Raw genomic sequence first — 57,671 nt, 5'->3', positions numbered from 1 at the left:
AGGCCAGCCTGTCGAAGCCATCGAGACCGCCGAATCCATCTCCCTCGGCGACATCATCGGCAACCGTGAGGTCTTCGCGCTCGAAGTTCGCGGAGACTCCATGCGCGACGAGCACATCGTCTCCGGAGATTACGTTCTCGTAGAGCGCACCCGCACCGCACGCGAAGGCGAGATCGTCGTCGCCCTCATCGACGGAGCCGACGCCACCCTCAAGCGTTTCTATCGCGAAGGCGCCATGATCCGCCTCCAACCCTCCAACAAGGAGATGGCCCCCATCTACGCCCCCGCCGCCAACGTCAGCATCCAGGGCAAGGTCCTGGGCATCATCCGCAAATACGCTTGAGACCTTCGAACGAGCGGCATCCCTCTGCTAGCATCGAGCCATGCATAAGCCCATACTTCTGGCTGCTTTCGCGCTGATGACTGTCTTCCCTGCTACGGCAAAACCTGCGGATGAGCTGATCCCCGCCGCCCTGCGTGTTTCGGCCCCTGATTTTACCCTCACTGACGTTCAGGGCAAACAGCTGACCCTCTCAAGCTACAAAGGTCAGGTCATTCTGTTGGATTTCTGGGCCACGACCTGCGGCGGGTGCAAGGTAGAGCTCCCCTGGTATGTTGATTTCGATAAGAAATATCGTCCCAAGGGTCTCGCCGTAATTGGTCTGGATATGTATGGCGAGACGCCGGAATTGATCAAGCCTTTCATGGCGAAGTGGAATATGAACTACCCCGTCGCCGTGGGCACGGACGCTCTTGGGGAGCGTTTCCACCTCCGGGAAATGCCTCTGACCCTGCTGATTGATCGAAACGGTAAGATAGCCGTCTCGCACGCCGGCATCGTGGATAGAGCGGCTTTCGAAGAAGCCATCAAACAGCTCTTGCAGTAGAGATTTAAGCCCTCCCGTAATTTAGGAAAGACCTACGGAACAAACTGAAGCTCCCTGCCGTATCTTTCTCCGTCACCCCAACGGAGCGAGCATGGCCCCCAAAAAGAAATCCCGCAAAGTCCTCTACTTCAGCATCTCGGCCGTCGTTCTCGTCGGTGTCCTCGGCCTCACCGCCGTAGCCCACGGCCACTCCGGCGCCATCGATCCCGCGCAGCTCGTCCGGGTGGAACGCACCGACATCGCCAAGTCCGTCGTCGCCACCGGCAAGGTCCACCCCATCACCCAGGTCGAGGTCAAATCCAAGGCCTCCGGCATCGTCACCCAGCTCTCCACGGACATCAACGACACCGTCCGCCGCGGCCAGGTCCTCGCCCAGCTGGACCAGCAGGAGATTCTCGACCAGGTCGCCGCCCAGAAGGCCACCCTCGCCGCCGCAGAGTCCAACGCCCACGCCGCCGAGTCCGCCATCGTCCTCGACCGCGTCAACGCCGAGGCCCCCGACCTCCCCATGATCAAGCACACCTACGACCGCGCCCGCCAGATGAACTCGGACGGCGTAGTCTCGGCCCAGGCGCTTGACGACGCGCAGCAGCGCTACCTCGCCGCCAACAATACGCGCGACAAGGCCTTATCGCAGATCACCATCGACACCGCCAAGCTCCGCCAGGCGCAGGCGCAGGTCGCGCAGGCAGAGGCCGCCCTCAAACAGCTCCAAGAGCAGCTCAGCTACACCACCATCACCTCACCTATGGACGGAGTCGTCCTCTCCCGCGACGTGGAAAAGGGTGACGCCGTCAGCTCCATCCTCGTCCTCGGCTCCACCGCCACCCTCGTCATGACCGTCGGCGATATCCACCAGGTCTACGTCCAGGGCAAGGTAGACGAGGCCGACATCGGCAAGGTCTACATGGACCAGCCAGCCCGCATCAAGGTTGAATCCTTCAAGGACAAAACCTTCCTCGGCAAGGTCACCCGGATCGCTCCGCTCGGCGTCGAAAAGGATAATGTCACCACCTTTGAGGTCCGCGTCTCCATCGATAACCCCGGCGGCGAGCTCAAATCCAACATGACTGCCAACGCCGAGATCCTTCTTGACGAACACAAAAACGTCCTCGCCGTCCCCGAGCAGGCCGTCAAGTTCGACAAGGACCGCAAAGCCACCGTCGAGATCCCAGACAAGACCCAGAAGACGGGCCGCAAATTCGTCCCCGTCGTCGCCGGCCTCTCCAATGGCAGCAAGGTTGAAATCGTCTCCGGCCTGAAGCAGAACGATCAGGTCATCCTGCAACAATAGCGTTCAAAGTTTAGGATCAAATACCCCATCTGTTTCCAGTTCAGAAAAGGACAAAATCATGCTCATTCGCGCTCTCGCTCTCTCCTCCGCCCTCCTCATCACGGTCTCCGCCCACGCGGACGGCAACTTTGACCGCACCGTTACTGTGAACGGTCAGTCTGACCTTTACGTCTCCTCCAACTCCGGCCACATCCACATCTATCCCGGCTCGGACTCGGAGATCCACATCAAGGCGCACCTCAAGGCCGGCGGCTGGAACCACAGTGAGGGCGGCGACGTCGAAGACCGCATCCGCCGCATCGTGGACAATCCTCCCATCCAGCAGTCCGGCAACACCATCCGCGTTGGTAACGTCAGCCCGGAAGACCGCAAGCTCTTCAACAACATCAGCATCGACTACGAGATCTCCGCACCCAAGTCCGTCGCGCTCAACCTCCACTCCGGTTCCGGTGACGTAGATGTGGATAACCTCGGCCGCTTCCTCAAGGCCGATACCGGCTCCGGCTCCGTCCGCGCCCACGGCATCGGCGGCCCGTCTGACCTCCACACCGGCTCCGGCGATATCGAACTCCAGCAGCAGGCCCCCGGCGAGGTCAAGACCAGCACCGGCTCCGGCTCCATTCGCATCAACGGCCTCAACGGCAGCCTCCAGGCGCATACAGGCTCCGGCGATATCGAAGCCAATGGCTCCCTCACCGGCCCTGCCACGCTCCAGTCCGGCTCCGGCTCCATCCGCCTCCATATTGGGCGCGACGCACACTTTGATGCCGAGGCCTCCACCGGCTCCGGCAGCATCCGTATCTCCCAGCCCGGCGCACCCCAGGGCTCAGATGAACGCCACCACGTCTCCGCCTCCATCAACGGCGGCGGCCCCAGCCTTACCGCACGCACCGGCTCAGGCGATATCGAGATCAACTAGGCCATCCCAACCGGCAGCATCCCTCCATTACGATAGAGGGATGCTGCTCATCACCCCGCAACTGCTCGTCTTCGATCTCGACGGAACCCTGATCGACTCCCGCACCGACCTCTGCAACTCCGTCAACGCCACTCTTGAGCACTTCGGCCAGCCGGCACTACCGGAGAATGTAGTTGCCAGCTACATCGGCGATGGCGTCCAGATGCTCGTCCGCCGCGCCCTTGGCCACGCCCATATGATTGCCGCGGGGGCAACGGAAGATGCCGCTCCGAGCCCGCACGACGACGCCCTCATCAACGAGGCCACCCGCTGGTTCATCTCCTATTACCACGACCACAAGCTGGACTTCACCTACGTCTACCCCGGTGTCATCGAGTCGCTTGAGCAGATCCGCTCCCAGCGCCCGGATCTTCCCATGGCTGTCCTCACCAACAAACCCGTCCACCCCTCCCGCGACATCTGCAGGCACTTCGGCATGGATCGCTTTTTCTTTAAGGTCTACGGCGGCAACTCCTTCGCCAACAAGAAGCCCGACCCCGCCGGCCTCCACATCCTGATGGGGGAAGCCTCGCTCCTCATTGGAGACGCCATCACCCCCGGACAGACCGTCATGATCGGCGATTCGCACGTAGACGTAGAGACTGCCCGCAACGCAGGCACCCATGCCCTAGGCTGCACCTTCGGCCTATCCCCCCAGACCCTGGCCCTAGCCAAACCAGACGTATCCGTAGACAGCGCCTTCGACTGGCCCTCCGCCCTCAACCTCTAGCACCCACCCAAACTGTCATTCCCACCGTAACCGTCATTCTGAGCGCAGCGAAGAATCTCCGTAGCTGCTTTTGCGGTTGCTTGTTCTTGTAGTGCTTGTTCTGGTTGTCATTCCCGAAGGGAACCTGCGTTAGCTTTCGCTCTCCACTACCGCCCCTTCAACCCCAGCGCCCCCACAACCCCCAGATCCACCATCGTCCCGCCACTCCCCTTCGTCACAATCCCAAAGTCCCCCTGGTAGTCCCACATAGCCCAGCAAATGTGCTTGCTCTCGAGCGCCGTCCTCATATCGCTGATCCAAGTATCCCGAGACTTCGCATCCGCATAAGTCCTGTACACGCCAAACTCTCCACAATAGAGCGGCACCCCACGCTTCTGCGCCCAGTCCGCCGCCGCGGCAATCTCCATCCCCACCCGCGTAGCATCCCAGTGGTCATAGCCAAACCGCTGCACCCACAGCCGCACCCGCTCATCCTGCTCCTGCCCCAGCACTTTGCCGATCGTCTGCGGCGTAGCCGGATACGGCACCCCACGCAAAAATATCCAGCCCTGCGCTCCCCAGTTAGCCCCCTGGTGCGTAAACCAGAACGGCTCGTAGTCGTGGAAGGTGTAGATCACGTTCTCATCCCGCACCGGCTCCAAAGCCAGCAGGGTATCGATCCCCGAATAATTGGAAGCCGTTGCCAAAATCGTATGCTGCGGAGCCACACTCCGTATCCGAGCCACCGCCCGAGCCTGTATCCCCTCCCACCGATAAAGGTCCGTCATCGTAGGCTCATTCAGCACCTCAAAGAAGACCTTCTCCGGATCGGTCCCGGCAAAGTGCTTCGCAAACTCACTCCAGAACGAGAAAAAATTCGCCGCACCATCCTCCCCATTCGCCAGCTTCCCAACAAAGTCCTGCCCGGCATGAACGTCCAGCACCACATTCAGCCCCGCAGCCTCAAGCTGCGCCACCGTCTTATCCAGACGAGCCATCGCCTCCGGCCTGAGCGCCCCACTCATCGGCATAGCAATCAGCGGGTCAGGATCGATACTCACCCGCACATGATCGAATCCCAGTCCTTTGATCAGCTTGAAGTCATCCGGAGTCGTAAACGACTCCAGCCGCCCAGCCGAGTAGTCCCCCGACTGCGCGTACCACATGCTCAGGTTGATCCCGCGCCGCAGATGTTCCGCACGCTGAAACGCCAGGCTGCTCCCCCGCTGCCCCCCCGCAACCGCCGCCATCAACCCCAGCAGAAAAACGCAAAGCCCGCGCACTATTCGAAACCACGATTCCAGGTCGAAATCACCCGCGTCTCCCGCTCCCACCCCAACGTGCTCACGCTCCCGGTCCCCAGCCCAAACAGCTTCCCACCCACCGCCGGCAGTCCAATCCAACGAGCCGCCAGTATCCGCAGAATATGAGCATGGGCAAACAGCGCCACTTTGCCATCCGTCAGCCCATCCAGCGCACGCTCGATCACCCCATCCGCTCGCACCCCCACATGCTCCACAGCCTCCCCACCAATGATCGGGTCGCTCCAGACGCTCCAATCCGGCTTGTTGTACTTGGCGCGCATCTCCTTGGTGGTCTTGCCTTCACTCTCGCCGTAGTCCCACTCCCGCAGTCCTTCCTCAATCACCGCCTGCTCCCCATACCCCGCAATCTTGCAAGTCTCCCGGGCCCGTCCCATCGGACTCGTCAGCACCTTGGCAAACGTAGTCCCCTTCAGATAGTCACGAAGCTCCTCCGCCCGCTGCCGCCCATGATCCGTCAACGGAATATCCGTCCGGCTCGTATGCGCCCCACTCAAACTCCACTCAGTTTCACCGTGCCGAATCAAGTAAAGCTCCACAGCCATCGCCAAACCCTCCGAACCTTTATCCTATAGGGATGGACTTCCAGCTCACCACCCCCTACACCCCCCAGGGCGATCAACCCCGCGCCATCGGCGAGCTGGTCGCAGGCCTCGCCGCCGGCGAAAAAGACCAGGTTCTCCTCGGCGTCACCGGCTCCGGCAAAACCTTTACCATGGCCAAGGTCATCGAAGAGGTACAGCGCCCCGCCCTCATCCTTGCGCACAACAAGACCCTCGCCGCCCAGCTTTACCACGAGTTCAAACAGTTCTTCCCCAACAACGCCGTCGAATACTTCGTCTCCTATTACGACTACTACCAGCCCGAGGCCTACATCCCCTCCGGCGACCTCTTCATTGAAAAAGAAGCCACCATCAACGAAGAGCTGGACAAACTCCGCCTCTCCGCCACCCGCTCCCTCTTCGAACGCCGCGACGCCATCATCGTCTCATCCGTCTCCTGCATCTACGGACTCGGCTCGCCGGAAGCCTACTACGGTATGTTGCTGCTGCTCGAAAAAGGCCAGAAGATCAAGCGCGAGGACATCACCCGCCGCCTCGTCGAGATCCTCTACGAGCGCAACGACGTCGACTTCCGCCGCGGCACCTTCCGCGTCCGTGGCGACATCATCGAAGTCTTCCCCACCTACGACGAAAACGCCTACCGCATCGAGCTCTTCGGTGACGAGATCGACGGCCTCTCCCAGATCGATCCCCTCTTCGGCACCGTCCGCCAGAAGTACTCGCGCCTCCCCATCTACCCCAAGTCCCACTACGTCGTGCAGCCCGAGCGCAAGAAAGCCGCCAGCGATTCCATCCTCGCCGAGATGGAATGGTGGGAAAAGGAGTTAGAAAACACGGGCCGCTTAGTAGAATCCCAAAGAATTCACCAACGCACCCGTTTCGACTTAGAGATGATCAAGTCCGTAGGCTACTGCCACGGCATTGAAAACTACTCCCGCCACTTCTCCGGCCGCCTCCCCGGCGAGCCCCCACCAACCCTCCTCGACTACTTCCCCCGCGACTATCTCCTCTTCATCGACGAGTCCCACGTCACCGTCCCGCAGCTCCACGGCATGTGGCATGGCGACCGTTCCCGCAAGCAAAACCTCGTAGACTACGGCTTCCGCCTGCCCTCCGCGATGGACAACCGCCCCCTCAAATTCGACGAGTTCGAAGGCCGCACCGGCCAGATCATCTACGTCTCCGCCACCCCCGGCCCGTATGAGCTCACCAAAGCCGCCGGTGTAGTCGTAGAACAAATCATCCGCCCCACCGGCCTCGTCGACCCACAAATAGAGATCCGCCCCGTCAAAGGCCAGATAGATGACTTACTCGCCGAGATCCGCATCCGCGCCGCTAACGACCAGCGCGTCTTAGTAACTACCCTCACAAAAAGAATGTCAGAGGACTTAGCCAACTACTACACAGAAGTAGGTGTCCGCTGCCGTTACATGCACTCCGAGATAGAAACCCTCGAGCGCATCCGCCTCCTGCGCGACCTCCGCAAAGGTGAGTACGACGTCCTCATCGGCATCAACCTCCTGCGCGAAGGCCTCGACCTCCCCGAAGTCTCCCTTGTCGCCATCCTCGACGCCGACAAGGAAGGCTTCCTCCGCTCGCAAGGTTCCCTCATCCAAACCATAGGCCGCGCCGCACGGCACTTAGAAGGGCGTGCGATCTTGTACGCCGATAAAATGACCGACTCCATGCAGCGCGCCATCGACGAAACCGACCGCCGCCGCACCAAGCAGGAGGCCTACAACGAGGAGCACGGCATCACCCCGCGCACCGTCATTCGTTCCATCGACGACTCCCTCGCCACCATCCTCAAAGCCGACTACGCCGACCTCACCGAAGACACCCAGGGCATGCCAGACTTCAACACCCAGGCTGAGCTCGACACCTACATCAAGAACCTCGAGTCCGACATGCGCGAAGCCGCCAAGAAGTTCGAGTTCGAAAAAGCCGCCAAGCTCCGCGACACCGTCAGAGAGCTTCGCACCAAAGAGTTCCTCTTCAGCTAGCCCTGAAGGGATACACTTGGACTCCCATGAAGACCGCCAAGCACGTCCCTGCAGACCTTACCCACGGCCAGAAGGCCAGAAAAGTCGTCGCCCGCTCCGGCCACCAGCAATGGTCGCCGGAGCACCGTGAACAATCCGCGCAAGACATCCTCAAAGCCGCCATGCGCGGCCGCATCCCCAAGCTCCTGAAGCTCCGTGACGAACGCATGGCTGCCACCGCCTTCGGCTACTTCCGCGGCGCCGTCCCCGTCATGGCCTATGACCTTGGCCGCCGCCCCCACACCGGCATCCTCTGCCAGCTCTGCGGCGACGCCCACGTCCTCAACCTCGGAGCCTACGCAGGCTACGACGGCTCGCTCATCTTCGACATTAACGACTTCGACGAGACCATCCAGGGCCCCTTCGAGTTCGACGTCAAACGCCTCGCCACCAGCCTCATCCTCGCAGGCCGTGAAGCCGGTGCGAAGGAGCGTGAAGCCCGCGCCGCCGCCGCCGTCTTCCTCAAGCGCTATCGCAAAAGCATTCACCTCTTCGCCGCCCTGCCCATCCTAGAGATGGCCCGTTACCAAATCCATCGCCAGGTCCAGCTTGATGCCCTCACCACAGTCTTCGCCAAAGCCGAGCACTCTTCACCGCTGCACAATCTAGACACCCTCACAGAGCCCGCCAAGACCAAAGACGGCGATCTCACCGCCTCACGCCGCTTCAAATCCAACCCGCCCATCCTCACCCGCCTTAGCCCCGCGGAGTCCGCACCCATCCTCGCCTCACTCGCGGAGTACAAACGAACCCTCCAGCCGGAACGCCGCCACTTCCTCGCCGGCTATCGCCCCGTAGATGTAGCCTTCAAGGTCGTCGGCACCGGCTCCGTCGGCCTCCGCGCTTACTGCATCTACCTGGAAGGCAACGGCCCCGCTGACCCACTCTTCCTGCAGATCAAAGAAGAACCCGCCTCCGCATGGGCCCCATACCTGCCCGCCTCAGTCCGCCCAAAGCTGAACGAAGGACGACGCGTAGAAAACGGTCAAAGGGCCATGCAGCTTCAATCCGATCCCTTCCTCGGCTACACGACCATCGATGGCCGCGACTTCCTCGTCCGCCAGCTCAACGATCACAAGGCCTCCATCGACTTCCTCGGCCTTGGCCCCGCGGCCCTCTGCCACTACGCGGACCTCTGCGGAGAACTCCTCGCCCGCGGTCACGCCCGCTCCGGCTCTTCTCTGATGATCGCCGGTTACCTCGGCAAAACCGATCGCTTCGACAAAGCCATCCTCCGCTTCGCCACCGCCTACGCAGACCAGACCGAACACGACTGGAAGGACCTCCTCCGCACCCGCAAAAAATAGATCATTCGACTCTTTTATAGATATTTGTCGGTCAAGAGTTCAAGATGGTAATAGGAGGCGTCATGGCAAGCATCGATACGTATCAACTTGATCTGCAGGCCGACCCCACTCCTGAGGGACCTCGCTCGGAGACAGAAATCGCAGCCGCTATGGCCGTATTCGATAGTCTGCGCGGAATCTGCAAGGATATCTACGCCGAGCTAGGCGGTTCTGAGGCTGTCCTTCAGGAGATTCGTGAGAGCTGGGAGCATTGAGGCGGGTCTTCTGGGACACAGATGTTCACGTCTACTGGTTTGAGGGAAACCTTCTTTACATCGATCGCATTGAACGGATTTATCTCTCCATGCAACGGCGGGACGATAGGCTCTGCGGAAGCTCGTATGTCTTGGGAGAGCTTCTGGTCGGCCCCCTGAAGCGTAACCGTCCAGACGTAGCCGACCGTATGATGGGATTTTTTACCTCGCCCCGGATGACGCTTTACGACTATCCGCCTGAGGCCGCCCGCGTCTTTGCTATGCTTCGCGCGGACTACCGTCTGAAATCTCTAGACGCTCTGCATCTCGCTATCGCCTCTGCTGCTGGAGTGAACATTTTTCTCACGAACGACCATCGCCTCCATGAAGTTGTAGCACCGGGCCTCCCCATGATCGCCACCCTCGACAGCGACCTCTTCTAACCTCACTCCTGCTCCACCCCCTACAATCAATCAGCCATGCCCGCCCGCCTCATCCTCAACGCCGACGACTTCGGCCTCACCCCCGGCATCAATCGCGGCATCGTCGAACTTCACCACGCAGGTGCACTCACCTCCACCACCCTCATGGCCACCGCACCCGCCTTTGAGGACGCAGCCGCCCTCGCACGCACAAACCCCACCCTCGGGATAGGCTGCCACCTCACCTTCGTCGACGGCTTCCCCGCCGCACACCCCCAGTCCATTCCCACCCTCCTCGGAGCCGACGGCAAGACCTTCCGCCCATCCCTCGCGGACTTCGCCCAGGCCGCCCTCCGCGGCACCATTGAGCCAGACGATATCGCCCGCGAAACCCAGGCCCAGATCCAGCGCCTCCAGCGCGCCGGCATAGACGTCACCCACATCGATACCCACAAACACACCCACATCTTCCCCGCCATCTCCGCGCCCGTCCTTCACATAGCCCAGCGCTGCGGCATCCCCGCCATTCGTTACCCCTTTGAACCCTCATGGTCAGCAAAGCTCGCCCAGGCACCCTTCGCCCGCCGCGTCCAACTCCGCATCCTCAACCTCTTCGCCCCCTCCTTCCGCCGCATCGCGCGCGAGCCCGCCCTCCACGGCTTCCTCCCCACTGGCACCCTCGGCATCGCCGCCACCGGCACCCTTGACGCTCCTACCCTCCGCGCCATACTCTCAGCCCTGCCCCCGGTGGGCACCTTTGAGCTCTGCTGCCACCCCGGCCACATCGATTCAGCCCTGACCTCCATCAACACCCGCCTCAGAGCCTCCCGCCAGCAGGAACTTCAAGCCTTACTCGAAGTCATACCCGAACTTTCACGAACCCCGGACGCTCCCCAACTCATCCACTACGGGAACCTCGGCATCCCCGGCCTCCAGCGAGCCTCCGGCCACTTTGAACCCTTCACCGGCTACGAAAAGGTCTTATGACGTACGAACCACCCATTCCCGCCACACCCACCGATCGCCGCCTCAAGATCGGCATCACCTGCTACCCCACCTACGGTGGCTCCGGCGTCGTCGCCACGGAGCTCGGCATTGAGCTCGCCGCCCGTGGTCATGACATCCACTTCATCACCAGCTCCCCGCCCTTCCGCCTCACCGGCCGCGAGTCCAACATCCACTTCCATCAGGTGGAGGTCTTCCACTACCCCCTCTTTGAGCACCCGCCCTACGACCTCGCCCTCGCCACCCGCATGGCGGAGGTAGCCGAGTTCTACGAGCTCGATCTCCTTCACGTCCACTACGCCATCCCCCACTCCGTCTCCGCTTATCTCGCCAAGCAGATGCTCGCCGCCCGCGGCCTCCACCTGCCCTTCATCACCACCCTCCACGGCACGGACATCACCCTCGTTGGGCTCGACCGCAGCTACCTCCCCATCACCCGCTTCGGCATCGAGCAGTCCGATGGCGTCACCAGCATCTCCAGCTACCTCCGCGAGCAGACCGAAAAGCTCTTCCACGTCAAAAAGCCGATCGAGGTCATCCGCAACTTCGTCAACTGCGACGTCTACATCGCCAAGCCGGACCTCATCGCAGAGATGCGCCCCCGTTTCGCCCGTCCGGAAGAGAAGCTCCTCGTCCACCTCTCCAATTTCCGCCCCGTCAAACGCGTCGCGGACGTCATCCAGGTCTTCGCCCGCGTCGCCAACGCCATGCCCGCCCGCCTCATGCTCATCGGCGATGGCCCGGACCGCTCCACAGCCGAGTACCTCGCCCGCAAACTGAAGGTCGCCGACCGCATCCACTTCCTCGGCAAACAGGACAACGTGAACGAGCTCCTGCCCGTCGCCGACCTCATGGTCATGCCGTCGGAGATGGAGTCCTTCGGCCTCGCCGCCCTGGAATCCATGGCTTGCCGCGTTCCCGCCATCGCCACCCGCGTCGGCGGCGTCCCGGAGCTGATCGAGGACGGCGTCAACGGCCTCCTCTTCGAAACCGGCGACGTCGACTCCATGGCCCACTCCGCCATAGCCCTCCTCGCCGACCCCGGCCGCCTCGAAGCCATGTCCGCAGCCGCCCGCAAAACCGCCCAGGATCACTTCTGCGCGTACACCATCATCGGCAACTACGAGAGCTACTACCGCCGTATTCTCGCCAGTGGGTCATGATCGGCCCGGAACCGGAAGTCCAGGCTTAAGTCACATGCTTTGAAGACTTTGGGTACTTTTACCCAGGTAGGGGTCGAGGGGTCGATTTCCTGTGAGCCCGTCTCCGGAGGAGTTATCCACAGGCTCCATCTGGCTCCTGCTACAGTGTCATCTCAAGCAGTCTCTCGGGTGCCACGAGCTCCATGCGTAAGGTCAGTCTTGCTGTCTCAGCCGGTCTCCTGTCAGCCGTAGCCGTAGCCGCCTGCCTCACGCTCTGGCACGTCGAATCCAGCCTCCACACCATCCGCCGCCAAGTCGCCGCCTCCGGCTCCCTCCCCTTCGACACCATCACCCTCGAACCCGCCTCCTCCCATCCCCTCTTCGAGCCCGTAGCCCCACCCGACACCTTCACCACCGGCGCATCCCTGGCCGGCAAGCTCTACCTCGCCGGCCCCGGCGGCATCGCCAGCGGGAGCACCTGGCTCCGCACCGGCCAGGACCTCCCCTCCGCCCCCATAGTCGCCCTCACCACCGCCCGCCTACGCGGAGACCCCCTACCCACCCTCCTAGCTGCCACCCAGGGCCAAGGCCTCCTCATCCTCCGTCCCGGCAAGCCAATCCAACAAATCCTTCCCCGAGATCTCGCCGAACGCGACATCACCGCTCTCCTCCCGCTAGCCTCCGGAGCCCTCCTCCTGGGCACCCGCACGGCTGGCCTCCTCGTCTACGACGGCATCACCCTCACCCAATTCCGAGCCGACTACGCCACCCTCCCCATCACCGCACTAGCCGGAGACGAGTCCGACATCTGGGCCGGCACCCGCACCCGCGGAGTCCTCCACTGGCACGCCGGCGAAACTCAATCCTTCGACCAGACCAACGGCCTCCCTGACAACCAGGTAGAAGACATCATCACCCGTGACGGCACCTCCTACGTCGCCACCCCTCTGGGCGTAGCCGAATTCACCAACGGCCGCCCCACCCGCACCCTCGGCAAAGGCCTCTTCGCCCACTCCCTCGCCCTCGGCGAATCAAACCTGATGGTCGCAACGCTCGATCAGGGCCTGAACCAGATCCCGCTCACAGCCCACTCATCCAGAATCTCTCTCTCAAATCAGCCTCTCAGCATCACTCACTTCTTCAAGGCAGACGGCACCCTCTTCGCCATCTCACAGGATGGACTCTTACGCCAGGATGGAGCCGCAGGCTGGCAGAAGATCACCACTTCGCCGTCCCAAACCCTCTCCGACCGCAACGTAGCCGCCCTCAACTTCGCCCCCGACGGTCGTCTCTGGGTCGGCTACTTCGACCACGGCCTTGACGTCCTCGACCTCACAACCAGCCATGCGGAGCATGTCGAGGACGACCACATCTTCTGCGTCAATCGCATCGTACCCGACCCGCAACGCCACACCATGGACGTAGCGACCGCCAACGGTCTCGTCCTCTTCGATCCCACCGCAAACACCCCCAAGGAACGCCAGATCCTCCTCCGCAAGGACGGCCTCATCTCAGACCAGATCACCGACGTAGCCTTCACCAGCACCGGCATGACCCTCGCCACTCCCGCCGGCCTCACCTTCTTCACCCCCGCCGGCCCCCAGAGCCTCTACACCTTCCAGGGCCTCGTCAACAATCACGTCTACACCCTCGCCAGCGAAACCACGAGCGCCCACATTGTGGCCGGCACCCTCGGCGGCATCTCCGTCCTGGACGACAGCGCCGTCCGCCAGAACCTCACCCTCTCTAACTCCGGCCTGAAGCGCAACTGGATCACCGCCATCGTCCGCGTGCCGCATCCCTCCGCATCCGACACCTGGTTCGTCGGCACCTACGGCGGTGGCATCACAGAGGTCGACAGCACCGGCCACGTCACCCCCCTCAACGGAGCCAACACAACCGCCGTCATCAATCCCAACGCCATGCTCCGCACCAGCCAACACATCTTCGCCGGCTCACTTGAGAGCGGTCTTCTGGTCTACACCATCTCCTCGCAACATTGGTCCCAGATCACCGCGGGACTTCCTTCACGCAACGTCACAGCCTTCGCCGAGAAAGATGGCGAACTCTACATAGGCACAGACAACGGCATTGTCCGAGTCGAAGAAGCGAGGCTCCCATGAGCGCTCGCATCCAGCTTCTCTTAGCACTCTTGCTTGTCGCCTTCATCCCCGCGAGAAGCCAATCCGGCGTCCTCGTCCCCAAGGACAAGGACCAGCCTGATCCAGCCGTCCTCTCGCTCGAAGAGATGAACGTGGAGATCGTCATCGACAACGGCGACGCCCGCATCTTCGTTACGCAGATCTTCGCCAACCACACCAACCAGGTCGAAGAGGGCAACTATACCTTCGCCCTCCCCACCGGCAGCACCGTCTCTGACTTCGCCGTCTGGGACGGTCCCGTCCGCATCCCTGCCGTCATCCTCGAGCGCAAACGCGCCGAGGAGATCTACTCCGAAGCCCGCGCCCAGGCCATCGATCCCGGCCTCCTCGAAGCCGGGGAGCGCGACGGCTCCGACCCCAAGGCCGACTCCACCTTCACCGCCCACATCACCCCCATCCCCGCCTACGGCACCAAGCGCCTTGAGCTTGAATACCACCAGAAATTAAAGGTCGATCGTCTCGGCCAAAGCTTCGTCCTTCCCCTCAAACCAGCAGACGCGGCGCAGCAGACCGCAGCCCATCTTCGCATTCACATTGAACTCCACTCGTCAATCGCGATCTCCAACTTCCATCTCACAAATCAGGCCTTTCCCCTGCAGTTCAGCAAGCAGGATGCTCACACTGTCGTCGGCGTATGGCAGTCCAACAACGTAACCTTCACCGACGATCTTGCCGCCACATGGACTCTCGATCCCAAGGCAGCCGACACCCTGATCGTCTCCACCTTCCGCAACCCGCACCCGCCTCTCCCATCCGCCACCGAGCGATCTCCCAAGCCCCCGCAGCCAGAGCCCGGCTTCTTCCTCGCCCAAACCCTCATCGCGCCGGAGCCACCCGCCACCACCCATGCATCAGAGCCACGCAATGTGATCCTTCTTCTCGACACGTCTTTATCCATGCAATGGGACAAGCTTGAACGAAGCTATGCAGCTCTTGAAACTGTTCTCCGCAGCCTTCAACCGACCGACCGCTTCTCCCTCATGCTCTTCAACCAAGACCTCTCCTGGTTCCGTCCAGACCCTACCCAAGCCACTCCTGAATCCGTCCAGGAAGCCCTGCAATTCATTCGAGCGAGTCGTCTCCGTGGCGGAACGGACCTAGGCAAAGCACTCGCCGCCGCGCTCACGCAAGCCAAGTCTCCAAACCAGAGCCTCTATCTCTTCACCGATGGCAACTCCGATCGTGGCGTCACCATCCTCGACAACAAGATCGCCGCAGCCTACACCCAGCAGTGGAACCACTCCACCCATCCCCGCACCAATGTCTTCGCCATCGGTGACGACGCCAACCTCCCGCTCCTGCGCCTCCTCGCCCGCAACGACGGCCTCTTTGAAAACGTACTAACCACCGAGCCCCTACAGCCCAAGCTCGACGTCTTCCTCGCCCACAGCGTTTCACATCCCACGCCCGGACTGCACCTCGAGGCCGCGCCATCAGCCTCCGTACAAAATGTTTATCCCCTCGATGAGGCCGTCTACCCCGGCTCCCTCGCAGCCTGGGTCGGTCGTTACCTCACCCCCACGAAACACGTCACCTTCACCGCCCAGGCCGACCGCGAAGGCAAGCCTCTCATAGCCTCAGCCACCCTGGATCTCCCGGCGGAGTCCCTCGAGCATCCTCAACTCCCGCGCCTCTGGGCTCAGGCCAGGGTCAACATCCTTCTCGATCAAATCACCCGCGAAGGCGAGTCCCGCGCCGCCATCGACGAGATCATCGAGCTCTCCCGCCGCTACAAGTTCGTCACGCCCTACACCTCCTTCCTTGCCGCCCCGCGTTCCCTCCTGCGCCCGCGCGTCATCCGCCCCGGCGATCCCGTCCTCCGCATCCACACCGACCCCACCATCACCTCCGTCATCGCCCTCTTCCCCTTCGGCCTCACCAAGCCGCTTCGCCACCTGCCATCGGAAGACACAACCAAGGGCCCTGACAGCGACCGCCTCTGGGAGACCCGCTTCCTCGCCCCCACCGACATGAGCGACGGCACCTACCAGGTCCGTCTCATCCTGCGCGACGTTCGCGGCAATACCTACTCAGAGCAGAAGAGCTTCGTCATCAACTCCACACCGCCCACCATACGCATCAAGCTGGAGCGCATACGCTTCCATCGTGGCGAGATCATGCTCGTCAAAGCCGGCGCCCCAGCCTCAACGCAAACCCTCACCGCCCACCTTGAAGGCGCGGCACCCGTAGACCTCCGCTGGAACAACGCCGCTGCAGCCAACACCGGTCAACTCCGCATCCCGGACACCATGGCCCCCGGGACCTACACCCTCTCGGTCACCGGGGAAGACCTCGCACACAACGTCGGATCGCAGGAGGTGAGGATTGAGGTCATTCCCTGATCGCACCCTCGCCCGCATTGGCGTCCTCGTTGCCTTGGCTGTCCCCGCAACCTTCGCAGCCCGCGCAGACCTGCCGCTTTGGATGCAGTCCGTCGTCTCCAACTCCTCCATCGAAGCCGCGCTCTACCGCACGATGGATCTCCCCGGCATCCGCATGCTCTACCCACGCCCACCCGCGGAGGCACAGCACGAGCTCACCGCGCTCGTCTCCGCCAAACCTGATACCGCGCAGTTATACGCACTGCGTGCCCATGCGGATGAGCAGGCGCTCGACTTCACCGCCGCAGAACAGGATTGGAAGAGCTTCGCCGCGCACTCGAAAGAATCCGCAGCTGCAGAGTTCCAACTAGCCGACTACTACCATCGCCGCAACCAGGCCCAGCAGGAGATCACCGCACTTCAACAAGCCGCCTCTTTGCCATCTTCTGCAACTGAAAAGTTCCTCTCCGCAGACAAACAGCAAGCCTGGATGGCGTACCCACGCGCCCTAAGCGTAGCCCACGACCAGGGCCTCTCCGACGACATTACCCTTGCCATCGACAAAGCCTGGATCACCCGCTACCCACAAGAACCAGCCCCCCGCGCAACCCTTATCTCAACCCTCCTCCGGCAGCGCCGTTTCGACGAAACCCAGCACGCCATCGCCGACTACCAGACCGCCTTCCCCCAGGACCAGATCCTGCCCATCAAGGCCACCGCTCTCCTGGCCTTGGACCAGAACACTCCAGACGCAACCACCCGCGCCCTCGCCCTCTTCGACAAGGAGTATCAACCTCTCTGGCCGTCTGACCTGATCCAGACATACTTCCAGCTCCTTACCGCGACCCACACAGCCCACGCCATGCTGACCAATGCACAAGCTCAACTTGTGCAACATCCGGACGATCTCAACGCAGCCACCCGGATCGTCTTCTACTTCCAGCAGCAAGGCCGAACCCAAGCCGCAACTGACACCATAGCCCGTTACGCCGCCGGCAAGGATGCGAGCCACACTCCATGGTCTCCGGACGAGCTCTACACCTTCGCCACCTTACTTAGCCGGTTCTCGCAGTATCCATCGGCCGCACGTTATTACTTCGCCCTCGCATCCACGCCCGGCCATCTCGCCGCCACCTCTCAGTCACCTGAAGAAGCGGGTCTAGCAGGCATCATCCACATCCTCCTTAACGCGCCTGATCAGGCGATCGACCTGGGCTCCGGCAATCTCTCCATCTATGGCGACCTTGCCACCATCGACCGAGGCCCCGGCTATCTCAACGGCATCCTCTCCCTCTGGCTCAACTCCCAAAACCCTGCATCTGAGCTAAGCAGCGAAGAGCAAAAGGCCGTCCCATACTTCCACCGCGCCAAGGCAGCAGAACTCCTCACCGGCCTGGACCAGCGCTTCCCCACCTCAACCGCCCGCCCAGCCCTTCATGCCGATCTCATCCAGGCCCTCGCGACCTACGGGGACGACACCGCCGTCAAGCAAGCCGGCCAGAAGTTCCTCGCCGACTTCACACAAGCGCCAGAGCGCATGCAAGTTGCCTTGCAGTTAGCCGACGCCTATGCACGAACCGGCGACACCAAAGCTGAATTCGCCCTGTACGAAAGCCTGCTCACGGAACTCTCCGCACCTTTGCAAGGCATGCCCCTGACCGCAGCAGGCACTCAAGCGCCCGCCACTACTCCCTCAGCCACGGACACCGAGACCTTAGAAGTCCAAACTTCCGCGCCTCCGTCCACGGCAGCCCTGCTCCAGCAGGCACTCGTCCTGACCCCCACCCCACCCTCCACCACCGCCAAAGCCCAGGCCTACCAGCAGATCCTCAATCGCTACCTCGGGCGTCTCGCCACGACCAACCAACTTCCCGCCGCACTTGCCGTACTCAAGAAGGAACTAGACCGCAACCCCAACGATCCGCTCCTTTACGAGCGCCTTGCAGACTTCCTCCAGCAGAACAACCTCGCAGCCCAGCAGGAGCAGGTCTACCAGCAGGCCCTCGCCCGCTTCAACGACACCAGCTTCTATAACAAGCTCGCTCGCCTCTATCTCCGCGAGCGCCACCGCGAGGACTTCTCCACCCTCACCCGCAAGGTCGTCGATACCTTCGAAGGCACAGACCTCGAGCAGTACTTCGCAAACGTCAATCACACCTGGCCAGAGGCCTACCTCCAGCTCAACCTCTACGCCCACCAGCGCTTCCCTCATGACCTCGCCTTCACGCGAAACCTCCTCTCCGCCTACGAGACCAAAGGCACCGCAGACCCCGCAGCGCACGAGCGACTTCTCCGTGAGCATTGGCAGGAGTCCCCGGACCTGCAAGCCCAGTTTTTCGATCTACTAAGCCGCACCCAGAAGCTCCCCACAGAACTAGCCGCCCTTGAAGCGCTCGCACCCTCACCGGCCGAACAAACAAAAAATCCCGCAGCCGCACAGGAACTCGCCGAGCTCTACCTCTGGCAATCCCACTTTGAGCAGAGCGCGCCGCTGCTGGGCCAACTGGCTGATCAGTACCCGGCAGAACAAAGCATCGGCACGGAGGCCGCCAGCGTCTTCCGCTCTCTTGCCTACTTCGATCCTACCCAGATCGCCCACTCCGTCAACATCAGCCGGCATCTCTCCGCAGCCGACCCCACCAACCTCGACCACCTCGCAACCATCGGCGACACCTACGCCGACAGCACTGCAACCAGCCTCAACCTTGACGCCGGCAATCAGCTGACCCAGGCCGCCCCATACTGGCTCGCCATGGCAAATATCCACCCCGGGCTCCCGGACGGCTACCTCGAGTCCGCCACCGTCTTCTGGGATTACTTCCAATTCGACGGGGCCCTCGCCCAGATCGAATCTGCCCGCAAGCACTTCAATAACCCTGCACTCTACGCCTATCAGGCGGGCGCAATCGACGAGAACAAACGTGACGTCCCCCGCGCCATCGCAGAGTACATAGCCGCGATCACAGCCGAGCCTGCACACACCCACGGTACCGAATCCGAAGCGGGCACCGAATCCGACGCCCACAGCCGCCTCCTCACCCTCGCCACGCGCCCGCAGTTCAAGACCCTCATCGATCAAGCCACAGCGTCCGCCGCATCCGCGCATCCCACCCTCGCCACCCTTGAACTCCGCGCCGACATCCTCGAAGCCCTCCAGCAGAAATCTGCCATCGCCCCTCTCGTCGAAGCAGCCATCGACAAATCCACCACCGTGGATTCCCTCCAGCAACTCGCAACCTTCAGCCAGGCCCATCAACTTCCCGCTCAATACCGCAGCGCAATCCAACATGAGATCGCTCTCGCCACTGACCCCATCCAGCACATCGAACTTCAATTCCAACTCGCCAACGCCTTCCGCGACGCGGGCGATCTCCCCAGCGCACTTCACCTCATCGACTCGGTCCATCAGTCCAACCCAAAGCTCATCGGCGTCGTCCGCACCACCACAGAGTTTTATTGGAACAACAAGCAGCCAAAGCAAGCCGTCGCCACCCTCGTCCAGGCCTCGCATGAAGCCAACCCAACCCTAGCCTGCGGCTACACCCTCGAAGCCATCGCGAAGTCGAATGAGAGCGCAGACTACATAGGCGCTCGCACCCTCCTCAAACCCCTGCTTAACGCCGATCCCTTCAACCCCCAATACCTGAACCTTCAAGCGCAAAGCTTCTCCCTCGCGCATGACGACGCCGCACTCCGCGATCTCTACTCCTCCACCCTCGCGGCTCTCAAGACCGCCCCACTCTCAGCGCCAGAAAAGCGAGACAAGATCGCCCTCGCCCGCCACGCCATGATCCCCGCCCTCACCACCCTCAAGGACTACGACGGCGCCATCGACCAACACATCGCACTCATCAGTGCCTTCCCGGAAGACCCCACCATTCTTCAGGCCGCAGCCTCCTACGCCCGCTTGCACGCTCGCGAGACACGCCTCATCGCCTTCCTCAATAAGACCGCCGCAAACTCCCCTCGAGACTCCCGCTTCCTCATCGATCTCGCCCGCGTCGACGTCCAGTTCGAAGATTACCCCGGCGCTCTCGCCGCCTACTCCAAGGCCATCGCCATCCGCGCGGACCGGCCAGATCTATACATCGCCCGCGCCGATCTTGAAGAGCATCAGCAGGCCTTTGACGCGGCCTGCGCCGACTACGACCGCCTCTATCTCCTTACCTACCGCGATCCGCAATGGATGGAAAAGTCCGCTCTCGCCCGTGCCCGCCAGGGCAAGCCGGACCTCGCCGTCAAAGCCCTGCAGACCGCCCGGATCGAAGGCCGCCCAGCCTCTGCCGGAAACAACTTCCGCGTAGCGGACCAACTTGAATCCTGGAACCTGATCTCACAGGCCACGACCTTCGCGGAAGAAGGCGTCAAGCTCGCAGGCGACGACTTACTCACCACACCACAAAATAACTCCGGAGCCGTCCTCTACGTCCGTCTCCTCGCGCGCCAGCGCAAAGCTTCAGATGCTTTCGCCCTCCTCACTCGCCTGCTCCAGTCCTCCACAACCTCTCCGTCCGCGCCCGCCGTCATCGTCCAGCAGGTAGAGCAAAAAGGCCTCGCATCGGTGACGGACGCAGACTGGCGCAAGCGTCTCGTCGCTATGCGCCAGCAACAGGCCCAGACCACCTATCGCGACGCAGTCCAGCAACTCTGCAACGCCGTCGCATCCTTCTACACGCCCGAAGAAAAGTCCTCCTTCGCCACCCTCCTTGACGCCCGGCGCGCCAACCGTCCCGCAGCGGAAGTAGCCGCCACATGGATTCCCGCCGCCCGCACCGCCGGCCTCAAAGATCGTGAGGCGGTCTGGCGGCGCGACGTGCTCCTCAACTCTCCCCGCCTTGGGACCGCACGGCTCAATGAGTTCGACACACTCGAAGCCTCCCGCATGGACAACATTGTCCGCGCTCAAACGCTCGATGCCTACGCCGCGCTGGTCAAGCCGAACGTCCAAACCAAGGTCCTTACCATGGCCGCGCGAGCATGGCGCGACGCCGGCGATAAAACCCATGAGATCGCCGATCTCCGCAAGCTCGTCCTCGGCCATCAACAGCAACAGGCAGAGCAGCGTCTCTTCGAGCTTTACCTCGCCGGTGACCTAACCGCTCTCCTTCAACTCACCACCGGCAAGAGTCACGTTGCGGATCAAGCTGCAAACTTCGTCTTGGCAAACGCCACCCAGCCTCTCGCTTACAAAGCTCTGCAAAACCGTTCCCTCGGCCGCGCACCTGTCTGGGCCAGCGCCAACTCCGCTCTCCTCGGTCTCTACTTCGCCGATATGTCATCATCCACTGACTCCGCCTTCCAGGCAGCGCTGGCCGATCAGACCATCGGCGAGCGCCTGCAATCCAGGCCAGACAAGAGCAGGCAACTTGTCGGCGATCCATGGTTCTACTACGGCTCACGCTACGGCGTCTGGCTGACCTTATCTCCTAAACCGACACACGATCCGGAAGACTTCCTGCCGTCTGACATCGAGCACGCTCCCAACGATGCCGCCAGCTACCTTGCCCTCGCCCAGCTCTATCTCGACGCGCACAACGTAGACGGTGCGCTCGGAGAGTACCGCCACGCCATCGAGCTTGACCCCATAGACCCCACACCCAATATCGCCATGGCGGAGGCCCTCTGGTCCGCCAATCGCCACGAAGAAGCTCTCGCCGCATGGAATCAAGGTCTCACCAAACTCCGCGCAATGGTGGACGAGCACGCTGTCCCAGAAACCTTCTGGACCCAGTTCGGCGTTCTCGCCAAAGAAGCTCACGACCATCAACTGGGCGCAAAGTTGAAGCCCGGCATGAGCCTCGTCCTGGACGCCTATCTCCGAAAGAACGGCGACTACCGTTCCTCGGAACTCCTGCACTCCGCGTGGCTCTCGCTTGAAAAGGAAAACCTCGGAAAAGCAGTTGACTGGATGATCTCGCTTATCAAGTCCATGCCGCTCTCGGCGCAGTCCAACAGCCTTTCCGCACTGGCATACGAGCCTTGGTTCCCCAAGCCACAGATGGAACGCGTCTACCGTCTCCAGATCGCTCTTCTCCAGGGGCATCCGCAGTCTGAGCCCGCCGCCCAATCCACGGGATACGACGACTATTCCCTTACCCAGCTCACGACCGTCCAGACCACCTATCTCAACTGGCTCATCACCGCCAACCGCATCGCCGACGCACAGCACCTCTATGACTCCATCCCCGCCTCCCAGCGTCAGGATGATCCCCTCCAACTCGCCTCCATCGTCCTCGCTGCCCGTCAATCCCAACTGCCCGCGCTGCTTGCCACATATCAATCAGACCCATCTGCGGCACCCTCCCTCAGCCAACTTTCGCTGGCTGCTAACCGGCTTCGCTTGGAGAAGGACAGCGCCAACAGCCGCCTGCTCCTCGAATACGTCTTCCAGCAGAAGCTCCAGCAACAACTCCTCACCGCGCCTGACTACCTGGCTCTCGCGGAAGCCCGCATCGACACCGCCGACCTTCCCGGCGCACTCGATCTCCTCAACCGCCTCACCCTCCAGGGCAATCTCTACGACAACCTGGACGCCGCCTCCACCCTCCTCGTCCGCACCGGCCACAACGCCGAAGCCTTACCCCTGCTTACCCGCCTCGCCAACGGCACACCTTGGAACCCCAACTTCCGCCTACGCCTCGGCCAGGCGCAACTTGCCCTCAAACAGACCTCTGCGGCCTCAGCCACACTCTCCGCCCTGGCCGCGGGCGACGACGCACCCTACGCCCTGCGCGCGCAAGCTGCAGAAGCTCTCCACTCCGCACCCACCGCCAAACAGTTCAGCAGCGCGGAGCTCAATCTGGTCGCCAGCGGTAAGGCCACCCCCCAACAAGCCGATCAACCCTACTTCGTATACGCCCGCATCCTCGCAGCGACCCAGGCCACGCCCGCACAGCGTTCCACGATACTGCGCGATGCCCTCAAGATCGCCCCGGACGCCATGCGCAACGGCCTGCGCCTCCAGCTCTTCCACGCGGAACTAGCCCAGTCCCACGATGAGCAAGCCAGCGCAGCCATCGAGCCGATCCTCCCAGCCATTCGCTCCCTCCTCGCCCCACCCGCAACCCCAGACGACGCCCAGCCAGACAACGAAGCCCCGCAGACAGACACCATGCCCACACTCGACATCCCATACTCCGTCGACTCCATCCTCAACACCCCCGCCTCCCGCCTGTCCCTCGCCTTGGCTCTAGCCTCCATGCATGAACACACCCACGCCTCCGCTGAGGCCATCACAGACCTTCAGGCAGCCCTTGAACTCACAAACGCCCCACCCCAAAAGCTCACCCTCCAATCCCGCATCACCACCCTTGAGGACACCCTGAACCTCCAGCGTCAGAACAATTCCCGCCTTCCCATCCTCCAGAACGCCCTCACCCAGACCAACCTCGTACGCCCCCGTCTCACCGCCGCAGCAGCCCAGGTGCCTAAATGAGATCTCTCCGCATCCCCCTCATCTCGTTCCTGCTGCTGATCCTCTGCGGAGGAGCAGTCTACGCAGCCCTCCAATCCAGCGCACCGGGACCTGCCCCCCTAGCCTCCTATGCCCCGCCCGGGGCCCTCCTCGCCATTGAATCCCCAGACTTCGCCTCAGTCCTTGCCGCCTGGACCCACTCTTCCGAGCGCAAGCGCTGGCTCGCTGGCGACAACTACGCCGGCTTCTCCCGCTCTCGCCTCTTTGACCGTCTCAGCCAGGCCCAGGATGAGTTCGCCACCACCGCCGGTCTCCCACCCGACTCAAACTTCCTCCAGCAGATCGCCGGCCGTCAAAGCCTCCTCGCCTGGTACGACATCGGCAATCTCGAGTTCCTCTACATCACTCGCCTCCCGCCCGGCGACGCCGCCAAAACCCCGCTTCTCCAGCTCCGTGACCGCTTTGAGCAGCGCAAGGCAGGCGACGCAACCTTCTTCGTCCGCACCCAGCAGGAGCCCGCCCGCACCGTAGCCTTCGCCGTCCAGGGCGACTACCTCCTCCTCGCCACCCGCGAAGACCTCCTCGCCGGCGCCCTTGAACTCCTCCAGCACCCAGCCGCCGCAACCAGCCGCACCCTCCTCAACGACACCTGGTACGCCACCACCATAGCCGCTGCCAGCAAGACCCCCGGCGATCTCCGCATGACCCTGAACCTCGCCAAGATCGTCCGCTCCCCTTACTTCCGCAGCTACTGGATTCAGCAGAACGTCTCAGAAACGAAGCAGTACATCGCCGCCCTCAGCGATCTCTACCGCTCCCCGGACGCTCTCCGCGAAGAGCGCGTCCTCATCCCCGCCGACCCGGACACCCAGCCCCAAACCTCAGACCTCAGTTCCGTCCTCGACCTCGTCCCACCCGGCCTCGGCGTCTACCGAGCTCAGTCCGCCCCCACTACAGCAGACATCCTCACCCAGTTTGAGGACAAGCTCCTCTCCCGCAGACCCACGGAACATTCAGACACCCACATCGCCCCGCAAGCGGATCTCTCCACCCCCGAATCAGGAACCTCAACCAACCTCGAGCAGCGCATCGACGAGCCCACGCTCCCCGCCCAACCCCGCGAGCAAGCCCTCACCGCCCTCCGCACCCTCTTCTCCTCCGCCACCCCCACGTCGCTTCTCTCCTTCTCTACCGTCGACCCCGCTCCCAGCACCTTCACTCCAATCCACACCGCCGTCGCCCTCACGGCCGCCGCCCCCTGGAGCCCCACCACCCTCCAGCAAGCCCTCACCGCTGCCCTGCTCCCACGCCTCTCCTCGCCAGGCACCAGCCTGCAGTGGACTCAGCGCGACGAAGGCGGCAGCTCCTCATACAGCCTCGAAGGCCCCCAATCCCTGACCTTCGCGCTCATCGGCAACACCTGCGTCCTCGCGTCCGACTACCCAACCCTCCATCAGCTCCTCTCCGCGCAGCGCACCGCTACCCACTCCCCCCGCATCGCCTCCACCATCGCTGGCTTCAGTCACCGTGCTGAGCGTCCGCCATTTCTCCATCTCACAGCCACGCTCGATCACTCCGCCTCGCCATCCGCCGGCACGACCCCGGCCTTCTTCTCCCGCAACCTCGCCAGCCTCAGCCAGACCTTCGTAGACCTTGACTCCGAGAGCTTCACCCAGGCTCCCGCCAAAGACGGTGCAACACGCCAAACCGTTCTCTATCAATGGAAGCGATAGCTAATCGTCCAATCCAAGACCATCTTGATACCACCTCCGGGGGATACCTCCGTGACATCCCGGAGGCTAAAGTGCTGTCATGGACATGTGTAAAATCCTGTTCGGCGATCTCATAGGCGACGACACGGGACAGAACGTGCTCGAATACGCTTTCATCGCCGCATTGATCGCCCTCGGCGCCATCGCGTCCATGTCCAGCCTCTCCAGCAAACTCGCTGACTTCTTCGCAGCCGTCGGCACCCGTCTCACCAGCTCCACTTAGCGTGTCCCGCATGGTTGTGCGTCGGCCCCGATGTATGGCGGACTGATACCACATGACGAAAGTGAAGGAGTGAACCCACGGCACAAGTGAGACGATCGCTGGAGAAGACGCTTTCTATGACTTTACAAAGTCGCTGATGGCCGCCCGCCAAGAGATTGCGTCCGTCGATTCATCTGACGCCGTGCCGCGTCGTTGGCATGATCGGCTCTCGATGATCGCCTTCGCATCACGACATCCCTTGTTGATGACCGCATTCGTAAGCGCAGAAAAGTCCGCCTGCACTCACACGCCTTCGGACGCTCACGCGCTTTATTTTCCTGTAAGTCACTGTAGAACAACAACATCCTCGCGTGCGAGGATGTTTGGGGAGGTGCGAGGAAGTTCAAGTTTTAGGTGTTTTGTTTGCCCCCCAGGGATACACAGGCGTTGTAAATAAAGGAGATATGCGAGTTTTCCACATCGTCCCCCACGCCCTTCCCCACACGCGAAATGGGGATTCAAATGGCGATTTCTGGGACGGCTTTCCAGCCGTTTTTGGATGCCTTCAGACTTCGAAAGTTAGTCTATGAGAATGCCGATCTGGATGCTCGCCGAGGGAGTTTCGAAGTACCCCGATGGTACCGCGTTTGTGCTCGACTGTGATGCCTGTGCTTCGAGGTTTGGAATGTGCGACAGCGATGTGACGGGAACTGCTCCGATGAGCGAATTGCTGAGCGAGATCGACTCGACAGATTGGCAAGTACGTCGAAGCGACAACCCGGCTGTGACCACGAAGTTCATTTGTCCCGCCTGTCAGGTGATGGAGCGTGATTCCGGTCGGTTGCGACTGCCAGATATCACTGAGGAGCGAGCCTCGCCCTTCGAAAGAATGAGGGCTGCCGGCGAAGAGCTTAGGGTCGGCAGTTTGCGGAGATGGCGAGAGCATTTGAAGGGTGAATAGCACCGCCACGACGTGCCCAACGCAGTCACCCATTATTCGCGCATGGCTCAAAATCTCACTCTATGTTTCCCAACAGACAGACAGCACTTGTGGAACGAATACTATAGAAGTGGATACAGTTCCATACGAGGCGTTGTTCTGAGACAGTGAATGTCCGAGCGAAAATGGATTCTCGTGTTTGGCATCGACGCGATGTTGCTCGACACGCGCACTCGACTTCTGGAGAGCGCCGGGTTTCAGGTCGCACGGTCCGCAAGTCTTGAAGAAGTTGAATGTCAGCTGAATCAAAGGGTCATCTCCCTCCTCCTCCTCTGCCATACGCTGTCTTCTTCGGACTGCGAACGCGCGATCATGACCGCTCACTCGATCAATCCAAAGACTGTCACTCTAGTGTTAGCGGCGGTGACGAGTCCGTGCATCGAGAAGAGCGACGTTTTTGTACATCAAATGAGTGGCCCTCAAAAGCTCTTGGAGACAGTAGAAGCTGTTCTCAACGGCAAATTGGAGAAGTAAAAAAATCGCCGATCATAAATTGTCATTAAGAAGTTGAAGGCCCTGACGCTTTGCGGCGATTTTCGTTGCCTCTTGAATGAACTCGTCTTCATTCTGAATCCTGAGCGCACCTGCCTTACAGTTTGCGACGTAGACGATCAAATTGTCGTCGCCACCTTCGACGACGCTCGGAAAGATCACTCCTTGAATACCGGCTTTTTCGAGTTGCGTCGCGACATAGACGGATGCTGTTAAATCGCTTTCATCGAGGCAGGCCTTCCTAACGTCCCCACCTGGACCAGATGATCCGAGGGACTCCAGTCTCAGCACGCGCTCCAGTCTGGCCGTCACGGCAAACACAACACGCGGATACTTCGCCGTGCTGATGAGCGCTGAACCCCCGAGCCGCGACTTCCGTGCTGTGGTCTCTTTGCTGGCGCCTGTATCGGTTGTCGAAAGGTACACAGCACGCACGCCAACAGCCGCAAAGCGACCTCCGCTGGCCACTGTGCCCTCTCCGCTCAGGACATCGTCGGGGTCCATCCATCGCCGTTCGACACTACGAAAGAACGTCTCCGTGACGGGGCCTGCCGTGCCAATCCAACTCTTGATTGCGGCACGCTGCTTGGCAGTGAATGTCAAACGGGCTGGCCCTCACGCAATCTGTCGAACTCAATCACGATGTCTCGCATCCGGCCTTCGACAATCAGTTGCTGCGGTGTGCGACTACCGAAAGCTTCCAGAGGGGAGGAGAGCCACTCCGTCTCCTTGGGAGCTACGACATAGTCGTCCATTCTGGATAGAAGATCGCGGAGGTCGCCTGTCTTCTTTGCCAACAGACTCGTGCCTTTCCCAACCTCCCAGTTTTGGAGTGTTCGGACGGTCACGTTCAAGGCGCTTGCCAACTGCGTCTGACTCAACCCCAAGCGTCGCCTTGCTTCGAGTAGATCGAATGAACTCGCATGGTTCTCCTGATGGCGGACGTGAGCACGAATGTTCCGCGCCTTGAGGAGTTGCCGCAAATGCGGAAAGTTGAACGCCCACTCCGCGCTAATCCCTTTCCGCCGGCCCATCATTGTTCCCACCTTGAATGCGAAGTCTGCGGACTGATGGGGAACGTAGAAGACAATCGAAGAGACCTTAGCATTGCGAAGCGCGGCAAGGGTCGTCTCGATCGCGCTGTCCTCCTCGGAATGGGACAGGTAGACGACGCCCACTTGCCCTTTGCTGAAAACGGGACCCTTCTCATTACCCGCTGTGCGGAATTTCGGGCCATAAGACGCAAAGACAGATTTCGCTTCTTCGAGCGCCTGCGGCTTCGTCCAGACGATCAGTTCATCGGTTTGAGTTGCAGTTTGCATCGCGGCCTCTGCAAACCATTATACGCATTTATTCGTGCCATACGAAGTTTTGCGTTTCCGCCGTTGAGAAGACTTCGCGAAGGCTCGATCTATCTTAGAGTCCAAGGCGCATTTGCCCTGAAGAATCAACGATATTTCCGTTTGGAATCACTTTCCGCAGAAAAGCTCGCCCGAATTCATTCACGAGACGAGACGACTCATCTGCACGGAGGACCAAATAACTTCGCACTTGGAGGGCTGCCTCCGACAGCGGCCTGACTGCAATTTCTTGGCTTTGCATTGTGTCTGACACACCCTTTGGAACGAAGGCGACACCAAGGTTCTCGGTGATGAGCTGAACCACCTCTTGCGCGCCTAGGTAATGATGCAATTCCACCGGAGAGATGCCGGCTTGCCGTCCGACTTCCAACACCCGTTCATAGATCTTTGGATGGGTTCTACGAGAAAAGATTATCCAACCAATGCCGGCTAGATCCTGCATCGTGACACTTCTCCGGTGCGCCGCAGGGTGATCGGCCGGCATCGCAATGCAGAGCGGCGCTGTCGCTATTAGGACGTTCGTGAGGAGTGGATTGTCTGAAGGCTCAGTGATAATTGCCAGATCAAGCTCGGCGGCCACTACGGCATGCGCCAAATCAAGAGCAAACATGCTTTCCATACGTAATCGCAAGTCCGGATGTAGAGGGAGATGAACGCTTAGAAGAGCGGAGACAAGGCCCGGATCAATGTATGGAGAGTGCCCGACGGTGAGAACAGGCAGAACCTCCTCATGCGTTGCGCGAGCAAGCCTCAAAGATTTCTCAAACAATGCTAGGGCATCCTTACATCCTCTGACGAAGACTTGCCCGGCATCGGTCAGCTCCACCTTCTTCTGCGTTCGTTTGAAGATGGTGAATCCAACTCGGCCTTCGAGTTCAGCGATCTGCTTGCTGAGCGCTGGCTGGGTAATCTTAAGGCGTTCGGCAGCTCTCGTGAAATTAAGTTCATCCGCGAGAGTGATTGCCGCAAGCTGTAGCCGGGTTTCGACCGTGAGGGACAAATCTCCACATCCTCGCCGGTGTTTCTGTTGGGGCCGATTTGAAGGTTGTTGAGTCTGGTAGCTAGACAGACTCGTTTGTGTTGTGGTGTAAGACGTGTAGGGCAAACATACCTAGGGAGCCTCTGCGCAGGCGGCCGATTTGACGATGTCGGTGTGTGACTTGAGTCGGCGGCCAAGTTTTTCTGCGGTTGGGCCGTGCTTTGCTTGTTCTGGCTGGGGTTTGTGCGGAGTCGAAGACTCATAGCCCGTCTCCCGGCGCTAGGCGGCGGTTCCCGCCAGGTGCTTGCGGTGGAGGTAGAGGTTGATGAGGGCGAAGTTGGCGCATAGCCGGTGATGGTTCTTGGCGATGCCTCTGTAGCGTACCTTGTCGAAGCCGAAGACGCGCTTCAGGATACGGAAGACGTGTTCTACTTTCGCTCTTACTTTTGATTTCGTCGTATTCTTCTTCTTTGCCGCTTCATCGACATAGTTCTTGAACCTGGTTCGCTTGCAGGTCATGTCCTGGGCCTTGGGCGCGGCCTGCCGGATGGCCTTGGTCTGGCCTTGATAGCCGCCGTCGCCCCACACCTTGCGCTCCTCCCCATGTAGCAGATCCGGCAGCATGTGTACGTCGGAGACGTTGGCCGCCGACGTTGCCACTGAGTGCACGTGACCTTCTTTTGCATCAACGCCGATGTGCGCCTTCAGTCCGAAGTACCACTGCTTGCCCTTACGAGTCTGACGCATCGCCGGATCACGCTCTTTCTTCTCGTTCTTGGTCGAAGAAGGCGCATGAATAATGGTCGCATCCACGATCGTGCCGGTCTCGATGCGGATGCCCCTGGCCGCCAGATGCAGGTTCACCGCGTCGAGCATGGCACCGCCAAGGTCATGCTTTTCGAGCAGGTGGCGGAAGCGCAGCACTGTCGTTTCATCCGGTGCCGGAGCCACGCCCAGGTCAACACCAGCGAACCGCCGCAGCGTGAAGGACTCATAAAACGCCTCTTCGACGCCGGGGTCGGACAAGTTGAACCACTGTTGCATAAAGTACGTCCGAAGCATGATCGCAAGCCCGACAGGACGACGGCCGTTGCCGGCCTTCGGGTAGTGCGGTTCGACCAGAGCCTGTAACTCGGGCCACGGAACAACCACTTCCATCTCATCCAAAAACAGCTCCCGCCGAGACTTCCGCCCATACTTCTCAAAGATCGACTGGGACGCAAACGTCTGCTGCTTCATCGCCATCCACCCCTAACCATCAGATTAATCCATCAGGCCGCGGACGCAGAACTTGTGCAGAGTTTCCCTAGCTCGCTCTCAGCCCTTCCCCAAGAGATTGAGGAAGTTTGGTTGGCCGTTGGACGCACCGAGCCCGCCGTCGACCGGCAAAATAACACCATTGATGAAAACCGCATCATCACTTGCAAGGAAGGCAATCACCCCGGCGATGTCACCCGGCGTCGCAGCTCTGCCGATGGGCAGGCGTTCACGAAAAGCCGAGAGCACGGCTTCATTCTTCTCAAGCTCGCCCGTCGCTTCCGTCGAGGTGAGACTCGGCGCCACTGCGTTGACCCGAACGCCGCGCGAGCCATACTCCAGCGCCAAGGCCCGCGTGAAATTTGTAATGGCGCCTTTGGCAGCGTTATACGAGCTCATTCCCCAATCTCCTCCGATACCAGACGCAGAGGAGAGATTGACGATGGACCCCTTTGTCTTCAACAGATGAGGTAGAGCCTCGCGAGAGGTAAAGTAGACGCTATCGAGGTCAGTACTGAGCACCTTGCGCCAATCTTGCGTGGTTGTTTGCTCAAACGGTCCAAAAATCGCGATTCCCGCATTGTTGATCAATACATCGAGTTTCCCAAACCTACGGACCGTATCCGCTATAAGCGACTTTACGTAGCCTTCATCCGAGACATCTCCAGCATGGACAAGCGTCTTGGCCTGGTCGAATCCCTCCAGAGTCTCGCGTAGCTTGTGTTCGCGCCTTCCGTTGAGCGCCACGGAGGCACCTTCTTGTAGAAAGCGACGCGCTGTGCCAGCGCCAATACCGGAACCGGCTCCCGTGACAATGACCACTTTTCCTTCGAATCGATTCATGCGTTCTCCAATTTGGGTTGTTACTCTATCAAGTTTCCGTAACCGCGAGCCGCTCCCTTTGAGAGCGGCTCTTTGAAAACAACCTTGCCTAGACTTGGCCTATTCCGCCGTCCGCCATCAGATCGGAGCCAGTCAAATAGGAACTTTGTTCGGATCCTAGGAAGACTGCGGCGTTTGCGATCTCCTGGGCTCGTGCAAGTCGCCCAAGTGGCACCATGCTCTTGTACATGTTGACCACAGCGTCATAGTCCCCCAGTCCCGCCGCCTGATCGGAGAGCATCGGCGTGTCAGTGACGCCGGGGCTCAACGTGTTCACCCGAATGCCCCGGTCTTTGAATTCTGCCGCCCAAGTCCGGGCATACGAGCGCATTGCCGCCTTGGTCGCAGCGTAGGCGGTGTGGCCAGGAATTCCCATCAGGTGCATGGCCGAGGACACCAAGATGATCGAGCCGTTACCCTTCATTAAGGGCAATAACTTCTGTACCAGGAAAACGGGAGCTCTCCCATTCAAGTTGAAGACCTTGTCAAAATGTTCCGGTGTAAGCGAATCGATTTCTCCCTGCTCGGTTATTCCAGCACTGGAGACGATGATGTCAACTTTGCCTTTCTGGGTCTTCACCGTGGTTGCAATACGATCGAGGTCATCGAGGCTCGTAACATCTGCTGCGATAGCCGTCACGTTCTTGCCGATAAGCGCCACCGCCTTATCCAACTCCGTTTGCCGACGAGCCGTGATGAAGACGTAGGCTCCCTCTTCCACGAAGCGCTGGGCGGTCGCAAGACCGATCCCACTGTTTCCTCCCGTGATTACAGCTACCTTTCCATCGAGTGCGCTCATCTTCAATCTCCTCTATCCGGCCCGCTTATTACGGAACACTCACTACAGATGTCTAAACCTACGCAACGGATGCATGAAATGGCGCTCTAATATAGAGAGTGGCGAACAAACATATGAAGACAGCGAACGGAAAAACGGGACGACCGATCAGTTTTGACAAGAACGCGGCGTTAGAGGCGGCAATGCTCCTTTTTTGGGAACGAGGCTTCGAGGGTACTTCGATGGCCGACCTGACTCAAGCAATGGGTTTGAATCCCTCTAGCATTTATGCAGCCTTCGGTGACAAACACGCATTGTTTTCAAACGCGGTAAAGCGTTACTTGGAGACTCGCACGCAATATGCAACGGATGCACTGGGTGAACCCACACTCGAAAAGGCAGTTCGGGCGCTCTTCCACAACACGATTGCGTTTCTCACGACGCCTGGCCATCCCTCCACTTGCATGACGCTGGCCGGGGCGATGGGTTGCAGCGTGGACGCGACGCCCGCTCGCGACCTCATGACAGAAATTCGAAGGCATAATGAAGTCGAAATGAAAGACCGCTTCCTCGAAGCCCGAAAAAGCGGAGAGCTGACTAAAGACATCAACGTGGACGACTATACCCGCTATATCTCCATGATGGTCGCTGGCCTATCCGTCCAAGCAGCAAACGGCTCGACCAAGACCGAGCTAAAGCGGACGGCCGAACTAGCCCTTCACTACCTTGGATACTGAGACTTAAACTAGAGGAGTTTGATACTGTTTTTCCTGTCCGCTTCAGAGGGTATCTCTTCAGGGAATCCCCAGCGCTCAGCAATCTTCGAACCATCGACTCGATACAAATCGACGTAGGCGCAAGGTTCTCCTTGATGCGTCCCATTGGCTAGAATGAAAACGAAATCGCCCTGCCCCAAGACAAATTTGATTTCATCGATTGTTCTGTTCTTCACCAGTCGTTCCAGATCTTGTTTGAAGTTTGAGACTCCGTCGCGCACGCCGGGCTCGTGGCGGATGCAGTGGTCTCCCTCAAAATATTGCGGAATCTTGCTATGGTCCCCACCAACGTGGACGGTCTCGTAGTATCTCCTGACAAGTGCTTTGTTCTCGTCTGAGTCCACTGAAAGATCTGCTTCGGTGGGACCATCGGTCTGAGTGTGCCCACTCTCATTCGGATGAGCCGAATTCGCCGAAAGGACCCAATGTTCTGTAATGAAGCCGGCCTCAAGTCGGAAAAGGTCGAAGAAGATGTTCTGACCGAGGACCACTCCCTCAGCGTGAGTAAACACGTAGGGACCGTCATGGAAGGCTCGAATTACCTGAAGATGGTGTTCCTCTTTGGACGAACGAATGAAAAAGCCTCTCAGGCCATCAGTCCCATCGCCGGAGCGCGGATTGTGTTCTACGTACCTCTTCGGGTCGATTTGTGCGGTCGCAAGTTCCGGATCCCCGGAGCTAAGCCCATGAAGGAAGGTGAGTACCTTTTCGATGTCAGTGTTTGCCATTCTTATTTCCTTTCGGCGAATTCCTTTTTCAGAGAGTTTCGCTGAATCGGGCCGGTGAACTGGTCCGTGGTTGAGACTTCAGCCCTCTGTCTTGGCGGCTTCCGCCTCTGCTGCGCGCGCAAGCTTTTCGACCCATTCCTGGTGATAGCTGTAGAGACCACCGGGATGTTTCCGCCCGAGCGCCTCAAGAAAATAGGGGCCTTGCTGCGTCTCCTCAGAAAGGACATGACAACCTCTGTCCGTGGGCGTTATGACCCAACCGTGATAGGCGCTAGAACCCGTTTCATCGCCATCGACTGTTGTCGACCACGAAAGTCTTGTGTTCGGCTCATACTCCGTAACGATAAGTCTTGTGGGAATGCCAACGGTCATCCGGGTCCATTTTGTCCCGAGCTCCAGTTCCGCCTCGCCACTCAGGATCTTCACTTGATTTTCGGCAGGAAAGTAGCTCGACCAATGCTCGGCGTCTACTAACAATTTCCAAATCATTTCAGGCGGCGCTTTCACGTCAATGTCGTTGAGTGCGTAGATCGCAGAGGTTTTTGGATCAAAGCGGTGTGGCCAAATCACGTGGTTATACATTTGTGTTTCTCCTTCTGAGTCTGCCTCTTTGCATTTGTCGGGGCTTTTCTTTATGCAGCGGAGCCCGGCAGGCCGGTAGTTGTCGGTGCGCCGCGTTCGTAGATTGGCGTAATGTCCCTATGCTCCAGCGCCAAGGCCGCGATCTCATCTTTGCGGGCGAACCATACATCGGTTTTGGATCGTGCGTAGGTGAGAAAGCGATCAAGCACGCGGACACGGTTGGCGTGACCCGAGATGCGGTCGTGCAGACCAATGACCATCATTCGTCTGCGGTGAGCGCCCTCCTCATAGAGTTGGTCGAATTCGTCTCTAAGTGCCTGCTCGTAAGCGACCGGATTCCACCCCACAAACGTGAACGAAGCAATGTCGTTCAGATGCAGAGTGTACGGTACTGTCACAAAATCGCCGCCCTTCAGTTTGATAATGAACGGCTGGTCTGCACTTGGTTCATCAATGTGGTAAACGAAGCCGAGACTCTGAAGTATGTCGAGCGTATGCGGTGAGTTGCGAACGAAGTAGGCGTTCCATCCAACTGGTGTCTGACCGGTAGCCCTTTGAATGCTCTCCATGCCATCGACAATGAACCGTCGTTCGCTTTCTCGATCGAGAAGATAGCTGTTCTGCCAAGAGCGGCCATGAGCGCCAGCTTCATGGCCGCGTCTTACGATCTCGCGAGCGAGGTCCGGGGCCTTGTCTACGGCTTGGCCGATCATGAAAGATGAGAGTTTCACCTGATGTTTATCCATCAGGTCGAGTATCCGAGGAATGCCCTCGTAAATGCCGTACTGGAAAACACCGTTGGTCGCCAAATCGGGCAGGCCCTTTTCCATTGGCTCTTCGAAAAACCCCGGTGCGCCTGATATCGGCTGCCCCCCGCCCTCGAACATCAGCGAGAAGCTGACGGCGAGGCGGGCACCATTAGGCCAGAACGAGACGGTTGGTTGCATGAGGCTCTCCCTTCAGGCGAATGATCGAACAAGACGGCGACTCGCTCCTCTAGAACTTGACGAAATCCTGAAAGATCAGCTGCGCCCAAGTCTTTCCTCGCGCTTGTACCAGCAAGCCTCCCTCTGTGAGCTTGCCAAGTTTGACAGGAGCGAAGCCAAGTCGTTCAACCAGAGTTGCTACTTTGTCTGCGGCACTTTCATCGTCACTTGAGAGAAAGACAACGCGCCGCCCGTCCTTAACCTTTGGGTCTTGGGCCAAGACTTCGGCGGGCAAATGGTTGAAGGCTTTTACCAACGTCGCTCCGGGAAAGGAGTGAGAGACGACTACAGAGGACGGAAGATCCTCTAGTTCCTCTGGAGAAACGCCATAAGCGTTGATTACGTCGATCACTATCTTGCCCTGCCAACTGCGGGCAGCTTTGGCAACTTCCTTCTGGGTTCCGAAAGGGATTGCCAAGAAAATGATGTCCGCTTCGACTGCGTCCTTCAAAGCTTTGGGAATGATTGTTGGTCCGATTGCCTTTGCGATGGGTTCGAGCAGCTCGACCGATCGTCTGCTTGCTATTGCGACTTCAAGATTCTTGCGTGCAAACGCGGTAGCGAGTGCTTTGCCGACATTGCCGGAACCAATAATTGCGTAACCCATGGATCATCCTCCTGCAGTTCTGTTGAGGTATCGATTGTTTCGAAGACGAACAGTGACTATTTATCCGTCTCTTCTTCATTGCGATGGTTTGTCCGCTCTTCCGCGATGTTCGCGAGGCTCGCGAGAAGTTTTTCGTGCGTAAGCCAGAAAGCGTCGGGAGCTTTCTTGGCTAATTCAATCCAAAGGGGACCTCTCATCGTCTCCTCGGTCCGGAGGTGGCACCCACTAGGAGTGGGCGTAATGATCCAAGCGTGGTAAGCCTTGGACTCTTCCGAGTCAATTGGACCACCGTACCAAGCGATCCGCGTCAGAGGCTCGAATTCTTGCACCGATGCGAGTACCTGTTGTCCAGCCAGTTTGGTTTCGAACCGAACTCCCAAGCTGAGCGAATTACTTCCCTGAAGCGATGGAGCCTGTTCGACGCCTGGATAGAAGTGGGGCCAAGCGTAGGGGTCTGTGAGTAGCGACCAAATGGTTTTAGAAGATGCTGCTACTTGGCGCTCGTTGGTGAAATGGATGGGACAGCGACTGGGAGCCATGTCGTCAGGCCATTTGACTGCTTCCCACTGAATCAAATCCTTCATACCAACCTCCCTGTAGTTCGCCTTTGCATTGCAACGACAATCAGCCCACCTTTATGGAACAACTATTACAGATGTGCCATACTTTGAATTGGATGTCTCTTGCGATCGCTTATGAGGGAGGTGTAGATCTAACAGGCAAGAGCAAACGCGATAGGTTGGCTGGTGCCAACGGACACGGAATGGGCATGAGACCGAATTCAGCTAAGGACGCTTTCCCTGCGCTTATCGAAGCGTCGATCGATGGCGGGTTCGTTAATGCTTTCGGCTCTCTTTATGAGCACATTTGCACCCGAGGCGTGGGCCACAATATCGTCGTAAAGATGGTCTTCTAATGCACCAGGCGTGCCCAAGATAAGGATGCTCGTCCTGGGCCATTGCCACCTGACCGCCTCTGCTGACGCTTGCAACGCGACAGCCCCGAGTTCGTCACTTAGGACCGCACAGGGGATCCGAATTGAGCCGGACATCAGATATATGTCTTTCGCATCATGGGCCACCGTTACACTAAACCGGGATCCTTCAAGTTGCTGTGAGACCCTCGATACTTTTGGCCATCGAGGTTCGATCAGTAAGAGCGTCGAACTCTCCTGGCTGCCAAGACCACAAGTATTAATTTTCGAGCTGATCAAGGTTTTCATGTTCACTTCCAGCTGCGCAGGTTTACAAACGCTTTGTTTTGGAAGAGGAACTCGAGCAGGCTCGTAATTCCATCTTGTACACAGCCCTCTACCCGCGGTCCGGCGTTGCTGCTGGTCAATGTGTAACAGGAGCATGTGACTGCTGCTTTTGAAAACACGCGATGTTGTCAAAAACGAGCGAATCTTGCACGAGAATCGGCAGGCCGTACAGGTACGGGGCAGACCTAAACTGTCCGCAGAAGCTACAAAACTTCGAGGTAAGGGAGTGAGGAATGAAGAGTCGAGAGAGTACAGTCAAATTGCGTTACCCCGGCGGCCGTTTCCGGCGTGAGTGGATAAGCGATGCTGCAGGGTGGCAGTCACTGCGTCTCCGCATAAGCGAGTGGCATCTCACCTCCGCAGATGTCATTGAACCACCACCGTCTGATGATCCGTCGTTCAGTGTGCTGCTCAACTCAGCTTTTCACTTGGATGAACGTTTTCGAGGGCAGTGGCGCGGGCAACTGTACACCAAGGGGACTGGAGAACTCTCCCCGGCTCGTCACCAGCGGCGCCTCCGGCAAAACTTTGTTGGGCAAGGGTCCCTTAATACCCTGGGGGTCCACATTCCTCAAGCTACCGTGGACCGTGTAGCGCAAGAGTTATCAACGCCGGGAAACGCAGTGGGAAGTTCTCTCCAAGACCTGCCGTTTATGGATGATCGCCCACTTAGCGGGTTTAGCTTTACGGTATTGGCCGCACTCAGAGACAAGGCACCTGATTTTTACGCGCAGTCGGCCGCACAATGGCTTGCTGCTCATCTTCTACTTGGCCCGTTCAAGGCCTTCGAATGGCATCAATCTCTGACACACGAGCGGGTCTCCGACCACCGATTAATCAGGGTCTTGGAATACATCGACGCTCATCTATCGGAGCACCTCGACCTCCGCATCCTTTCGCAAGAAGCAGGTCTGAGTCCATTTCACTTTGCCGCACTATTCAATAAGGCGGTAGGAGCGACTCCGCACCGTCATGTACATCACCTGAGAATGAAGACCGCACAATCCATGCTCAGGACAACAGACAAAAGTACCCTTGAAATTGCTTTGGCCTGCGGGTTCGGAAGCGCCTCCCATTTTGCGAGTGCATTCCGTCGAGAATTCTTGCAAACCCCGACGGAATACAGATCGTCACAACAATTCTCCGAAATAACCTCCAGTTAGCCTCGGTGCTGGTCAAGCGACTCTGGCATAGTTTATAAGAACTCACTCCTGTAATATGGAGCAGTCATTCCATATGACAAACGCACAGCGATAACGAGTGCGAGCTAAGGAGTCAGAATGCAATTCGTCGTAGGAGTTCTCCTGTTCGTCTTAGTTGTTGGGTTGGTAGACCGTCGTCTTCCCTGGCCCCCTGCCAAGCAAAAAGAGGTGGTCAATTGATCGCCGGCCATTTTGGTTTTGCAGCCATCGTAAAATCTCGTGAGAAAACCGCGCCTCTCTGGGCGCTGATGCTTGCGACCGTATGGATTGACGTCGTGTTCATTCCTTTGTTCGTTGCTCATCGGGAAACAGCACAGCAGGTGCATGCCGGATACGGCGGACTCATCATTCATGCGGACTACACGCACTCGATCGTTGGTATGCTCGCTCTGTCCGCGATCTTAGGTGCGATGTTCCTGCCCCGGCTGGGTAGAAGGGTTGCCTTGGTGATCGCACTCGTCAGCGTCTCTCATTGGGTGCTTGACCTAGTCGTGCACCGCGGTGACATGCCAGTCCTCCCTGGCAATGTAGGCAACCTTCCGTCCTTCGGTTTCGGACTCTGGAATCATCCGCAAGCGGCGGCGTGCGTGGAGCTCGTCCTGGTTCTCGTGGGCGCGGCTACGTACTGGCGCGCCGCAATGGATGTGTCGGTTCAAGCGGGAAGAAGTAAAACTCTGGCGTCAATTTCTGCAGGACTGATCGCGGCATGCGGACTAGTTGTCCTGTTCCTCGATTACACGAGCTGAGGTGTTTCAGTGCGCCTCCTGAGCGATCCGATTGAGTCACCGAAGTAGCAGGAAGATACGGTTGCTCAAACGGGCGACGGAGACGGCAACTGAATGAAAGCCAGCAGGACTCTGACAAGACTCATCGCAATCGCACTTCTGATCTTTCTTGTAGCCGTCATTGGAGGAGCTACATTCAACGCATTGGCGATTCGTCATTACCGGAAAATCGCTGGCCTGCCGGGGAAAGTCTGTGACGTGAACGGCCATTCGCTGCACCTCTACTGCACCGGAGAGGGTTCGCCGACGATCCTACTGAGCTCAGGCCTGGGCGATGACTTTCTTGGCTGGGTGAAAGTACAGCCCGTCTTGTCAAAGCAGACGCGGGTTTGCTCCTACGACCGTGCTGGGTTTGGCTGGAGTGACTCAGGGGCCGGCGTTCAAGATGCCAACGCCATCTCATTGCAACTCCACCAACTGCTTGAGGCGGCTGCCATTCAACGTCCCTTTGTCCTTGTGGGGCACTCCATCTCGGGGATCTATCTGCGGTCCTATGCGACGCATTATCCTGCTGATTTGGCCGGCCTTGTCTTCGTCGATGGCGCCACGCCGCTTCAGGATGACAGAATCCCAAAGCAACTCGTGAAGATCCAAGAGCAGCAACGTCGTCAGATGCCTTGGCAGAAGTTGCTCATGTCGGTTGGCTGGTATCGACTCCGAGGGATATGCACTTCGATTCCATCAGGCGCTGAAGCTTATACCGCGTGGATCAAGGCGGATTCATGTATTCCGTCCAGGTGGATGCGATGGAGAATGAACTCGATGCCGAGCGAGTCTCCGGAGAAGAGACGGTTCACGCGGGTCCATTCGGTGATCTTCCGATTCTGATCCTGTCTCACGATCCGAGCGTCCTTCCATCGAATTGGCCAGTCTCCGTTTCGAGAGATACTGCCGTTGTGTGGAACCAAATGCAGGAGGAGGCGAAGGGTCTATCCAGTCAGAGCGAGCGCATCATTGCTAAAGGAAGCGATCATTACATTCAGAACGATAGGCCTGACCTAGTGAATCGCGAGATTGGTTCGTTTGTGACGATGATACGCAATCATCAGACCTTTCCGAACAACCGGTCTACTGTCAAACGGTGAAGCGAACCTGCGCCACAAGTTCCTATCCTTAATACCAAGCTCTACGCCGAAAGACCGAACTCACGCCGCGACAATCTGACAGTCTGCGCGCTTTTGTTTCTTTATGCTGCTCGTCGTGATGAAGAGAAGTCCAAGTGCTACGAAGACAGCGACAAATGCGAAGATGCTCCCTTCGGGGCCGACCGCACCGCCCGTGATCCAAATCGACCCATGCGGAGCGAAGTTGAAGAGATGACCTTCGTCCAGATAGCCACTCCCGGCTGCCCCAAACAGGGGCGCACTTATCCAATTCCAACCCGTGTGATATCCCACGGACCACCAGATCGATCGACTGCGAAAGGTTGCGTATGCCAGAACGCAACCTTGAGCGAAAAGTCGGAACAACCAGATCCGCGACGCACCAGGATTATCGAGGTGAAAGCCGGAGAACATGAGGCCGGATACCAGCACCGCGCCCCTCCAACCCAAAAACCGTTCGGCCACAACAAGCACGATAGCCCTTCCGTAAAGCTCTTCTCCAAGCGCACCAACGAAATCGAGGATCAGCCAAGCGAACCCATTTCCACATGCCGACGCCAAAGTCTGTCCTGATCGAGTGACGACGGCTGCTTCTAGACCCCAGATACTGAACATCGTCGCTAGCATTACGGCTAGACCCGTCGCTAATCCAACCAACGTGTGGCGGAGGAATCGTCGCCTGTTGAGCGGAAAGGCGATGGCCGACCGATTCAACATCTTGCAAACGGCGACCCACAGGACGCTGTTCAGCAGTAGCCGGACAAGCATCAGCGTTCCGTACCTGCTTTTGATAAGCGTGTTCGGTGAACCGCTTCGAAGGTTGAACGCATGAGTGAGCGAATGAAATATGAACAGTTCAATCGGACCGGCAATGAAGTAAGCGGCTACGACAATGGCCAATGTCCCCCAAATCCTTGGTGATTTTAGGTCGTTCAAATATAAAAGCGAGAGAGCGTGTCCCGATCCGGCGCGCTTCACCGAATCTCCACCACTACTTTGCCGAACGGTCCGCGGTCTAGATGATCTAAAGCATCCGGAAGGTCGCTGAAATCATAAGAGGCGTCGATTACAGGTTCGACCCTGTGATGTTCCAGAAAATTGAGAAGCTCAACCATGTCCTTCCGCGATCCCACGCCGACCCCTTGCAGCTTTAGATTCCCCAACATCAAGGGCGGCAACGATATCGTCGACGTCATCGACTCCATGAAGCCAATGACCGCGACATGACCACCCAGCGCTAACGCCGCGATCGAACGTTGAAGATATTCTCCCCCCACGACCTCAAGGACATGATCTACGCCGCAGTCTTGAGTAAGACTTCGGGCCTCTTCGTCCCAAGCCGGATACTTCGTGGTGTCGATAACGTCGCTAGCGCCGAGTTGCTTCAGCAAATGGATCTTGGTCGCGCTTCTCGAAGTTGCAATGACCCGTGCGCCCAGAGCGCGCGCAAGTTGTAGGCCAAAGAGGGAGACTCCTCCACTTCCGTGAATCAACACAGTCTCACTTGGTTGAAGATTGCCGTGCTTAAAGAGAGCTACCCACGCCGTTACAGCAGCGATGGGCAGAGTCGAAGCTTGTGCTGGCGTGAGGTATTCGGGATAGGCTAGCGCACCGGTGTCAGGAAGTAGCACGTACTCCGCCAGAACGCCGGGGAGAGGCCCACCCAAGGTGGCGTTGCGCGCTTCAACCGTTGGTATGCCGTCGAGCCAGAGCGGCTGAAACGTGGAGACGACCTGATCTCCCGCTTTGAAACGCGTGACATTGGCTCCCACAGATACAACTTCGCCAGCAAGGTCTGACCCTGGCACCAGCGGGAAATCAATAGGAATTACATAGGAGCCCTCGATGATGGCCTTGTCTCGAAAATTCAGTGAGATGGCTTTACTGCGCACCAGGATTTCGCTCGGGCCGGGTTCAGGTTTCGGAGTTTCGACGAGATGTAGATTCGCTCGTCCAAGCTTTTCGAGTTGCCAGGTCTTCATGTAGCCTCCATGATCGGTTCAGATTGGGCTAAGGAGCATATGATTTCAGCTCTTCGGTTTTCTCAAGAGATGAAGTGACGCGCTTTCATAAGGTGCAGAATCTCTAACTTCCCAGAAATAAGAGCATCTCTTGCCACCAAAGCTACATCTGTAATAATTGTTACACATGTACTCGTCAAACGTAGTCGATGGCGTGGCAAGAGTTACGGGAGGCCTAATGGCAGACGTAAGGACAGTGATCGGGCAGGCATATTCCGCCTTCAACAAGCGGGATATCGACGGCGCGTTGGCACTCATGACGGAAGACGTGAGTTGGCCAAAAGCTTCGGAGTGAGGCAAGGTCGTCGGAAAGGACGATATCCGAGCGTATTGGACCAAGCAATGGGCTGAGTTCGATCCCCATGTGGAACCTCTCTTTATGGCCGAGCTGGACGCCAACAAAATCCGCGTCACGGTTCATCAATTGGTCAAGACCCTTCAAGGGGAAGTTCTTTCGGACAGCGAGGTCCTGCACGTGTTCACCGTGAAAAGCGGCTTGATCGCAGCTATGGACCTCGGAGGTGAAGCCGACCCATCCGCAGCATTTGCACATTGAACTGGCCCGAACATTACGGGTATTAAGGAGATGTCATGCCGACACAAATAAAAAACGATGCAACTGCCCCTTGGTTCTTAGAACATTCAATTAGCGCCGAGGATCAAACTGCGATGGCCGCCATGCGCGCCATCGTCACGCCGAATAAAGGCAAACTTCAAGGTATTCAGGCTCGCGTTCCGTTTGGCGGGATCATGGAGCGTGTCGTAGCGCCAGAAGCGATCGACTATGTGGCCGATAAGATCGGCGGAATACCTGGATGGTGGTGCCGACCCGCAAATGCACCATCCGACCAAGCAATTATGCACGTCCATGGTGGATGGTTTAGCTGGGGTTCAGCAGAGTCTTTCCGTCACCTAGCCGGTCATATTGCTGCTCGGGCAGGAATTGCGGTTTTTCTCCCCGATTACAGACTCGCTCCAGAGCATCCGTTTCCCGCCGCGTTTGAGGATGTCAAGGCTGCTTACGTCGGGTTAGCTGAGAGTGGCTACTCCAAAATTGCCGTCACCGGAGATTCCGCAGGCGGAAATCTGGCCCTGGCCCTGCTCGTATATCTGGCGCAAAGCGGCGGAACATCTGGCGATGCTTTGATAGGCGGAGTGGCCATTTCCCCCGTGACTGATCTCTCCCTTTCGGGAGAGAGTTGGTCAAGCCGTGCGGAGGCTGATCCTCTGTTTACAAAGCCGCAAGCGTCCGGGCTGGTTGAAGCCTACTTGGTCGGCCACAAGAGTGAAGACCCGATCGCTTCGCCGCTCTTTGCTGACTTGGAGGGCCTTGCGCCCATACGGGTTCATGTAGGCAACGACGAAGTGCTCCTCGATGACTCCGTCCGGTTGGTTGAGCGCGCAGTCGCGGCGGGAGTGGATGCCCGTCTTGATGTGTGGAACGGCATGATTCATGGATTTCTCGGGAGCGTTGGACGCCTCGAGGCCTCCAGTCAGGCACTTCAAGCGATCGGGCAGTTTCTGAGACATCGTTTCGCCGAATAAAGCCTGTTCCACCCCACACGGACGTGAGGAATCATGAACGACAAAACTGCAATATTGTCCCGCATCGTGGGAGTCGAGGAGCACGTTGTTTTCCCCGAACTCACGCGTCGCTTGCCGGAAGAAGCCGTCATTGATAGAGGCTATCTGTCGCGCGACAGACCTTATGGTCATGGGCCCCTCCTTGAGAAGATGGCCGTCGCGATGGGTGATACCGAGGGCCGTTTGGAGCAACTCGATGAGTCCGGCATCACGGTTCAAGTGCTTTCGTATCCAATGGCGGGTGCCGATCTGCTGCCGCCATTGCAGGCATGTCGATGGGCGAAAGAGACCAATGATCAAATCGCCCAGCGCGTCGCTGCTCATCCCAGCCGATACGCTGGGCTTGCTCATCTTCCCTTGACCGATCCTGATGGTTCGGCTGACGAGTTGGAACGTACGATCACTGATCTTGGCTTCAAGGGTGCGCTAGTCAGTGGCGCGACCAATGAGGGTGACAACTTTGGTCAGCCCGTCGCGCCGCATGTAAAGGCCTTCGCGATCCTGCAAGCTTTCAAAGAGAGCGAGTTGCTGTTCGTTCATCTTGAAGAGCTCTGCATACCGCTTGCGATTGAACGTCGCATCCTTCAGGAACAGAAACGATGTGCAAGAGTTCACAATGCTGTCCGCATTTGCGCCGAGGTCATCGGCAGACTGGCCGATCATGGTCACGCCACCAAGGTTCTTGCGAACGGTCTTGATCGAAGCCAGCGCACCGTCAAGCAGTTGCTTGTTCTTCATCGAAGAGAAAATCTCTTCGATGAGGATGTGTTTCGGCACGCCGAGATTAGAGGGGTTGTAGAGCACATCGTTGATCCGCCGTAGCAGCCAGACCATGAGCGGCTCGATCAGGTCGGCATATTGTTCATTGTTGACTCCCTGGAAGTCGAAGCACTGAAGCCGCGATAGCGAGAGGCTGTCCTCCACGTTGTCAAAGACGGCGTTGTAGATGCCCTTGCCCACCCACTTCGACAGATACCTGTCGAGCTTCTTGGGGAGGAAGAGATTCGAGAGCCGGCGATTCGCCGCATCAAGCAGGTACATGTCCTGCACGGCCTTATGAATCACGTCATCATCTTCCGGCTCCAGCTCCGCACCTCCATTCGCGAGCAAGAGCTTCACAAAGGAGTACAGGAACTTGATATTGCTTTCAGTCGGCTCCAAAGCGAACGGGTTTACGCGGGGTCCGTCTTTGCCTACGCGGTCAACGCGTCCGCCATACAGTTCGACCACGCTCTCGTAGCTTCCGCCGATGTCAAAGATGTAGGTTAAACCGCCATACTTCTGTTCGAGCGAGATGATTTGGTTCCCGTGAACCGACTTCCCGGTCCCAGTTGGCCCGATGATGAGCATGACGCGCACGCCGTCCACATACACATCCTGAAAAATGTATGGTCCGCCGCACGACTGCAAGGGAAAAGCGAAGGGCGACATCGACAGGTCTGCGCAAATGTATTCGGCCTTTGGGTGGAGGGTCTAGTCTCCTGGCCATGATGAGTTGCGCTGCGTGCTCTACCTGATAAACGGCACGGTCATGGAAGACCATTTTCGGGAGCAGGTTTTGAGCACGCCGTTGGGAACTGTTCGGTCGTCTTAGCTGTCCAGTGCAGACCTTGGTGGGAACTCTAAATCGTCGTCGTGGTGCGGTAAAGTGGGAGCGCGATTCTGCGCTTCCAAGCCGAAGGCGTCTTTTCCGCGCCTGCTCAGGCCGGCATCGGAGCCGTTGCTGGGCGGTAGTCATTGCCGCTTGAGAGCACCGCCCAGGCCATACGAGCAAGCTTGTTGGCTGCGGCTGTAATGACGACCTTCACCGGTGCTCGTTGTTCCAGACCATCAAGCCAAGGCCCAAACGGGGAACGCTCTCGCTTGACGATGAGAACTGCTGATCGGGCGCCATGGACGAGCAGCTTTCTCAGGTAGCGGTTACCTCGCTTGCTGATGCCGAAGAGTCTCGCCTTGCCGCCGGTCGAGTGCTGTCGGGGTACAAGTCCAAGCCATGCGGAGAACTCTCGGCCCTTATGGAAGGCTGCTCCGTTGCCGATCGCAGCGACGATTGCGGTTGCGACCAAGGGGCCGATGCCGGGGATTTGTCTCAGCCGTTGGCATGCGGGGTCGGAAGAAGCGATCTGCTCGACCTCTTCGTTCATCGCAACGATCTGCTGCTGAAGATCCTTCCACTCGCTCCAGAGCAGGCTGACAAGGTTGCGCATGCGTGGCGTCAGGTTCGACTCCGCGTTCTCGAGTATCTCTGGCATCGCTTGTCTCAACTTGATGGGAGTCTTGGCGAAAACCATGCCGCGCTCCAGCAGAAAGGCTCGCAGCTGGTTGATCACGGACGTCCGGCGAGCGACAAGCCTGTCACGCACACGATGCATGGCTTGCAGGTCGAGCTGATCGTCGGTCTTGATCGGAACGAAGCGCATGTTCTGTCGGTCGACGGCTTCAGCGATCGCCTCAGCATCCAGGAAGTCGTTCTTATTCGACTTCACGAACGGCTTTACAAACTGCGCTGGAATCAGCTTCACGTCGTGGCCTTGCGCTCGCAAAGCCCGGCCCAGGAAGTGCGCTCCTGAACATGCCTCCATCCCGATCAAGGAGGTCTGCATGTTCGCGGTGAAGGTGATCAGTTGCTTCTGAGTGAACTTCTTGCGCAACAGCACCTTGCCAGCTGCGCTCAGGGCTACGAGGTGAAAGGTCGTCTTACCCAGATCTATGCCAACCGAATGAATCTGCATGTCGATGATCCTCCTTGTACCTGCCAACACAATCGCCTACCTTCCGGGTGGAGATCAAGCGGCGGACCATCTCATTAACGGCGTACGGGTGCGCGTCTCGAAGATATTGAGGTATTCCGAGTCGAGGTCTTCCGAGTGCGGATGCCCGATATGAGGAGCGAACACAGAGGAGAGCCGAGCGTGATGGTCTTCTGCCAGCCACAGCGGAAACACGTTGAACTTGTGATTGCCGGGGAACATGGCATAGAACGCGGATAGATTGCCAAGCGTCTCTTCCATCACCTGAGCGCGGGCGTCGACAAAGACACGATGCACAGTAGGAACGATGTCTCGGAGTTGTTCCGGGCTGCGAGCAGCCAGGAGGAGGCGCAGCGAGAACTCGCCCTGCGACTTCTTGTCGAGCGAACGGATGACATCGCTCAGGTCGTCTACGTTGTTGTTGGCCGCTTTTGCCCCGGCTCCGGTCTCCAGTGACGCACTATTGCGCCCGCTCATTACACGCTGCAAGACGCCGACCTTGAAAAACGAGATGAACTTCTCCTGCGCGTCAATCTCGCTGCGCGCTGCCGACGTGGACTTCACCCGCCATGTCGAGCAAAGCACACTGTCGCAGTCGAGAGTCAGTAGGCCAGAGAACAAGCAGGGACGCGATGCCTCCGGCGTGGTCTTCAGTGAAAACATCTGGACGTGCCGCTTGCCGACTTGCACATGATCGCTGTGCCAGGCAACCGGGCTCTTCACGATCTGACGATCTACTCCTGTGTCACCTCGGAGTTCGTCGCGATCTGCCCATTGCTCCAGATTGAAGAGATAGCTAAAGAACTGGAATACCTCGGACTTACCAAGCAGACGCAGACCAAGGGAGCTGCCGAGGTGACCTTCAAGCAAGGTTGCCGTCTTCTCAAGATCGGAGAGCATCCTTGATGTGTCAGCGACCTTCTCGTCTGGCTTGCGCTGGAATGCCTTCGCCTGCGAGGGCTCCAGCGTTAGGCACCAGTGGAGGTCAATGCGCCGAAACGCCGCCGTCTTGTCGAGGTACGCTAGACGGTCGTTCGCGAACGTCTCGGTCACCTCGTTCCCGTACTGCTTCTGGCGAGGAAGATCAAAGCCAGACATCACCCTCGTGTACTGATAGAGGCACGTTCCCTCTGGCAATCCACGGAGAGCGCCTTCCACCTGACGAACCCGAGCCTCAAGCTCAAGGTCGGTCAGAGCCTCTTCGTCCAAACCTGTCAGAGAGAAGAGGCATCCGTAGCCCCCGCCCTTCAGCGCGAAGATGCTTGGCCCAATGAAGCGAGAGACCGGGATGATACTGCAGGCCGCTCCCGCTTTCGCAAACCACGGGGTATGTTTGATCTGTTCAGTATTTGCGCGGGTCATAGTAGCTCTTCTGGCCGAGGCTGAGGCCCCACAGTTGAAACATCTTTGGGTGTTTGCGGACGATGAGCCAAGCTCCGCCCGCCATCATTGGAAAGCTCAAGATCGCCAGCATCCGGAACCCCACGAGGAAAACCGTTACCGTGACGAATACGATCGCCATCCACGCTGAGAGGTCGAGGCCCAACTTGGCCCTTGGCCGGTTCAACGCCTGATTGATTGGTAACGGTTCTCCCCGCTTGGTCATGGCTGGTCACCCCTACATCGACTGTCCGGTTAGTGAGCCAATCCATCCTGCGCCCCAGCCCAGCACTCCAGCACCGAATAGGGCGCCGAAGAGTCCTGGGATGGCATCCTGAAAGCGACCGCTCATCATCCGTATGCCGGCGAAGATCAGGCCGCCGAAGCAGATGACCGCACTTGCGTATACAGCAAACGTCTTGAACGTTCCCATGAGAGTCTGAGCTCCTGAGAAGTCCATCGTTCCTTGGGCTTGAGCAACGCCGGCGAATGTGAGAGCGACCAGAGTCGGCCCCATCATGCGCGAGGCACGGAGTAGTGTCTGTTTGGAGGAGTATCTTGCCCATCTCTGGATGGGCTGGAAATTGAGCCTGACTTTGATCTGCGTTGACACCTCAAATCGACCGTGGATTCGGTTGCGATATTGGCAACGTAAAGGTAGCCGTATCGGGGTGTCCAATAACTCCGAGTGGGGTGCCTATGCCCATTGGGAATAGGTTTTTAACTCAATGGATTTGCGTAATTCGTGGTTTTCCTGCGGCTTGAACAAGCGAAGTGAAAGCTTTTCACGCCTTGTCATCTTAGGGCGGAAAGATCACTTCCAAAGCTCTCAGTTCCTTATCGGACTTCCTCGGCTTTGGAGACAGTCGGCGTTTCTAAAAGGATCCTGTACGCATTGCGACCTTGTGAGTCTTTCGCTGGTGCACCTATTCCTAGCGGGAATATGAACCACAGGTGTAGGAATTGGACAGCGTGCTAGACGGTGCGAGAAGGTGTGTGCAACGGATGCCGTTGCAAGCTACTTTTGGAGCCCTGTGAGCCAACATGAATCGTTCAAATCTCAATCTGCGTGAAGCCAACGAGGTTCTCTCGGTGGATAGCCAAACAAAATCGGCAAATGGCAAGCCCCTGCAAAGGGATTCTGAAGAGGTGATTTTCTTGCGCTTGCCGAAGGTTAAGGCGATCACTGGGCTGTCGAAGTCGAGCCTTTATGAGCTAATCCGAGCGAACAGTTTTCCTGCGCATGTGCATCTCGGAGCCCGCACCGTCGCATGGGTAGCTTCCGATGTCCAACAGTGGGCCACCGAACGTATCGTCCACTCAAGACCGCCAGCATCCATTGTCGACGGTCGGCGAGTGCCGCAGCGAGCGCTACCCGGACAATGGGCGTCGTCGAAGAAGTTCGCCTAACCGGCCGACGCCGGTCTTCCCTTGGCGAGTTGTGCGTCTAGGTAATCCGCCCACCACTGCATCATCTCCGTGCGCGGAGTCAGATATTTCGCGTGATTGTAGGCCGCGGCCACCTTGTCGCGCTTCAGGTGGGCGAGCTGCAACTCGATGTGTGCCTCCTCGAATCCGTTCTCGTGAAGAATGGTTGACGCCAGCCCGCGGAATCCATGCCCAGTCATCCAGTCTCGATATCCGAGCCGGTAAAGCGCATACAAGATCGTGTTGTTACTGATGGGTTTTGTCTTGTCATTGGCGCCAGGCAAGACAAATCTCCCATTGCCCGTGAGCAGCTTGAGTGCCCGCAACACTTGGACGGCCTGTCGGGAAAGTGGAACGATATGCGATGTGTCCATCTTCATGCGCTCTGCCGGGATCGTCCAACGCGCCTCTTCCAGATCAAACTCTGTCCACGGCGCTTCTATTTCTTCGCTCGTTCGCACAAATGTATACGCCATGAGTTTCAAGGCAAAGCGGGTGATAGCGTCGCCGTTATAATCATCCATTTTCGTGAGCAATTCAGGCAGTTCCTTCGCGTCAACACAAGCACGATTCTCCGTCTTTGCTGCGGCGAGGATGTCTCTCGGCTTGAAATCCGCAGTGGGGTTCCGACTGGCAATGTCACGAGCAACCGCAAATCGGAATATCTGAGATGTCATCTCATGACAACGCTTGGCAACATCTCGCGCATCTCGTTTCTCAATCGTGAGCATGAGTTCGCGAATCTCCGCCGCCCTAATTGTGTCCATGTGCTTGTGGCCGAACCCCGGGAAGATGTCTGCTTTGAGGCGTCGCATGACGGTATCGGCGTGCCGAGGAGACTTGCCAATGGACCACCACTCCCACCACTGTTGGGCGACATTCTCGAAGCTGCTGTCAGCTTCACGTTGGAGTGCTTTAGCTTCTTCTTGCTTCGCTTCGGCCTCTGCCTTCCGTTCAGCCATCGGGTTGATGCCGGTGCCAAGTAGTTTTTCGCGGCAAAGTGAAGTTCGCGAGCTTCCTTGGGAGCAACAACTGGGTACTCGCCGAATGTCATGTTCTTCTCGCCGCCATTGAACTGGTAGCGCCAAAGCCAGAGCTTCGTGCCTGTTGGCAAGACGAGCAGACCGAGGCCGCCTCCGTCGAGCATCTTGTATTTCTTATCCTTCGGCTTAGCGTTTCGATCTCTTTGATCGTCAGTGCCATGGTGCGCCTCCAAACTTCGGGAAATCCATTCCCAAACCTTGGTAGATCGTGCCCCAAACTGTTCCCTAAGAAATGGGTGGCTGCAGTCGCACGCTTTCGCACGCCCTCGCACCTAATTTCGGTGTAAGTCCTTCTAAAGCAACAACATCCTCGCGTGCGAGGATGTTTGGGGAGGTGCGAGGAAGTTCAGGTTTTAGGTGTTTTGGTTGCCCCCCAGGGATTCGAACCCCGATTGAACGATTCAGAGTCGTCGGTCCTACCATTGAACGAGGGGGCAACACAGGTTAGGGGCGTCGCGGCGTTGCTTGCTGACTGCCTTAATTTGAGTGTACGGATTTGCGCCTTTGGGGTCAATGCGAACAGGTGTAAAACTCGCCGATTCCGTATCTACTCGACCGGTAGCTTCGCCTTATAGCCGTCACGGGCAATCACCGAGTACTTCACCGGCTTCTTCTTTTCATCCTGCATCTTCAACGGCTTGCCCTCTGCATCGACCAGAAGCACTTCAATCTTGCGATAGGTTCCGTCGTTCTTCGGGTTGCTTGGCCGGTAGGTGAGGATGTACTGGTTGCGGATGGAGTCGTTGATCTGGCTGAAGATGTCTGGAAGGGCACCTTGGAACATGGGGTCGAAGTACAGGCCGCCCGTCATGGTGGCGAAGGTTTTGAGCTGGTTTTGAGCCTGGAGGATGTTCATGCGGCCGATGCCGCCGATCTGACCGCGTGCGTCGCCCAGTTCCTGCGCCAGTGCTCCGGTGCCGATCGAGAAGATGGTGACGTTGGGCGTGGCTTTGATCTTGGCGAGCATCTTGTCGAGTGTGAGCTTGGAGAAGGTGTCGCGGCCGGAGCCGATGAGGATGATGTATTTGCGGCCTTCAATGCGGGAGGTCCGGTCAAGCGTCTCGTAGAGGGCGTCAAACATGTTGGTGTCTGAGAAGCCGGGGATCTGGAGCGAGTTCAGGCTCTGCGCGACCGTGTCCTTGTTATTGGTGAAGTCGGTCAGGATGTGGGTGCGGAGGTCGTAGGTGATTACCGCAATGTAATCGTCCGGGCGCAGCGAGTGGTAGAAGGCGGCGGAGGAGTACTGCATGTCGCGGATGTAGGCGTAGGAGTTGGCTGCGAACTCCAGCAGCATGACCGCAGTGATAGGGGTCTGGGTCATGCGGACGGTCTGGACCTTCTGCTCGACGCCATCTTCAAGGACCAGGAAGTTATCAGCCTTCAGGCCGGGAACGAACTGATGCGTCTTGTCCAGGATGACGTTGACGTTCAGGTTGACGATGGGGACGTCGACCCGGAGGGAGTAGGTGGCACCGTCAGGATTTTTAAGCTTGGGGACGTCCGACGCCGGCGGCGGGGGGGCAGGCTCTTCCGTGGATTTTTTCTTGATGATGAGGGGACCATTGTCGGTCTGGGGGCCGGTCTCGTCCGGCGGGGCCTGGGCCGGCTTCTGGGCGGGGGTTTGTCCCGGGGTTTGTGCGTGAGCCGGAGGAAACGGCAGCAAGAGAGCACAAAATACCGTAGCGAGGGCTAGGCTCAGGTCTCGGAAGGCGGGGCGCGGCATGTTCATGATCAAAACTTTACTCCGGGATGGTGCGCTGTGGCTTGCAGCGGGTGCCAGATGTAGAGAACGGGTGGATGATTTCTTCTGATATCGATAGACGGGGAGATGCCGGGAAAGATTCGATCCACCGGTCACGGGACCGGGGCTGCGATGCACAGGCTGGGGGCTGCTGCTGTTGTAGCATGGACACAGGCAGGCGCAGACGAGTGGATCGCGCGGCCAAAGGATAAGAGTCGAGATGAATGCAATTCATGGTTTGGCAGTGCATGCGGCGGGTGCACATCTGTTGCCGTATAAGTACGACGCAGGAGAGTTGAAAGAGGATGAGGTTGAGGTGAAGATTTCGCACTGCGGAGTCTGCTACAGCGACGTCCACCTCATCGATAACGACTGGAGCATCAGCAAGTATCCGTTCATTCCCGGCCATGAGATCGTCGGGACGATCACCCAGATTGGCTCCGCGGTAGACGACCGCGTGCTGGGCGAACGCGTCGGCATCGGTTGGCAGGCAAACTCATGCAGCGTCTGCGAGTGGTGCCGACAGGGTGACGAACATCTGTGTGCCAAATCGCAGCCGACCTGCGTGGGGCGGAATGGCGGGTATGCGGATTCGATCCGGGTGAACTGGCGCTTTGCCCTCCGGGTTCCGGAAGTTTTGGAGAGCGAGAACGTCGCTCCCCTGCTCTGCGGCGGTATTACGGTCTATAGTCCGCTGCGGAACTTGGGCGTGCGGCCGTCGTCTCGGGTCGGGATCATCGGGATTGGTGGCCTGGGCCACATGGGAATTCAGTTTGCCAAGGCCTTCGGAGCCGAGGTCACGGCGTTTTCTACCTCCAAAGATAAGGAAGCCGAAGCCCTCGAACTTGGTGCGCACCACTTCGTCAACACACGCGATACCGGTGCCATCAAGAAGGTTGCAGGCAGCTTCGACCTGCTGTTGAGTACCGTCAACGCCGACCAGGACTGGCAGGGGTACGTGAACGCCTTGCGGCCTAAAGGAAGCTTCGTCTTTCTGGGAGCGCCACCCACTCCTGTACCACTGCAGGTTTCGGCTCTGATCTTTGGGCAGAAGTGCGTCGCCGGCAGTCCTACGGGCAGCCCGCACGATATCGAGGAGATGCTTGATGTGGCCGCACGGCATGGCATCAAGGCGATCACGGAGCGGTTTGAGATGGCCAAGGCTAATGAGGCTGTCGCGAAGGTCAAGAAGAATCAGGTTCGCTATAGGGCTGTGCTGGCGAACTAAGCGCAATCAGAATTGGCGGGGGCGGCGAAGCGATTCGCCGCCCCTGTGCTTTTGCGGACGGGTAGACTGGGCAGGATGAGGTTTGAACTCTTTATTGCCGCCCGTTACCTGAGGGCCAAGCGCCGGCAGGCTGTGATCGGCGTGATTACGGCGATCTCCGTGCTTGGAGTCGCGGCTGGCGTGGCGTCGCTGATCATTGCACTGGCGATCACGAACGGAATGCGGCGCGATCTGCAGGAACGTCTGCTTGGCTCGACCTCTCATGTGGAACTCATGCGGGTGTCTGCCGACGGTATCCGCGACTGGAGGCCGCTTCTGGATAAGCTCCGGGCACTCCCGCATGTCACGGCGGCGGCACCGGGGCTCTATGGGCAGGTGCTGATCTCACGCGGAGCCCGCAGCGGCGGCGGCCTAGTCAAGGGTGTGATCCCGGCCGATGAGGAGAAGGTCAGCGACCTCCTCCAAGCCGTTACGCGCGGCTCCAGCCGGCCGTTGCAGCCTCAGGTCAACCCGGATGCGGGGGATGCACAGGCTACCCCGCCAATCGTGATTGGCAAGGACCTGGCGGAGACTCTGGGAGCGGAGGTTGGGGACACAGTTCTTGTCACCAGTCCTCAGGGCGAACTGACGCCGCTTGGGCTGGTGCCGCGGTATCAGCGATTTCAGGTGGTCGGGATCTTCGCTTCGGGTTTCTATCAATATGACTCCAGCTACACGTTTGTGCGCCTGACCGATGCTCAGCGGCTCTTCTCTGAGCCGGACCTGATTTCCGTAATTAGCTTCAAGGTCGACGATCTCTACCGCGCGAATATCATCGGACGCACGATCGAGGAGACCGCAGGCAAGGGCTTCCAGGCGACGAATTGGATGGAGCAGAACCGCGAGCTCTTCCGCGCGTTGAAGCTGGAACAGATCGTCACGTTCATCGTGCTTGCCCTGATCGTCTGCGTGGCAGCGCTGAATATCCTGATTGCCCTGACCATGATGGTGATGGAGAAGACCAAGGACATCGCCGTCATGATGAGCTTCGGTGTGACGGCCGCGCAGGTGCGCCGCGTGTTCCTGCTCCAGGGCCTGATGATCTCGGTGATCGGCACGGGAGTGGGGCTTGTTGTGGGCTACGGGATCAGCCTGGCAGGCGGACATTACCGTTTTCCGCTGGATGCATCGGTCTATTCCATCGATTACCTCCCCTTTGCACCCAGATTTGTCGACGCTTTGATCGTTGCGGGTGTCTCACTGGGTGTGAGTGCGATTGCTACTCTTTATCCCAGTAGTAGCGCAGCCAAGGTGCTTCCGGCGGAGGCTTTGCGATATGAATAAAACGCCAGTGCGTATTCAGGCGACGAGCGTGACGTCAGCACCGAAAGGACGAGCATGGAACAGCGTTTGAGATACACAGAACTCGCACCCAACGGCATCGCAGCCATGCGCGCGGTTGAGCATTACGTAAACACCGAATCCGGCCTGGAGCCTGTCCTCCTCGAACTCATCCGCCTGCGCGCCTCCTTGCTTAATGGCTGTGAGTACTGCATCGGACTCCACTCGCACGAACTCACCAAGCACAACGAGCCGCAAGGTCGTATCGCCGGTGTTGAAGACTGGCAAAGCTCCAACGCCTTCACCAAGCGCGAACGTGTGGCGTTTGCCTGGACCGAAGCCGTCACCAACATCCAGGATGGTCATGCCTCAGATAAAGCCTACGCCGCCGCGCGTGAATACTTCTCAGAGGTCGAACTCGTCAACCTCACCATCGCCATTACAAGCATCAACGCATGGAATCGGATGGCGATCGCCTTCCGCGCTGTCCATACGACGAAGACGGATGTAACCGGTGACGACGGCGGAAAGGTCGTTGAAGAGTGAGCGTCGCCATCAGGGCTGAAGGTCTTCGTAAGGCATACTCCGGCGTCACCTCTGGGGCGGGCGAGATTGAGCTCTTTCGCGGGCTCGACCTCAGCGTGAACGCTGGTGAAATGATCGCCATCGTTGGGCAGAGCGGCGCTGGTAAGAGTTCCCTGCTTCACCTTCTCGCTGCGCTGGACCGCCCGACCGCCGGGGAGGTCTGGGTGGGCGAGACTCGCCTCAGCACCCTCACCAGCAAGGGCGCGTCTGAGTTCCGCAACCGGGAGATTGGGTATGTCTGGCAGTTTCACTACCTCATGCCGGAGTTCACGGCCGTTGAGAACGTGGCCATGCCCCTGCTTGCGCGCGGTCTGGGCCGGACCGAGGCGCTCAAACGGGCCAAAGTCTGGCTCGCCGAGGTCGGTCTTGGCGACCGGGCCGAGCACCGATCCGGGGAGTTGAGCGGAGGCGAGCAGCAGCGGGTTTCGCTCGCACGCGCACTGGTGACTGAGCCCAAAGCGCTCCTGGCGGATGAGCCAACCGGCGATCTGGACGGCCGGACCAGCGAGGCTGTCTTCGGGTTACTACAGGGTCTGCATAAGGCTCACGGTCTGACCAGCGTTCTGGTGACCCACAATCTGGAGTTCGCCGCGCGCTGCGACCGAATGCTGCGGCTGAGCGACGGCGTCCTCGTCTAGCCGGCAGGCGGAGTTCTGCACCGGTTTTGCACATTGGGCGTCTAATCCCTAATTGCTGTTAGTGTAGGCATAACTTTTGTGGTGTGTTCGCTTTCCACGGGCGGAAGTATCGTGAAGCGGAATACACTATGGAAAGAGTACGAAGCGCCCCCCGGAGGTTCGGGTGGCGTTTAAGGGTTCCGGCATCGATCGGGACGGCAGGTGCAGCGAACGGCGCGGGACGGGCCTGAGGGCTCGGAACGTGACCGGGTTTGAGGGGGAACATGTTCGAACGCTATACGGAGAAGGCGCGGCGGGTCATCTTTTTTGCCCGTTACGAGGCTAGTCAGTTTGGGTCGCCTTACATCGAGACGGAGCATCTTCTGCTCGGTCTACTGCGCGAGGACAAGGCACTGACCAACCGCTTTTTGCGGTCGCACGCGTCAGTGGAGTCGATTCGGAAGCAGATTGAAGGACATACGACCATCCGCGAGAAGGTTTCGACCTCCGTGGATCTACCGCTCTCAAACGAATGCAAGCGTGTGCTTGCGTATGCGGCTGAAGAGGCCGAACGCCTGAGCCACAAACACATTGGAACCGAGCACCTACTGCTGGGTCTGCTGCGCGAAGAGAAGTGCTTCGCTGCGGAGATTTTGCAGGAGCGCGGCCTGCGCCTCCCCGCCATCCGCGAGGAGCTTCAGCGCACCACCCAGGAGAAGCCGGCTGCGGCCGCGGCCAAGGCTGCACGGGGAGAACAGTCCATGCTTGCAGAGTTCAGCCGTGATCTCACCCAGTCCGCCATGGATCAGCAGCTTGATCCGCTCGTCGGCCGCGACACCGAAGTGGACCGCGTCATCCAGATCCTCTGCCGCCGCACCAAGAACAACCCGGTGCTGATCGGCGAGCCTGGCGTTGGTAAGACGGCCATCGTCGAAGGCCTGGCGCAGAAGATCGCGGACGGCGAGGTGCCCTCGTTCCTTGCTGACAAGCGGGTCCTTGCGCTCGATCTCTCACTGATCGTTGCGGGCACCAAATACCGCGGTCAGTTTGAGGAGCGTCTGAAGACCATCATGAAGGAGTTGATGGAGAATCAGAACTCTATCGTCTTCATCGATGAGTTGCATACGCTCGTCGGGGCCGGTTCGGCTGAGGGTTCGCTGGACGCTGCCAACATCCTCAAGCCGGCGCTCAGCCGTGGTGAGATCCAGTGCATCGGCGCGACGACTCCGGCGGAGTATCGCAAGTCGATCGAGAAGGATCGCTCGCTCGAGCGCCGCTTCCAGGCCGTCAAGGTGCCTCCTCCGAACGAAGAGGATGCGGTCAAGATCATCATGGGCATCAAGGAGAAGTACGAGAAGTTTCACGCCGTCAGCTACACCGACGACGCGATCCAGTTCTCGGTCTCGCACTCCTCGCGTTACATCCCGGACCGCTTCCTGC

General features: G+C 58.8%; 50 protein-coding genes, 1 tRNA gene and 4 pseudogenes (2 of these 55 only partly in view). 31 read left to right on the top strand and 24 right to left on the bottom strand.

The genetic code is table 11. The features are described 5' to 3' along the window. From lexA to ACIX9_RS07360, 5 genes are all read left to right on the top strand, one after another. Positions 1–343: the 3' portion of a transcriptional repressor LexA gene (gene lexA, locus ACIX9_RS07380; protein ID WP_013579851.1), read on the top strand. 263 nt of this gene lie to the left of the window's left edge; 343 of the gene's 606 nt are visible here — the last part of the coding sequence; its start codon lies beyond the left edge, outside the window; it ends in the stop codon at positions 341–343. A 40-nt stretch (positions 344–383) separates the two neighbouring features. Beyond that, positions 384–887 (top strand): peroxiredoxin family protein, encoded by a 504-nt coding sequence (locus tag ACIX9_RS07375; protein ID WP_013579850.1) that lies wholly within the window; start codon positions 384–386, stop codon positions 885–887. 91 nt (positions 888–978) lie between these two features. Further along, entirely contained in the window at positions 979–2,181 is a 1,203-nt protein-coding gene (locus ACIX9_RS07370) for an efflux RND transporter periplasmic adaptor subunit (protein ID WP_013579849.1), read from the top strand. A 58-nt stretch (positions 2,182–2,239) separates the two neighbouring features. Continuing rightward, positions 2,240–3,100, top strand: a complete 861-nt coding sequence (locus ACIX9_RS07365; RefSeq protein ID WP_013579848.1) for a DUF4097 family beta strand repeat-containing protein — start codon at positions 2,240–2,242, stop codon at positions 3,098–3,100. Positions 3,101–3,140: 40 nt separating this feature from the next. Continuing rightward, entirely contained in the window at positions 3,141–3,869 is a 729-nt protein-coding gene (locus tag ACIX9_RS07360) for an HAD hydrolase-like protein (protein ID WP_013579847.1), read from the top strand. A 146-nt stretch (positions 3,870–4,015) separates the two neighbouring features. On the opposite strand, the gene ACIX9_RS23640 is transcribed toward ACIX9_RS07360, so the two are convergent. Together ACIX9_RS23640 and ACIX9_RS07350 are read right to left on the bottom strand one after the other, a co-directional pair. Then, positions 4,016–5,131, bottom strand: coding sequence for a glycoside hydrolase family 5 protein (locus ACIX9_RS23640; RefSeq protein ID WP_049789245.1), 1,116 nt, complete (start codon positions 5,129–5,131; stop codon positions 4,016–4,018). After that, entirely contained in the window at positions 5,131–5,715 is a 585-nt protein-coding gene (locus ACIX9_RS07350; protein WP_013579845.1) for a histidine phosphatase family protein, read from the bottom strand. The genes ACIX9_RS23640 and ACIX9_RS07350 overlap by 1 nt, the downstream gene beginning before the upstream one ends. Before the next feature lie 32 nt (positions 5,716–5,747). On the opposite strand from ACIX9_RS07350, the gene uvrB reads away from it, so the two are divergent. The 13 genes from uvrB (at position 5,748) to ACIX9_RS07285 (ending at position 27,229) form a co-directional block, all read left to right on the top strand. Beyond that, on the top strand, positions 5,748–7,736 hold the full coding sequence (uvrB, locus tag ACIX9_RS07345; protein WP_013579844.1) for an excinuclease ABC subunit UvrB: 1,989 nt from the start codon (positions 5,748–5,750) through the stop codon (positions 7,734–7,736). Positions 7,737–7,762: 26 nt separating this feature from the next. Continuing rightward, positions 7,763–9,082, top strand: coding sequence for a DUF2252 domain-containing protein (locus tag ACIX9_RS07340; protein ID WP_013579843.1), 1,320 nt, complete (start codon positions 7,763–7,765; stop codon positions 9,080–9,082). 62 nt (positions 9,083–9,144) lie between these two features. Next, positions 9,145–9,336 carry a hypothetical protein gene (locus tag ACIX9_RS07335; RefSeq protein ID WP_013579842.1) on the top strand — a complete coding sequence of 64 codons (192 nt, stop codon included), beginning with the start codon at positions 9,145–9,147 and terminating at the stop codon, positions 9,334–9,336. After that, positions 9,333–9,758 (top strand): type II toxin-antitoxin system VapC family toxin, encoded by a 426-nt coding sequence (locus tag ACIX9_RS07330; RefSeq protein WP_013579841.1) that lies wholly within the window; start codon positions 9,333–9,335, stop codon positions 9,756–9,758. The genes ACIX9_RS07335 and ACIX9_RS07330 overlap by 4 nt, the downstream gene beginning before the upstream one ends. A gap of 36 nt (positions 9,759–9,794) precedes the next feature. After that, entirely contained in the window at positions 9,795–10,724 is a 930-nt protein-coding gene (locus tag ACIX9_RS07325; RefSeq protein ID WP_013579840.1) for a ChbG/HpnK family deacetylase, read from the top strand. Beyond that, positions 10,721–11,905, top strand: a complete 1,185-nt coding sequence (bshA, locus tag ACIX9_RS07320) for an N-acetyl-alpha-D-glucosaminyl L-malate synthase BshA (RefSeq protein WP_013579839.1) — start codon at positions 10,721–10,723, stop codon at positions 11,903–11,905. Before ACIX9_RS07325 ends, bshA begins: the two co-directional genes overlap by 4 nt. Positions 11,906–12,087: 182 nt before the next feature. Continuing rightward, positions 12,088–14,007: a ligand-binding sensor domain-containing protein gene (locus ACIX9_RS07315; RefSeq protein WP_013579838.1), complete on the top strand. Its 1,920-nt coding sequence runs from the start codon at positions 12,088–12,090 to the stop codon at positions 14,005–14,007. After that, on the top strand, positions 14,004–16,388 hold the full coding sequence (locus ACIX9_RS07310) for a VIT domain-containing protein (RefSeq protein WP_013579837.1): 2,385 nt from the start codon (positions 14,004–14,006) through the stop codon (positions 16,386–16,388). The genes ACIX9_RS07315 and ACIX9_RS07310 overlap by 4 nt, the downstream gene beginning before the upstream one ends. Then, the gene (locus ACIX9_RS07305) at positions 16,372–23,802 is read left to right on the top strand and encodes a tetratricopeptide repeat protein (RefSeq protein WP_013579836.1); all 7,431 of its coding nucleotides are present in this window, start codon (positions 16,372–16,374) and stop codon (positions 23,800–23,802) included. Before ACIX9_RS07310 ends, ACIX9_RS07305 begins: the two co-directional genes overlap by 17 nt. Beyond that, entirely contained in the window at positions 23,799–25,514 is a 1,716-nt protein-coding gene (locus ACIX9_RS07300) for a hypothetical protein (RefSeq protein ID WP_013579835.1), read from the top strand. Before ACIX9_RS07305 ends, ACIX9_RS07300 begins: the two co-directional genes overlap by 4 nt. Positions 25,515–25,593: 79 nt before the next feature. Continuing rightward, a complete protein-coding gene (locus tag ACIX9_RS07295; RefSeq protein WP_013579834.1) occupies positions 25,594–25,776 on the top strand; it encodes a hypothetical protein in 183 nt (60 codons plus the stop codon). A 571-nt stretch (positions 25,777–26,347) separates the two neighbouring features. Next, positions 26,348–26,716, top strand: a complete 369-nt coding sequence (locus ACIX9_RS26355) for a hypothetical protein (protein ID WP_198152175.1) — start codon at positions 26,348–26,350, stop codon at positions 26,714–26,716. Positions 26,717–26,866: 150 nt separating this feature from the next. After that, entirely contained in the window at positions 26,867–27,229 is a 363-nt protein-coding gene (locus ACIX9_RS07285; RefSeq protein WP_013579833.1) for a hypothetical protein, read from the top strand. 12 nt (positions 27,230–27,241) lie between these two features. On the opposite strand, the gene ACIX9_RS07280 is transcribed toward ACIX9_RS07285, so the two are convergent. The 6 genes from ACIX9_RS07280 to ACIX9_RS07255 form a co-directional block, all read right to left on the bottom strand. Next, positions 27,242–27,850 (bottom strand): RES family NAD+ phosphorylase, encoded by a 609-nt coding sequence (locus ACIX9_RS07280; protein ID WP_013579832.1) that lies wholly within the window; start codon positions 27,848–27,850, stop codon positions 27,242–27,244. Further along, positions 27,847–28,569, bottom strand: coding sequence for a helix-turn-helix domain-containing protein (locus ACIX9_RS07275; protein ID WP_013579831.1), 723 nt, complete (start codon positions 28,567–28,569; stop codon positions 27,847–27,849). The genes ACIX9_RS07280 and ACIX9_RS07275 overlap by 4 nt, the downstream gene beginning before the upstream one ends. Before the next feature lie 94 nt (positions 28,570–28,663). Next, positions 28,664–29,608 (bottom strand): LysR family transcriptional regulator, encoded by a 945-nt coding sequence (locus ACIX9_RS07270; RefSeq protein WP_013579830.1) that lies wholly within the window; start codon positions 29,606–29,608, stop codon positions 28,664–28,666. Positions 29,609–29,866: 258 nt separating this feature from the next. Beyond that, positions 29,867–30,826: an IS5 family transposase gene (locus ACIX9_RS07265; protein ID WP_041597230.1), complete on the bottom strand. Its 960-nt coding sequence runs from the start codon at positions 30,824–30,826 to the stop codon at positions 29,867–29,869. 78 nt (positions 30,827–30,904) lie between these two features. Then, positions 30,905–31,687 carry an SDR family NAD(P)-dependent oxidoreductase gene (locus ACIX9_RS07260; protein WP_013579829.1) on the bottom strand — a complete coding sequence of 261 codons (783 nt, stop codon included), beginning with the start codon at positions 31,685–31,687 and terminating at the stop codon, positions 30,905–30,907. A gap of 88 nt (positions 31,688–31,775) precedes the next feature. Beyond that, positions 31,776–32,525 (bottom strand): SDR family NAD(P)-dependent oxidoreductase, encoded by a 750-nt coding sequence (locus ACIX9_RS07255; RefSeq protein WP_013579828.1) that lies wholly within the window; start codon positions 32,523–32,525, stop codon positions 31,776–31,778. 98 nt (positions 32,526–32,623) lie between these two features. On the opposite strand from ACIX9_RS07255, the gene ACIX9_RS07250 reads away from it, so the two are divergent. Next, complete coding sequence (locus ACIX9_RS07250; protein ID WP_232298815.1) at positions 32,624–33,241, top strand: TetR/AcrR family transcriptional regulator; 618 nt, start codon at positions 32,624–32,626, stop codon at positions 33,239–33,241. Positions 33,242–33,249: 8 nt separating this feature from the next. On the opposite strand, the gene ACIX9_RS07245 is transcribed toward ACIX9_RS07250, so the two are convergent. The 5 genes from ACIX9_RS07245 to ACIX9_RS07225 all read right to left on the bottom strand — a co-directional run bounded on the left by ACIX9_RS07245 (position 33,250) and on the right by ACIX9_RS07225 (position 36,767). Beyond that, the gene (locus tag ACIX9_RS07245; RefSeq protein WP_013579826.1) at positions 33,250–34,008 is read right to left on the bottom strand and encodes a nuclear transport factor 2 family protein; all 759 of its coding nucleotides are present in this window, start codon (positions 34,006–34,008) and stop codon (positions 33,250–33,252) included. Between the two features lie 78 nt (positions 34,009–34,086). After that, the gene (locus ACIX9_RS07240; RefSeq protein ID WP_013579825.1) at positions 34,087–34,590 is read right to left on the bottom strand and encodes an SRPBCC domain-containing protein; all 504 of its coding nucleotides are present in this window, start codon (positions 34,588–34,590) and stop codon (positions 34,087–34,089) included. A 50-nt stretch (positions 34,591–34,640) separates the two neighbouring features. After that, positions 34,641–35,537: a polysaccharide deacetylase family protein gene (locus tag ACIX9_RS07235; RefSeq protein ID WP_013579824.1), complete on the bottom strand. Its 897-nt coding sequence runs from the start codon at positions 35,535–35,537 to the stop codon at positions 34,641–34,643. Positions 35,538–35,586: 49 nt separating this feature from the next. Then, positions 35,587–36,183 (bottom strand): NADPH-dependent F420 reductase, encoded by a 597-nt coding sequence (locus tag ACIX9_RS07230; protein WP_013579823.1) that lies wholly within the window; start codon positions 36,181–36,183, stop codon positions 35,587–35,589. Positions 36,184–36,239: 56 nt separating this feature from the next. Continuing rightward, a complete protein-coding gene (locus ACIX9_RS07225) occupies positions 36,240–36,767 on the bottom strand; it encodes an SRPBCC domain-containing protein (RefSeq protein ID WP_013579822.1) in 528 nt (175 codons plus the stop codon). A gap of 910 nt (positions 36,768–37,677) precedes the next feature. Here ACIX9_RS07225 and ACIX9_RS26350 point away from each other — a divergent pair. The 3 genes from ACIX9_RS26350 (at position 37,678) to ACIX9_RS23630 (ending at position 40,259) form a co-directional block, all read left to right on the top strand. Next, positions 37,678–38,607, top strand: coding sequence for a helix-turn-helix domain-containing protein (locus ACIX9_RS26350; RefSeq protein ID WP_013579820.1), 930 nt, complete (start codon positions 37,678–37,680; stop codon positions 38,605–38,607). A gap of 215 nt (positions 38,608–38,822) precedes the next feature. After that, positions 38,823–39,392, top strand: a complete 570-nt coding sequence (locus tag ACIX9_RS07210; RefSeq protein ID WP_013579818.1) for a hypothetical protein — start codon at positions 38,823–38,825, stop codon at positions 39,390–39,392. 93 nt (positions 39,393–39,485) lie between these two features. Further along, complete coding sequence (locus ACIX9_RS23630; RefSeq protein WP_049789243.1) at positions 39,486–40,259, top strand: alpha/beta fold hydrolase; 774 nt, start codon at positions 39,486–39,488, stop codon at positions 40,257–40,259. A 317-nt stretch (positions 40,260–40,576) separates the two neighbouring features. Here ACIX9_RS23630 and ACIX9_RS23625 read toward each other — a convergent pair whose 3' ends face one another. After that, positions 40,577–41,434, bottom strand: a complete 858-nt coding sequence (locus ACIX9_RS23625) for a CPBP family intramembrane glutamic endopeptidase (RefSeq protein ID WP_049789242.1) — start codon at positions 41,432–41,434, stop codon at positions 40,577–40,579. A gap of 74 nt (positions 41,435–41,508) precedes the next feature. Further along, the gene (locus tag ACIX9_RS07195) at positions 41,509–42,516 is read right to left on the bottom strand and encodes a zinc-dependent alcohol dehydrogenase family protein (RefSeq protein WP_013579816.1); all 1,008 of its coding nucleotides are present in this window, start codon (positions 42,514–42,516) and stop codon (positions 41,509–41,511) included. Between the two features lie 418 nt (positions 42,517–42,934). Between ACIX9_RS07195 and ACIX9_RS26805 the strand changes: the two genes are divergently transcribed. From ACIX9_RS26805 to ACIX9_RS27670, 3 genes and pseudogenes are all read left to right on the top strand, one after another. Next, positions 42,935–43,111, top strand: coding sequence for a hypothetical protein (locus ACIX9_RS26805; protein ID WP_232298814.1), 177 nt, complete (start codon positions 42,935–42,937; stop codon positions 43,109–43,111). A gap of 35 nt (positions 43,112–43,146) precedes the next feature. Further along, on the top strand, positions 43,147–44,100 hold the full coding sequence (locus ACIX9_RS24655; RefSeq protein ID WP_013579815.1) for an alpha/beta hydrolase: 954 nt from the start codon (positions 43,147–43,149) through the stop codon (positions 44,098–44,100). 33 nt (positions 44,101–44,133) lie between these two features. After that, positions 44,134–44,574, top strand: a pseudogene (locus tag ACIX9_RS27670) (amidohydrolase family protein); the annotation flags it as partial. Positions 44,575–44,586: 12 nt separating this feature from the next. On the opposite strand, the pseudogene ACIX9_RS26800 reads toward ACIX9_RS27670, so the two are convergent. The 5 genes and pseudogenes from ACIX9_RS26800 to ACIX9_RS07160 all read right to left on the bottom strand — a co-directional run. Continuing rightward, positions 44,587–45,522: pseudogene (locus ACIX9_RS26800) on the bottom strand (VirB4 family type IV secretion system protein); the annotation flags it as partial. A gap of 317 nt (positions 45,523–45,839) precedes the next feature. Beyond that, complete coding sequence (locus tag ACIX9_RS07175; RefSeq protein ID WP_013573305.1) at positions 45,840–46,871, bottom strand: IS110 family RNA-guided transposase; 1,032 nt, start codon at positions 46,869–46,871, stop codon at positions 45,840–45,842. A 69-nt stretch (positions 46,872–46,940) separates the two neighbouring features. Next, a pseudogene (locus ACIX9_RS07170) lies at positions 46,941–48,251 on the bottom strand (VirB4 family type IV secretion/conjugal transfer ATPase); the annotation flags it as partial. Beyond that, positions 48,232–48,495: a VirB3 family type IV secretion system protein gene (locus ACIX9_RS07165; protein ID WP_013579814.1), complete on the bottom strand. Its 264-nt coding sequence runs from the start codon at positions 48,493–48,495 to the stop codon at positions 48,232–48,234. The pseudogene ACIX9_RS07170 and the gene ACIX9_RS07165, both read right to left, overlap by 20 nt. Before the next feature lie 12 nt (positions 48,496–48,507). Further along, a complete protein-coding gene (locus ACIX9_RS07160) occupies positions 48,508–48,789 on the bottom strand; it encodes a hypothetical protein (RefSeq protein WP_232298813.1) in 282 nt (93 codons plus the stop codon). A 524-nt stretch (positions 48,790–49,313) separates the two neighbouring features. Here ACIX9_RS07160 and ACIX9_RS24635 point away from each other — a divergent pair. After that, entirely contained in the window at positions 49,314–49,679 is a 366-nt protein-coding gene (locus ACIX9_RS24635) for a helix-turn-helix transcriptional regulator (RefSeq protein ID WP_013579812.1), read from the top strand. Here the strand turns inward: ACIX9_RS24635 and ACIX9_RS26345 are convergent. The 4 genes and pseudogenes from ACIX9_RS26345 to ACIX9_RS07140 all read right to left on the bottom strand — a co-directional run bounded on the left by ACIX9_RS26345 (position 49,676) and on the right by ACIX9_RS07140 (position 52,469). Further along, positions 49,676–50,659: a tyrosine-type recombinase/integrase gene (locus ACIX9_RS26345; RefSeq protein ID WP_232298812.1), complete on the bottom strand. Its 984-nt coding sequence runs from the start codon at positions 50,657–50,659 to the stop codon at positions 49,676–49,678. The two genes, ACIX9_RS24635 and ACIX9_RS26345, sit on opposite strands and share 4 nt — an antisense overlap. A 77-nt stretch (positions 50,660–50,736) precedes the next feature. Continuing rightward, positions 50,737–50,844: pseudogene (locus ACIX9_RS27665) on the bottom strand (integrase arm-type DNA-binding domain-containing protein); the annotation flags it as partial. Between the two features lie 259 nt (positions 50,845–51,103). Next, positions 51,104–51,177 (bottom strand) — tRNA-Gln (locus ACIX9_RS07145). 110 nt (positions 51,178–51,287) lie between these two features. Then, positions 51,288–52,469 (bottom strand): VWA domain-containing protein, encoded by a 1,182-nt coding sequence (locus tag ACIX9_RS07140; protein WP_013579811.1) that lies wholly within the window; start codon positions 52,467–52,469, stop codon positions 51,288–51,290. Positions 52,470–52,701: 232 nt separating this feature from the next. Here ACIX9_RS07140 and ACIX9_RS07135 point away from each other — a divergent pair, with 232 nt between their 5' ends. The 5 genes from ACIX9_RS07135 to ACIX9_RS07115 form a co-directional block, all read left to right on the top strand. Further along, the gene (locus ACIX9_RS07135; RefSeq protein ID WP_013579810.1) at positions 52,702–53,709 is read left to right on the top strand and encodes an NAD(P)-dependent alcohol dehydrogenase; all 1,008 of its coding nucleotides are present in this window, start codon (positions 52,702–52,704) and stop codon (positions 53,707–53,709) included. A gap of 75 nt (positions 53,710–53,784) precedes the next feature. Then, positions 53,785–55,032 (top strand): ABC transporter permease, encoded by a 1,248-nt coding sequence (locus ACIX9_RS07130; protein WP_013579809.1) that lies wholly within the window; start codon positions 53,785–53,787, stop codon positions 55,030–55,032. A 54-nt stretch (positions 55,033–55,086) separates the two neighbouring features. Next, positions 55,087–55,575 carry a carboxymuconolactone decarboxylase family protein gene (locus tag ACIX9_RS07125; RefSeq protein ID WP_013579808.1) on the top strand — a complete coding sequence of 163 codons (489 nt, stop codon included), beginning with the start codon at positions 55,087–55,089 and terminating at the stop codon, positions 55,573–55,575. Continuing rightward, entirely contained in the window at positions 55,572–56,252 is a 681-nt protein-coding gene (locus ACIX9_RS07120) for an ABC transporter ATP-binding protein (RefSeq protein ID WP_013579807.1), read from the top strand. Before ACIX9_RS07125 ends, ACIX9_RS07120 begins: the two co-directional genes overlap by 4 nt. Positions 56,253–56,515: 263 nt before the next feature. Next, positions 56,516–57,671, top strand: the 5' end (the start) of a protein-coding gene (locus tag ACIX9_RS07115) for an ATP-dependent Clp protease ATP-binding subunit (RefSeq protein ID WP_013579806.1). Its footprint extends 1,310 nt past the window's final position; 1,156 of the gene's 2,466 nt are visible here — the first part of the coding sequence; its start codon is at positions 56,516–56,518; its stop codon lies beyond the right edge, outside the window.

Source organism: Granulicella tundricola MP5ACTX9 (genome assembly GCF_000178975.2).
Classification (GTDB): Bacteria; Acidobacteriota; Terriglobia; order Terriglobales; family Acidobacteriaceae; genus Edaphobacter; species Edaphobacter tundricola.
The sequence above is the reverse complement of the archived record's forward strand: the minus strand, read 5'-3'. Positions and strand labels throughout refer to the sequence as shown.

Bases quoted from the DNA above. Each gene is read 5' to 3' on its own strand.
- ACIX9_RS07375 (WP_013579850.1), top strand. From the start codon at position 384: ATGCATAAGCCCATACTTCTGGCTGCTTTCGCGCTGATGACTGTCTTC.
- ACIX9_RS07370 (WP_013579849.1), top strand. From the start codon at position 979: ATGGCCCCCAAAAAGAAATCCCGCAAAGTCCTCTACTTCAGCATCTCG.
- ACIX9_RS07365 (WP_013579848.1), top strand. From the start codon at position 2,240: ATGCTCATTCGCGCTCTCGCTCTCTCCTCCGCCCTCCTCATCACGGTC.
- ACIX9_RS07360 (WP_013579847.1), top strand. From the start codon at position 3,141: ATGCTGCTCATCACCCCGCAACTGCTCGTCTTCGATCTCGACGGAACC.
- ACIX9_RS07350 (WP_013579845.1), bottom strand. From the start codon at position 5,715: ATGGCTGTGGAGCTTTACTTGATTCGGCACGGTGAAACTGAGTGGAGT.
- uvrB (WP_013579844.1), top strand. From the start codon at position 5,748: ATGGACTTCCAGCTCACCACCCCCTACACCCCCCAGGGCGATCAACCC.
- ACIX9_RS07340 (WP_013579843.1), top strand. From the start codon at position 7,763: ATGAAGACCGCCAAGCACGTCCCTGCAGACCTTACCCACGGCCAGAAG.
- ACIX9_RS07335 (WP_013579842.1), top strand. From the start codon at position 9,145: ATGGCAAGCATCGATACGTATCAACTTGATCTGCAGGCCGACCCCACT.
- ACIX9_RS07325 (WP_013579840.1), top strand. From the start codon at position 9,795: ATGCCCGCCCGCCTCATCCTCAACGCCGACGACTTCGGCCTCACCCCC.
- bshA (WP_013579839.1), top strand. From the start codon at position 10,721: ATGACGTACGAACCACCCATTCCCGCCACACCCACCGATCGCCGCCTC.
- ACIX9_RS07315 (WP_013579838.1), top strand. From the start codon at position 12,088: ATGCGTAAGGTCAGTCTTGCTGTCTCAGCCGGTCTCCTGTCAGCCGTA.
- ACIX9_RS07310 (WP_013579837.1), top strand. From the start codon at position 14,004: ATGAGCGCTCGCATCCAGCTTCTCTTAGCACTCTTGCTTGTCGCCTTC.
- ACIX9_RS07300 (WP_013579835.1), top strand. From the start codon at position 23,799: ATGAGATCTCTCCGCATCCCCCTCATCTCGTTCCTGCTGCTGATCCTC.
- ACIX9_RS07295 (WP_013579834.1), top strand. From the start codon at position 25,594: ATGGACATGTGTAAAATCCTGTTCGGCGATCTCATAGGCGACGACACG.
- ACIX9_RS26355 (WP_198152175.1), top strand. From the start codon at position 26,348: ATGCCGATCTGGATGCTCGCCGAGGGAGTTTCGAAGTACCCCGATGGT.
- ACIX9_RS07285 (WP_013579833.1), top strand. From the start codon at position 26,867: ATGTCCGAGCGAAAATGGATTCTCGTGTTTGGCATCGACGCGATGTTG.
- ACIX9_RS07275 (WP_013579831.1), bottom strand. From the start codon at position 28,569: ATGCAAACTGCAACTCAAACCGATGAACTGATCGTCTGGACGAAGCCG.
- ACIX9_RS07265 (WP_041597230.1), bottom strand. From the start codon at position 30,826: ATGAAGCAGCAGACGTTTGCGTCCCAGTCGATCTTTGAGAAGTATGGG.
- ACIX9_RS07260 (WP_013579829.1), bottom strand. From the start codon at position 31,687: ATGAATCGATTCGAAGGAAAAGTGGTCATTGTCACGGGAGCCGGTTCC.
- ACIX9_RS07255 (WP_013579828.1), bottom strand. From the start codon at position 32,525: ATGAGCGCACTCGATGGAAAGGTAGCTGTAATCACGGGAGGAAACAGT.
- ACIX9_RS07245 (WP_013579826.1), bottom strand. From the start codon at position 34,008: ATGGCAAACACTGACATCGAAAAGGTACTCACCTTCCTTCATGGGCTT.
- ACIX9_RS07240 (WP_013579825.1), bottom strand. From the start codon at position 34,590: ATGTATAACCACGTGATTTGGCCACACCGCTTTGATCCAAAAACCTCT.
- ACIX9_RS07235 (WP_013579824.1), bottom strand. From the start codon at position 35,537: ATGCAACCAACCGTCTCGTTCTGGCCTAATGGTGCCCGCCTCGCCGTC.
- ACIX9_RS07230 (WP_013579823.1), bottom strand. From the start codon at position 36,183: ATGGGTTACGCAATTATTGGTTCCGGCAATGTCGGCAAAGCACTCGCT.
- ACIX9_RS07225 (WP_013579822.1), bottom strand. From the start codon at position 36,767: ATGAAGGATTTGATTCAGTGGGAAGCAGTCAAATGGCCTGACGACATG.
- ACIX9_RS26350 (WP_013579820.1), top strand. From the start codon at position 37,678: ATGAAGAGTCGAGAGAGTACAGTCAAATTGCGTTACCCCGGCGGCCGT.
- ACIX9_RS23630 (WP_049789243.1), top strand. From the start codon at position 39,486: ATGAAAGCCAGCAGGACTCTGACAAGACTCATCGCAATCGCACTTCTG.
- ACIX9_RS07195 (WP_013579816.1), bottom strand. From the start codon at position 42,516: ATGAAGACCTGGCAACTCGAAAAGCTTGGACGAGCGAATCTACATCTC.
- ACIX9_RS26805 (WP_232298814.1), top strand. From the start codon at position 42,935: ATGGCCGAGCTGGACGCCAACAAAATCCGCGTCACGGTTCATCAATTG.
- ACIX9_RS24655 (WP_013579815.1), top strand. From the start codon at position 43,147: ATGCCGACACAAATAAAAAACGATGCAACTGCCCCTTGGTTCTTAGAA.
- ACIX9_RS07175 (WP_013573305.1), bottom strand. From the start codon at position 46,871: ATGCAGATTCATTCGGTTGGCATAGATCTGGGTAAGACGACCTTTCAC.
- ACIX9_RS07165 (WP_013579814.1), bottom strand. From the start codon at position 48,495: ATGACCAAGCGGGGAGAACCGTTACCAATCAATCAGGCGTTGAACCGG.
- ACIX9_RS07160 (WP_232298813.1), bottom strand. From the start codon at position 48,789: ATGATGGGGCCGACTCTGGTCGCTCTCACATTCGCCGGCGTTGCTCAA.
- ACIX9_RS24635 (WP_013579812.1), top strand. From the start codon at position 49,314: ATGAATCGTTCAAATCTCAATCTGCGTGAAGCCAACGAGGTTCTCTCG.
- ACIX9_RS26345 (WP_232298812.1), bottom strand. From the start codon at position 50,659: ATGGCTGAACGGAAGGCAGAGGCCGAAGCGAAGCAAGAAGAAGCTAAA.
- ACIX9_RS07140 (WP_013579811.1), bottom strand. From the start codon at position 52,469: ATGAACATGCCGCGCCCCGCCTTCCGAGACCTGAGCCTAGCCCTCGCT.
- ACIX9_RS07135 (WP_013579810.1), top strand. From the start codon at position 52,702: ATGAATGCAATTCATGGTTTGGCAGTGCATGCGGCGGGTGCACATCTG.
- ACIX9_RS07130 (WP_013579809.1), top strand. From the start codon at position 53,785: ATGAGGTTTGAACTCTTTATTGCCGCCCGTTACCTGAGGGCCAAGCGC.
- ACIX9_RS07125 (WP_013579808.1), top strand. From the start codon at position 55,087: ATGGAACAGCGTTTGAGATACACAGAACTCGCACCCAACGGCATCGCA.